This window comes from Cellulophaga baltica, assembly GCF_900102165.1.
Taxonomy (GTDB): domain Bacteria; phylum Bacteroidota; class Bacteroidia; order Flavobacteriales; family Flavobacteriaceae; genus Cellulophaga; species Cellulophaga baltica.
This window is the reverse complement of the sequence record NZ_FNBD01000002.1, coordinates 173,015-230,685: the sequence shown is the minus strand read 5'-3', so window position 1 is coordinate 230,685 and position 57,671 is coordinate 173,015. Positions and strand designations below refer to the sequence as shown.

Sequence of the window (57,671 nt, the reverse complement as noted above, 5' to 3'; positions counted from 1 at the left end):
AGTCAGTTTTTGTTTGCAGCAAACGAAAAACTTAAAACTCTTGTAGAGGTAGATGAACCAGCAACGGTTACGAAGCCAGAGTCAGAGATAGATTCTCTTTTATCGGATGTAGCTCAAGATTCTATTGATTTTGCTAGTGAGGTAAATCCTTTAATTAGCTTATTGATTCCTGCTGATCCAGGAGGGCAAGCTTTCGTAAGAGCTTCAACTCAAGATACCGCACAGATTTCTGCTTATTTAAAAATGCCAGAAATTAGAAGATTGGTTCCTAAAGAATTACAATTTGTAAAATTCTTATGGGAAAGACCAACCGAAGGTGCGGAAATAGTTGGTTTGTATGCAATACAATCTAACAGAGCAGGTGTGCCAAGAATTAGTGGAGATGTAGTTAGTGATGCTCGTGATGATTTTGATCCTCGCAACAGACCTGCGGTAACTATGAGTATGAATACCAAAGGGGCTAAAGAATGGCAGAAACTTACTAATGATGCAAATCTTAATGGTACCGGTATCGCAATTGTTTTAGATAACAAAGTATACACTGCTCCTGGAGTAACTCAAGTTGGAGGTATTTCTGGTGGTCGTTCGGAAATAACAGGTGCATTTACTATAAATGAAACTAAAGATATTGCAAACGTTTTAAGAGCAGGTAAGTTACCAGCGAAAGCAGAAATTATAGCATCAGAAATTGTTGGTCCATCTTTAGGGCAAGAAGCAATTGATAGTGGTTTTAATTCTTTCGCTATAGCCATGGTTTTTGTCTTAGTTTGGATGATCTTCTATTATGGTAGAGCTGGTGCTTTTGCTGATATTGCATTATTATTCAACATACTTTTAATCTTTGGTGTATTAACAAGTATCAAGGCGGTATTAACATTACCTGGTATTGCAGGTATTGTGTTAACTATTGGCATGTCTGTTGATGCAAACGTTCTTATTTTTGAACGTATTAAAGAAGAAATTGCTAAGGGTAAAGGGAAGTCATTGGCTATTGCAGATGGTTTTAGTAATGCACTATCTTCTATTTTAGATGCGAACATTACTACAGGTTTAACCGCAGTTATCCTATTTGTTTTTGGTTCTGGACCTATTAAAGGTTTTGCTACAACGTTAATCGTAGGTATTTTAACCTCATTATTCACGGCTATTTTTATAACTCGTTTATTAATTGAGTGGTACTTAGCTTCAAAAGATAGAAAATTAGAATTTTCTACAGGAGTAACTAAAAACTTATTCAAGAACGTACATATTAATTTCTTAGGGAAAAGAAAAATTGCGTACATCGCTTCTACGGTATTAGTAGTTGTTGGCTTATATTCTTTGTTTTTTGGTCCTGGACTACAGCAAGGTGTAGATTTCGTAGGAGGTCGTTCATACCAAGTTCGTTTTGAGCAGCCTGTGAATCCATCAGAAATGGCAACAGAATTAAATGGTGTCTTTGGTAGTGGTACAAATGTTAAAACTTATGGTGAGGATAATCAAGTAATGATTACAACACCTTACAAGGTAAATGTAGAAGGTATTGAAGTTGATACTGAAATTCAGAATAAATTATTTACAACCTTACAGAAGTATTTCCCTGATGGAACAACATTTGCAGATTTTTCTGTAGCAAATGATGATAAAGCTATTGGTATCATGTCTTCTAAAAAAGTAGGTCCTACCATTGCTGATGATATTAAAAACAATGCTTTTTGGGCTATTATTGGATCTTTAGCGGTTGTGTTCTTATATATTTTATTCCGTTTCCGTAAATGGCAATTCTCTTTAGGAGCAGTTACTGCGGTATTCCATGATGTATTAATTGTACTTGGTATCTTCTCTATTTTTGGTAAAATCATGCCTTTTAATATGGAAATAGATCAAGCCTTTATAGCAGCGATACTAACGGTAATTGGATATTCACTGAATGATACCGTGGTAGTTTTTGACCGTATTCGTGAGATTATTGCGGAAAGAGGTTGGAGTGCTGGAGAGAATACGAACTTAGCTTTAAATAGTACTTTGGGAAGAACTTTGAATACATCTTTAACCACTGTTATTGTACTTCTTGCAATCTTTGCTTTCGGTGGAGATTCCTTAAGAGGATTTATGTTTGCTATGATTATTGGGGTAGTAGTAGGTACCTACTCTTCATTATTTATCGCAACACCTGTTATGTTTGATACTTTAAAGAATAGTACTCAAGAAGGTATTGTTGAGACAGAAGAAGTAAAATAAATACTATTTGTATATATAGAAAAAGCCGCTAATTAGCGGCTTTTTTTAGTTTATAATAGTTCCTACAGAGCCATTGGGGTCTTTCGTGAGGATGTATTTTTGTTTCGGAGTAAGTCCGTATTCCTCTCGGTGAGAGACAAAAATAATAGCAGTAGTAGACTCTGCTGCAATTTTATTAGTCAATGCCACAAATAGTGCAGCACTCTCATCATCTAAATTCTCGGTGGGTTCATCTAAAATTAACACTAAAGGGTGTTTGATCATGGCTCTGGCAATCATTACCAAGCGTTTTTTACCAACAGGAAGCTCTGTGAAAATAGCTTCTGCTTTTTGATTCATTTTAAGCACTTCTAGCCATTCCTCCGCAATTAAGGCCTGACTTTCTGTTGGAAGTTTGTAAAGGCCTATAGAGTCGTTTAAACCTGATATAAGCATGTTTTTTACCGTATGAGTGCGTTTAAAATTATGCGTTAAGGTGGGTGCGTAATAGCCAATTCTTTTTTTAATATCCCAAATGGTTTCGCCGCTGCCTTTTTTCTTTCCGAATAAATAGAGTTCTTGGTTATATCCTTTGCTATTTTCTCCTGTAATTAAAGACAGTAAGGTAGTTTTTCCACTACCATTCTTTCCTATCAATTGCCAAAACGATCCTTTTTTAATTTCCCATGTAATGTTTTGTAATATAGGTTTCGCATCAAAATGTACATTTATATTTTTCAGACTTATTAATACGTCTCCTTCGTAATCTAACTTTTTAAATGGTTTAGGAAGTGCTCTTGTAAAAGGATTTTCTAAATTGAATTCTGTTTCTTTGGCTATACGCTGTAGATTTCCATTGTGTAGAAGTTCAAATCTATTCTTGATGAAAGCTAAGGCATCTGCTTTTCTGCTTAAGATTACTATAAATAATTTGGTAGCGGTATGTTTTAAAATAGTAGTTTTTAAGTCTGCAACAGATTCTTGATCTAAATTATCAAAGGGATTGTCTAAAACTAGAAAATCAGCATCAGCTGCTAAAAGGTAGTTTAATACAATTTTTCGCTGTTCTCCGCTAGACATTGATTTTAAACTCTGCGTTGTGTTTTTTGTGGCAATCTTCAGTTCGTGTACTTCTTCCTCAAAAATCAATTCTTCAATCTTGGACTTAGAAAGAACATCTCCTTTGAGGTTTTGTATAGCATCTAAGTCTAGAGGATTTTGAGGGTCAAGAAGCTTAGATATTAAGCTTTTTATTGGGCTATTGTTTTGAGTGAAGATAAGAGTATGAGACATGCTTCAATAAAATTTGAATTATAGGTTTATTCTAAAAATATAGACAGGATTGCCATGGTAGGTAGTTTCAAAATCTAGCGTCAACCCGTTTCTTTGGGCCACTTTTTGAGAGGGTATATTGTCTTTGTGGATGATGCTGATTAGAGAGCTACATAAATTGTTAGAAATGGAGTAGTCTACACATGCTTTTGCTGCTTCTGTGGCATAACCCATGTTCCAGTGTTTAGGAAGTAGGGAATAGGCTATTTCAATTTCTTTTTTTTCGTGTATTTCTTGAACAAGTAATCCTGCTAAGCCAAGAAACGTTTTCGTTTGCTTGTGAATCAGTGCAAGCTTTCCGCCAAGATTGTGCTCATACCTATACATTGTACGTTCAAAATCTGCCTTACACGCTTTTATGGGGTTCTCAGGTAAACCTTCCCAAAATTCCGAAGTTCGTTTATCTTCATGAAAAGGAAGCCATGCGTTAAAATCACTGGGTTGTAATTTTCTAAATAATAATCGGTCAGACGTGCTATTATTCAGTAGGTAATCCATTTAAATGCTGTTTATAGTTCTTTATAAACAATGCTATCTTTAACTTCTAGAAGATATTTTTCTGCTAATCCTGCATTTATTTCTAGCACATATTTTATAGGTACCTGTGATGATAATCCTTCTTCATTAAAGGGAATAGCATTTTCTTGAAAACTAGCAATTTTCAAATGCTCATCGATATAAATAATATCTAATGGAATTGCTGTATTTTTCATGTAGAAAGAATGCATGGCTACATCGGGAAATACAAATAACATCCCTCTAGTTGGTTTCATGGTATTGCGGTACATGAGTCCGGTTTCAGTTTCGTAATCTGTAGCGGCTATCTCAATATCAAAAGAGGCAATAATAGAATCTGTTTTCGCTTTATAAATCGTTAATTCTCCTTCTTTTTTAAACGCAATTGCGGCAGTTTCTATGGCTTGCTTTGGTTCTTCTTTACAAGAGCTTAGAAAGCCAAGAATTATGCAGCTAAGGAGTACTAGGGCATTTTTCATGGGTCTTATGATTTTGTTGGTCTAAACATGAAATAGAGTCCTATAAGAACAAATGGAATACTAAGCCATTGTCCGATAGATAACAGCTCCATAGATTCATCAAGCGAATTTTGACGTTCTTTTACAAATTCAACAAAGAAACGTATAGACCATAAAAGCACTAAAAATGTACCAAATAAGAATCCTGGCTTATCTTTTTTATCTGTTTTCCAGTAGAAATAGTATAATATAATGAAAACAAATATATAGCAAATTCCCTCGTATAATTGGGCTGGATGGCGGTAAGGTATCGCTTCTAAAATAGCTGCGAATTTAGGATTGTTTTCAATAAGACTGTAAGCTACACTAGGCGTTTTGGCATTGGTAAGTTGCATTGCTTTGTAAGCAGGAAGATCGTCAGAATTACGAACAAATTTGGTAGCAAATACAAACGATTTCTCTACGGTTTTACCAACAATTTCTGAGTTGAAAAAATTCCCCAAACGTACAAAAAATGCACCAATAGCTACAGGGATTACAATTCGATCTAATATCCAAATTACTTTAAAGCCTGGGTGTTTACGTACATATAAGTACATGGCTATAATAATTCCTATAGCGGCACCATGACTTGCAAGTCCTGTAAAACCAGTGAATTCATATCCTTTGATAAAGCCAAGTATGGCCTCATTAGGGTTTGCTTTAATGGGTAATAATATCTCTAAAAGATTGTTTTTGTAATAGGGCCAGTCATAAAAAAATACATGCCCTAAACGGGCGCCTAGCATTGTTGCAAGAACGGTATATATGAAAAGAGAGTCTAATTGCTCAACAGTTTTTTTCTCTTTTAAAAAAATCTTTTTCATAAGGTACCAGCCCAAAGCGAAGGCGGCAATCCATAAAAGATTATAATATTTAATTTGAATAAACCCAATTTTGAATAGCGTGTCGTTTGGGTTCCAAGTAATACCTAAAAAGTACATTTACAAATATTTTGAAGGGCTAAGATAAGAAAATTGACGCTAGACAGCGTGCAGCATGGTAAAGAAATTAGAAATTTATACGATTGAAATAAAACTCCTATTTAAGGCACGGGGTCATAACCTTTTCCTCCCCAAGGGTGGCAACTAAAAATTCTTTTTATTCCAAGCCAACCTCCTTTAAAAAGGCCGTGTTTTCTTAAAGCTTCTAGGGTGTATTGTGAGCACGTAGGGCTGTAGCGGCAACTAGCTGGGGTAAGTGGTGATATGACCAATTGATAGAAGCGGACTAAAAAAACAAAAGGTGCAATGAGTATTTTTTTCATGAAGATGAAATTACCCTCAAAAATACGCTTTTCTACAGGAATTATAAAACCTGCGCGTTCCTAGGTTCAGGGTTATAGTAATTTTTATTATGAACTAATAGAAGAGGAATTTGATGCTAACTGTTCAAGTCCTTTCTGTAATGCAACAATGAGATTTGAATATCAAGGGGTAATTTAATGGTGTTTCTAAAGAGAAATTAGAGTGGCAACCTTCTATAATGGCACTAATTGTAGGATTGCGTTTCCAGTGTTTAAGCTTCTTGTTAAGTGAGGGAAATTGTAAGGTGCTAGTATTCCTAATGCGGTATTATAGTTCTCTTTTTTTAAAACGAGCTAGGTCTATATCCTGTTCAATTTTGTACTAACGAACGTGTGAAATTTAGCCGTACATTTTCTTTAGAATAGGAGTGAAATACGTAAAGATGTTTATAGGAGGTTTGGTTTTGATAACAGATTCTATTTGAATCATGTATTCAAAACCAAACATTATATTTTTTTAGGACCATTAGCGCCAAAACTGCGACGCAATTTAAGTTAAGAGATGCTAAAAGTAGTACCTTCTTTACCGTCTTTTAATTGAATGCCTAGTGCTGCTAATTGGTCTCTTATAATATCAGAAGTAGCAAAATCCTTATTGTCTCTTGCTTCTTTTCTGAGTTGTATCAATAAGGCCACCACTCCAGATAATTTATCAGAATCGGAATTGGCATCATTTTTATCCTCTAGACCTAAAATGTCAAATATAAAGGCGTTGAAGGTTTCTTTTAAAAGTGTTTTGTCGGCTTCAGAGATAGCTTCTTTCTTTTCTTTGATAGCATTAATATGCTTTACAGCTTCAAATAAATGAGCAATTAGGGTTGGCGTATTAAAGTCATCATTCATGGCATCGTAACATTTCTGTTGCCATGCGGTAAAATCAAAATCAGAACTAGCACCTGTTTCTAATTTGTCAATAGCGCTTAGAGCTTCCATTAGTTTCTGAAATCCTTTTTCAGAAGCTAGAAGTGCGTCATTGCTTAAATCTAAGATACTCGTGTAATGCGCTTGCATCATAAAAAAACGTACTACCGTAGGGGTAAAAGCTTTTGAAAGAATGCTATTATTGCCAGAGAAAATTTCGTCTGGTAAAATGTTATTACCAGTAGATTTTGCCATTTTTTTACCATTCATGGTAAGCATATTAGCGTGCAACCAATAATTTACAGGCGATGCGCCATTGCTAGCTTCAGCTTGCGCAATTTCACATTCATGATGCGGGAATTTTAAATCCATTCCGCCTCCATGAATATCAAAAGTTTCGCCTAAATATTTAGTGCTCATCGCAGTACATTCTAGGTGCCAGCCAGGAAAACCATCTCCCCAAGGAGAAGGCCATCTCATAATATGTTGCGGTTCTGCCTTTTTCCAAAGTGCAAAATCTTGCGGACTATGCTTGTCGTCTTGCGCAGCTAATTCACGAGTATTCGCAATCATGTCTTCTAACTTACGGCCACTCAATTTGCCATAGTTATGGGTTTCATTAAATTTTGGAACATCAAAATAAACAGAACCATTAACCTCGTAAGCAAAACCTTTGTTCAGAATCTCTTTTATAATTTCTATCTGCTCAATAATATGACCAGTAGCTGTAGGCTCTATACTCGGAGGTAAAAAATTAAATTTTTGTAAAATAGTATGGAAGTCAACCGTATATCGTTGTACTACTTCCATAGGTTCAATACGTTCTAAGCGTGCTTTTTTTGCAATTTTATCCTCGCCATCATCTGCATCGTTTTCTAAATGCCCCGCATCTGTGATATTACGAACATAACGTACTTTATAACCCAGGTGCTTAAAGTATCTAAAAATCATATCAAAAGACATGAATGTTCTACAGTTTCCTAAGTGTACATTGCTGTATACTGTGGGGCCGCAAACATACATTCCTATGGCACCTTCATGTATAGGTGTAAATAGCTCTTTTTGTCCAGATAATGAATTGTAAACTTTTAAATGCTGAGTTTTATATAATTGCATGCTTTGATTGAAAAATAATTAAAACCTTGTTTCTAACTTGATAAAATTTAAAAACTCTCTACGCGTAGCTTCTTCTTTGAATTTTCCACCATATTCTGCAGTAACTGTGCTGCTTTCAATATCGCGAATACCTCTAGAATTTACACAAAGGTGTTTTGCGTCAATAACGCAAGCTACATCCTCCGTGTTCAAGACTTTTTGTAATTCTCTTACAATCTGAATATTTAAACGTTCTTGTACTTGTGGTCTTTTTGCAAAATAATCTACAATTCGATTCATTTTAGAAAGTCCAACAACAGTACCATTTGAGATATAAGCAACATGAGCTCTACCAACAATTGGTAAGAAATGATGCTCACAAGTACTATAAAGTGTTATGTTTTTTTCAACCAACATCTCACCATATTTGTATTTGTTGTCAAATGTTGAGGATTTCGGTTTTCTGTTAGGGTGTAAGCCTGCAAATATTTCGTTAACAAACATTTTTGCCACTCGGTTAGGGGTGCCCTTTAAACTATCATCAGTAAGGTCTAAGCCTAAAGTTTCCATGATTTCAGAAACATTTGCTTTAATCTTTACTATTTTCTCTTCATCACTCAATTCAAAAGCATTGGCAAGTAATGGAGTATCTTCAGAAGTAGAAACATGATTGTCTCCAATTTCATCAAATTGATCTTCTAATGTGCTGTCAATTTTCATTTATTATCATCTCTTAAATGCTGCAAAGATATACATTATCTACTATTTAATAGCAAGTTTAGCTTGTTACACAACATTAATTAGCACAGGCTTTGTCGCGTGTTTAGTTTTATACTTACTAATGAAGTATCTCTAATGAGATTTATTATATTATTTTTTTTATTTTCTAATTTTACCATTGCGCAAATCTCTCCAGATTGTTCAACGGCTATTCCTATTTGTAATAATACACCGGTGAATAGCGGGACAAATAGTTTTGGGGTAGATGATTTTGCAGGAGTCAGTGAGTCTGGTTGTTTAGAGCGTACCGCTTCAGGATCTATAGAATCAAATTCGGCATGGTATCGCTTTAGAACTTCGGCAACAGGGCAGTTAGGATTTAATATCAGTACAGCTACGGATGAAGACTGGGATTTTGCATTATACAAAACAGATGACTGTTCCAATTTAGGAGATCCGTTGCGTTGTAATTTTTTAGATAATGGCGATCAAAATAGTTTTCTAGGAGTAGGAGAGGACCCTACGGGAGCTACAGATAATATACAATATGAAGATTGGCTTTCTGTAATGCCAGGCGAAGAATATTACCTGTTAATTAATAATTTTTCAAATGTAAATTCAGGTTTTTCAATCCAATTTTCGGGTGATATTTTTGTAACAAATCCCTATGATGCTTTAGATTGTACAATTATAAGTAATCTTTTAGGTCCGCCTATAGCGGCTTGTGAATCAGATTTTGTACAATTAGATGCGACTAGCACTGGTGCCTTAAGTTATGAATGGTATCGAGATGACGGTAGTGGTTATACGCAAATTGTAGGAGCCACAACTGCTATTTTAAACGTGTTGGATTCGTCTAATTATCGGGTGGTAGTTACGAGAGCTGCAGACAATATTATTAGTGATGTTCAAGTGTCTTTTTCTGCAAGGCCTGTAGCGAATACTGTGGGGGATAAATTTTTCTGTTTTGATGAAGCGGTTTTTGATTTAAGTACCTTTGATGTAGAAGTTTTAGGGTCTCAGAATCCAGATGATTTTTTAATCACCTACCATGCAACATTTTCTGATGCTGTTACGGGGTTTAATGCTCTAGAAAATAATCATGTAAAATCAGCAGGTACAGAAACAGTTTATATTAGAATTTCGTCACTAGCAAATCCTAATTGTTATGATGCTTCTCAAGATTTTCAATTGATAGTATCTGAGGAAATAGTGCAAGATTTTCCAGCAACGGTCTACTTGTGTGAGGCTATTTCTTCTGCTAGTATTGGTGATGATACTCCAAATTCAAATTTCACGTATTTGTGGAGTACAGGTGAAAGTACTGCAACTATAAACGTGGCAGCGGCAGGAATTTATGAACTTACGGTAAGTACCACGGTTGGTACGCTAACCTGTACAGAGGTTTTTGATGTGACTTTGGTTATTTCAAAATCACCCAACATTACAACAGTAGTTGTTGATGATTTACAGGCAAATAATACAGTTTTGGTTCATACAGAATTGGATGGCAACTATGAGTATCAGATAGATGAGGAGCCTTTTCAGATGAGCTCACAATTTACCAATGTTTTACCAGGTATGCATACGGTTACTGTGAATGATTTAGAAGGTTGTGGCACGGATTCTGAAACCATTATAGTGGTTGGGTTTAAGCGATTTTTCAGCCCTAATGGCGATGGGATTAATGATGAGTGGTCTGTAGAAGGCTTAGAGACATTAGACAGTCCGGTACTGCTAATTTTTGATCGCTATGGGAAATTACTTCAACAATTAGATCTTGCACAAACAGCGTGGGATGGTTTATATAAAGGAATCCAAATGCCTGCTTCAGATTATTGGTTTCAACTAAGTTATTTAGAAACGGATGGTAGTAGGGTAGTTGCAAAATATATAAACAATCACTTTTCTTTAAAGCGATAGCGCTAAATAACACAGGTATTTCATCGATTAAATGCAAATAATAGCGGCTAAATATACTAAACTGACCGTATATTAAGTTAATACCCCATATCACACACACCATCACACACAAATGAGACTATTTTTAAGCGTGCTTTGTTTTATGTTGTTTTTGACAACTTTTGCTCAAAATTCACCAGATTGTAGAACGGCAATTCCCGTATGTGCAGATATACCTTACTTGGGTCTTGCAGACGGATTAGGGGATATAGAAGATTTTGATCCCGAAGTAATTTTACAAACGGGATGTTTAGAAAAGGGTAGCGTAAGTTCTGCTAATATTGAAAATAACACTTCTTGGTTTGTTTTTAGAGCAGGTACGGGTGGTCAAGTTGGTTTTGATATTGAAGCCCTTTCCGATACTGCTGAGTGGGATTTTGCGGTATATGGTCCTGATGTCGATTGTGAGGCTATATCCAACGGCACAGCGCAACCAATACGCTGTAATTATGAAGTGAATACAACACGTTTTACAGGCTTAGGTGTAAATCCAGAAAATGGTGATGAAGGGAGACCTAATCAAACCCAGAGTTTAAATACCTACGATGAGTACCTAAATGTTACGGCAGGGGAGATCTATTATATTCTAATCAATAACTTTAATACAAATTTTGATGATGATGCGGAGCCTTTTGAGCTTACGTTCACAGGGGGCTCTGTAAGTGAAAACCAAGATACGGCATTAGATTGTACCTTAAGGGATGAATTTTTAGGATTGGACATTGCTGCCTGTGAAGGCGATGCGGATATTACATTAAGTGCCTTACGCTCTCCTGCAGGTCCAGATATAGCATCTATAGTTTGGTCTGTAGATTATGATGATGATGGCGTAATTGATGACGCTAATTTATTGAGTGGTCCTCCGGCAACTGCGGCAGAATTAGTGATTCCTGCTCAAGTTGCAAATTCAGGGCGTTACTTTGTGACAATAACAACGGCTTCAGGGACACCTCCAACTATTGTTGATGATGGCGGAATTTTAATTACCGTTTTCGGGCCTCCAGTTTTGCAAGAGGTAATTGTTTTAAATTCTAACCTAACGAATGCTCCTGATCAAAATAATATTGAAATAGTTGTAGAGGATCTAAGAGGTAATGGTTCTTATGAATATGCCATTAATGACGGGCCGTTTAGAGACGTTCCTATATTTTATGATGTTCCTCCGGGGATAAATACGGTTATCATTAATGATAAGAATGGTTGTGGTATAACAGAACCTATAGAGTTTTTAGTGATAGGGTATCCAAAGTTTTTTACACCCAATGGAGATTTAATAAATGATACTTGGAATATTAAAGGAATTGATGATCCTAGCATCATAGATCCTGTGGTGTTTATCTTTGATCGTTATGGTAAATTGTTAAAACAATTAGATGTGAATAGCGCTTGGGATGGTACTTATGTTGGTAGAACAATGCCAGCCTCTGATTACTGGTTTAGATTTGAATACGCAGGTACGGAAAATGGAGTAGTAGTTGCAAAGCTGTTGCAGAATCACTTTACTTTAAAAAGATAAAAGACCCGCTTTAGGGCGAGTCTTTTAGTGTGCTTTACATGATATTTTTCTTAGAAGTTCACCGTATAGGATAGCGTAACATTGGTGTTTGTTCTATCGATATTTAAATTGGCGGTAGGATCAGTACTTAAAATAGTACGACTTCTATCTTGTGAGAATGAGTTTACTGCTAAATCTAATCTGCTAGGACCAAAATTGTATCCAAGACCACCCGAAATTCCGTTTAAATCTCCTATCAAGTTATTTTCGTAAGGACTTTGCTCGTAACGGTATCCTGCTCTCAAGCTTACTTGTTTGATTCTGTATTCACCACCTAATCTAATAGAGGAAACAGCTTTTAATTGTTCTGAAATAAATTCATTTTCAGTTAAAAAATTTGGATCAGAATCAGGTCTTAATTCTGCCTTAGACATATCTTGGTAACCGTAATCTAAACTTAATAAACCATCTTTTCCAAAAACCAAGGCTAAACTACCTGTTACTTTTCCTGGAGTTTTAATGGTGTATTTATCGTAGGTATTTATTACATTAAAATTGATAAAGCCTATATCTTGATCGGCTATATCGGAATTAATACGTTGAGAAAACTCATCTGAAATACGGTACCATGTAGGAGATTGGTAACTACCACCAACCCTTACGTTGTTGTTTACTTTTGCAATTGCACCTAAGCTAAATGAAAAAGCATTTCCGCGGCTGCGTAATAGGTTGTCAAATGTGGTGAATTGCACATCGGAATCTGCATTATAGCCGTTTTCTGTAAGTTCAGTAAGTTGATCTAAAAATATACTGTGTACGTTAATTGACGCTCCAATATATAAATTATCTTGATACTGAGAGGCCATGTTAAATGTGTATTTATCGTTGTATCCTGTGCTTATTCGACGATAATTTTGAGTAACCGAATTATATTCACTTGTAGAGATATAGTCTGTATTATTGTCGTTGTCTGGATCTACAGCATCTATGGCGCCACCAAAAATTCCTAAAAAGGCTTGTTGGTCTCTAAAGCCTAAACTAGAACCAATGTCTAGATAAGCAGATTCTATAAATTCTCCATCTTGTAATTTTAAAGGGCCAAGAGGTAGGCCTTGTGCGAAACTCAAGAAGTAGTTATCAATACCTTGTGTGGTATTGTAATTTACATTGATGTAATTGTCAAAGCTCTGTACTTTGTCAAAATTTAAGCCAATGCTAAATTTTTTCCAATTTGCATCAGGGTTACTATTATTAAATACAAATACGCCTCCAATTTGATTAATGTCAAAATTATTCTCTGTAGAATTGAAAGAGTTATTTCCGGTATAGAACGTATTGTTTTTTACGTGGAAATTAGTTCCAGAAAGGGTAAACTGACTGTTGTTAAAAATGGCCGATCCCGCAGGGTTGATATTTAAGGATGATAAATCTCCTCCTAGAGCTCCAAAAGCACCACTCATTGCTTGAAATCTTGCGGTACCTTGTAAGTTATCTGTACTGTATCTTAAAACGTCATCAATATTTTGTGCATTCATAGCTGCGCATGCCGCTAACATGACCAAAGTAATATACTTTTTCATATCAATCTTAATTAAAATTTAAATCTTAGCTTAATTTCCTCTACCACTACTTCTGCTGCTGCTAGATGATGATCTAGAAGAGCTACCGCTGCTTCTTGAAGAAGAAGAGCTACTACTTCTAGAAGAACTGCCTGAAGATCTATAGCTTCCGCCACTACTAGATCTACTGCTAGAGCTTCTAGTGGTTGTAGGAGAGCTGCTTCTAGAGCTAGAACTTCTTGTTGTTGGGCTACTGCTTCTTGAGTTGCTACTAGAAGACCTGCTTGTTGAAGGAGTATAGGTCCTTGAAGAAGATCTGCTGTAGGTGCTTCTGCTAGTGCTAGGGGTGCTTGAGCTTCCTCTGTAAGTAGAATTTGATCTAGAGCTTCTACTTGTGCTTGGAGATACTCTTGTGCTTCTTGAAGTTCTGTAACTAGAGTTTCTGTTTGTGCTTGACCCAGTTCTGTACGAAGAACTTCTGGAAGTTGCTGCGTTGCTTCTACTTCTGCTAGTAGAATAATTTGATCTAGAGCTAGATAAGGCAGATCTACTTCTTAAAGCTGAGTTACTATATAAGCTAGATCTGTAGTTACCTCTTCTGCCATACGATCGTGCATAGCTTCTGTTGCCGTAATTATTGTAGCGGTTGTGGTAGTTATTGTAGTATGGAGCGTAAAAACCTCCGCCATAAAAACCTCCGCCATAAAAACCTGCACCATAGAAACCTCCACCGTAAAATCCATTATAACCGTAGCCGCCGCCCCAGCCCCAATTATTCCAACGATTGTAGCCCCATGGTCTGTTCCAATAGCCATAATTATTATAATAACCGTTCCAGCCCCAGTTATTCCAACCGCAGCCACCGCCCCAGCCCCAATTGTTATTATTGTAATAGTTTATAGATACACTTGTTGGATTTTCTCCCCATCCGCCATAACCGTCATAGTTGTTATAATCATCATTATAATAACTATCTTCGTAAGCCATGTCAGTACTGTCCTGTGCTTGGCTATAATACCCATCTATATCTGTGAAAATCTCATCATCTAAGATTTCCTGATATTCATCGGCCTTTTGTCCAAAGTAATTGGCATAAGGATTATTTGTCTGCTGAACGGGTGCAGAAGGTCTTTCAGTATATTGTACGGTTTCGTTAGCATAAATACCATCATTATCATAATATGAAGATTGTTGGTACGAGCCACAAGACACTAAAAATAATGCTAAAATAGGCACTAAGATAGCTGCTCTGACTTTTAGGAGGGGTGCTGGATGTATCATCTATTAGAAATTTAATTGTTGAACACTGTAAAAATAGTTAGTTTTACCGAACTATTTTTTAAATAAAGGTACAAGATTTGTGCCAAACTAAGTGCTATGAGTAAAAACTTAACGAAAAGAAGCGAGGATTATTCTAAATGGTATAATGAACTTGTTGTAAAAGCCGATTTAGCTGAAAATTCGGGAGTTAGAGGTTGTATGGTGATTAAACCTTATGGATATGCCATATGGGAAAAAATGCAAGCAGCTTTAGATACCATGTTTAAAGAAACAGGTCATGAGAATGCCTATTTTCCTTTATTTATACCTAAATCATATTTAAGTAAAGAGGCCAGTCATGTAGAGGGCTTTGCAAAAGAATGTGCTGTAGTTACGCATTACCGACTTAAAATGGCGGAAGATGGAAGCGGAATTATTGTAGATCCTGATGCTAAGTTAGAGGAAGAGCTTATTGTAAGACCAACTTCTGAAACTATTATATGGGATACCTACAGAAAATGGATTCAGTCTTACAGAGATTTACCGATATTAATCAATCAATGGGCTAATGTAGTGCGTTGGGAAATGCGTACACGTTTATTTTTACGTACGGCAGAATTTTTATGGCAAGAAGGGCATACCGCCCATGCCACAAAAAATGAAGCTGTAGCAGAAGCGGAGCAAATGATGAATATCTATGCGGAATTTGCGGAGAATCATATGGCTGTTCCTGTAATAAAAGGTTTAAAGACAGAAACAGAGCGTTTTGCAGGTGCTATAGAAACGTATTGTATTGAAGCCTTAATGCAAGATGGGAAAGCCTTGCAAGCAGGTACGTCTCACTTCTTAGGTCAGAATTTTGCAAAGGCATTTGATGTGAAGTTTACTTCTAAAGAAGGAAAACAAGAATTAGTTTGGGCTACTTCATGGGGAGTTTCTACTAGATTAATGGGGGCGTTAGTGATGACGCATAGTGATGATAAAGGTTTGGTACTTCCTCCAAAATTAGCACCAATACAGGTTGTTATTGTTCCTATTTATAAGGGTGATGACCAGTTAGATGCTATTTCTGAGCGAATTGCGCCACTTGTAAAAGAATTACGTGCAAAAGGTGTATCTGTTAAATACGACAATAGAGACACGTATAAGCCAGGATTTAAGTTTGCGGAGTATGAACTTAAGGGTGTGCCTATTCGTTTGGCTATTGGACAGCGAGACATGGATAATGGAACTTTTGAAGTTGCCCGAAGAGATACTTTAGAAAAAGAAACGGTTCAGGCAGATGAAATTGTAGCTAAAATTGAATTCTTACTAGAAGATATTCAGAAGAATATTTTCAAAAAAGCATTAGATTATAGAGAGAATCACATCACAGAAGTAGAAAATTACGATGAATTTAAAGAAATTTTAGAAAATAAAGGAGGTTTTATTTCTGCGCATTGGGATGGTACTCCTGAAACGGAAGAGCGAATTAAAAATGAGACAAAGGCAACAATACGTTGTATTCCGATAGATGTAAAGCCGGAAAATGGAGTTTGTATTCTTACTGGAAAACCTTCAAAAAACCGAGTGCTTTTTGCAAAAGCGTATTAATTTTTCAAAAAAATATAATTAGCTATTGCAATAGTAAAAAATAGTTGTATTTTTGCATCCGCAATTACGCAATGTGTTGGTCCGTTCGTCTAGGGGTTAGGACGCCAGGTTTTCATCCTGGTAACAGGGGTTCGATTCCCCTACGGACTACAAAATGCTTTTAAATAGATTGCTCTATTTTTTGGCGTTAAGTTCAAATATATTATGGTCCGTTCGTCTAGGGGTTAGGACGCCAGGTTTTCATCCTGGTAACAGGGGTTCGATTCCCCTACGGACTACTTAAAAAAATTAAGGATTGAAAATCCTAAATAAATAAATTAGAAAAGAAATGGCAAATCACAAGTCAGCGTTAAAGAGAATTAGAAGAAACGAAGCAGCGCGTATACGTAATAAATATCAGCACAAAACAATGCGTAATGTATTGAAAAAGATTCGTTCTGAAGAAGATAAGAAAGCTGCTGAAACTTTATTTCCTACTGTTGTAAGTATGATTGATAGATTAGCTAAGCGTAACATTATACACGCTAACAAAGCTTCTAATCTTAAAAGTAAATTATCTAAGCAAATTGCAGCTCTATAAGTTTTTGTAGAAATTTGCTATACATTATATAAGGCGCTTCATCACTTGATGAGGCGCTTTTGTTTTTCAATAGTTTACCCAAAGAATACTTGGTGTAAATATCTTCCAGGTGCTAGAGTAAAGCCTCCCGCAATAATCAGCGCACCAAAATACAAGGCTATCATTTTTCTTTTGTGTCCTTTAATATCACCTTTTTTAACCGCAACTATAGCTGTCGGAACACTGTAAAGTGTTAAGAGGCTAAATAAATGTATCCAGCCAAAATGGTTTAAAAATTGACCGCCTACATGAGCAGGAATAAATAGGCTTACTAGGGCGGTGAAAAACATTAAAGACATGTAAATTTTTCCGATTAATTTATGTTGTTTTGAGCCTTTTTGAGCAAGCAAAAGATAGGCCCCAACAAAGAGGCATGGTGTTACTGTTATTAAATGTGTAAACATTAAAATTTTGTAGCTATTCATTCTATTATTTTTGACTAAAAATATGCGATTTTAAGGCGTATCTGTAATTTTTGCAACCCGAGTGTCAATTAGTGGGATTGAATTGATTAGCGTTACTTCAATTTAGGTTTCATGACGATAAAGCCTATAATAAAACAACTGTACATTGTAAATGATGCTGCTTTGTGAAAAGGAGCAATTTGATAATATAAGGCAACGTTTTCCCTTGTAATATAGCTATATATAATATTAATTGGAAAGTAGACTAATTCGTAGATGATTAGCCCCAGGCTTATCCAGAAAAGCAGTCTTTTGAAAAGCAAAGGATTTCTTCTGTTTTCTAAAATGAAATTTATGGATATAAAAATAAGTAAGAGCGAAGCGTAGGTGTAAGAAAATAATTGTCTTTCCGTTATGATGCTTTTGAAATAGGCATTTATAAACGCTATGATTAAATAGGCTATTCCTCCGTAAGCTATAATATTTTTTATTTTTTTACTGGAGGTGTAATGCCAAAAGATGTAATAAAAGTAGCTAAAAAATATAAGTGAATAGGCGTAATATATAATGTAGTTGTAGTCGGAATATAACCCGGTGATAAACGGATTTAAATTTGGGTCTATTTTAATAATCAAACCTAGTAGTTCTGTTAACAAAATATAGGTTAACATAATGGGGAGGTACCGCAATTTACTTTCAAAATACTTTTTGTAGTTGACAATAGAAGCTCCTATTGTAAGTACATAAAGTATTAAATAGTGGTCCGAGAATATTTCTTTAAACAAATTACGGGGGGTTAATATGTTTAATATAGTGAATTTTTTAAAATACTCATATTCTTAGTTTTGCTTTCATTTGAATGAAGCCGTAAATAAAACTTCCGTACATTAAAAAGACTAAAACCAAATGAAATTTTGGCAATATATAATTCATTGTTTTTGTTTCCATTGTGGAAAAAGAGTATAAAATATTAATGGGGATAAATCCTATATGGAATATAAGCAGTCCAATACTAATCCAAAAAAGTGCATTTTTTTTAAAAAATTTCGTTTGAATATTTTCTTTTAAAAAAATAAATGCGGCTAATATTAAAATTAAGCTTCCAATATTATAGGAGTAAATTTGAGGATCTGTTATTATATTTGTGGACATAGCATTAATTAAAAAGGCTAAAGCATATATTATAGTACCAATGAGAATTATTTTTTTATTTTGTTGTAAATAACAAAAATGCCAAAGTAAATAAAAAAAATAGCCAAAAAACATTAAGTCGTACGCTATAAAGATTACAAAGTTATATCTAGAATATAAATCATTATAAAAGGGGTTTTTACTTGAATCAAGGTTTATTATTAGACCTAATAATTCAGTAAGAAATATATACATTAATAGAACTGGTAAATATCTTAATTTGGAATCAAAATATTTCGGGTATCTAAAAATGGTAATTATCAATGTTGCAAAGTAAATTTGCAGAGGAGGATAAAGTAATATTTCTTTTAACAAAATGTTTAATATATTTTAATCAATTAAAATCAGAGTCGTAGGGAGGTGGCCCCATTGTTGTTTTATTCATAATCAAACTTTGGTCTGAAAACATTATTGGCGTTGATGTTGTTGCCGGTATGAAAGAGGCGTAAGATTTGCTGTTTTCTTTATTGGTATCTCCCATTTTGCTGTCTAAGATTCCTGGATAGTCACGTATCAAAGCAGCTTCTTTCTTGCCATCGCCTAAATCTTTAATATAAAAACCCATATTCATAGCGTCAACTTTCATTGTTGGAAGGATGAAAAATGAATTTTGGCGCGGGTGTTTTACTTTTTTATGATCAGGAAAATCTTTTTTGTCTGGGTAGGTAGAAAAATAAAAACGTAAGGTTTCTACTTTTACTCCAGCCTCTTTAGCTTCTTGCTCTACATAGGCAATATAGTTTTTTACCGTTTCTATATCATAATCGCCATAACGAGAAGCAATAAATTTAGAACCATCTTCTAAAGGATCTTCTATTTTTTCTATTAATTGAGCTCTTTTTTTAGTGTAATTGTCGTAATCTTGTTTTGCTTCTGTAATGCTTATAATTTGCTCAGGAGCTTTTACTTCTTTTGTTTTTTCTTCCTGTAACTCTTTGTGTGCAGGTTCCGTGTCAGGGGTGGTTTGTTTCTTTTCGGAATTACAGCTTACAAGTAATGAGAAGGCAACGAATAGCAATCCCAAGTTTTTTTTACGTTTCATCGGTTATGATTTTTAGTGTTGTGAAATTAGTTGCATGTGAGCCGTAGAGGGGATTGTGCTTTTTATGCGTTGTAAATATATTTGAAAAAATTGATAAATAGAACTCTAATGGCTTTAATTCGTAATAGTGTGCTAATGAAGAACCAGTTTTAAGGCCATTAAAAAAGCCCAATGAAATTTTCATTGGGCTTTTTTGTATTTGAAATTAGAGTTAATTTTATTGACTCATCGTCATTAAAAACTCTTCATTGTTTTTTGTTTGTTTAATGCGTTGCTCAATAAACTCCATGGCTTCTATTGGGTTCATGTCGGCTAAATACTTGCGCATAATCCACATACGTTGTATCGTAGCTTCATCTAATAATAAATCATCTCTACGTGTACTAGAAGAAGTAAGATCTATAGCAGGGAATATTCTACGATTAGCAATCTTACGATCTAATTGTAGTTCCATGTTACCGGTACCTTTGAATTCTTCAAAAATAACCTCGTCCATTTTAGAACCTGTTTCCGTTAAAGCAGTTGCAATAATAGATAGCGATCCGCCACCTTCTATATTACGAGCAGCTCCAAAGAAACGTTTTGGTTTATGTAAAGCATTGGCATCTACACCACCACTTAATACTTTTCCAGAAGGCGGTTGTACCGTATTGTAGGCACGCGCTAAACGCGTTATAGAATCTAATAAGATCACAACATCATGACCACATTCTACTAGTCTTTTTGCTTTTTCTAAGACGATATTGGCAACTCTAACGTGTTCTGTAGGTTCTTTGTCAAAAGTAGAAGCAACAACTTCTCCGCGAACGTTACGTTGCATGTCTGTAACTTCTTCAGGACGTTCATCAATTAATAATATAATTTGATATACTTCTGGATGGTTTGCTGCAATACCATTTGCGATATCTTTAAGCAACATTGTTTTACCAGATTTAGGTTGCGATACGATCATACCTCTTTGTCCTTTTCCAATTGGAGAGAATAAATCAATAATACGTGTAGATATGGTACCTTGTCTTTCTGATAAATTAAATTTTTCTTGAGGGAATAAGGGTGTTAAATGCTCAAAAGCGACACGATCACGTACAACTTGTGGGTCGATACCATTTATCTTATTCACTTTTATTAAAGGAAAATACTTTTCACCTTCTTTTGGAGGGCGGACATTTCCTAAAACGGTATCTCCGGTTTTTAATCCAAATAAACGTATTTGTGATTGTGATACATAAATATCATCTGGTGATGATAAGTAGTTGTAATCTGAAGAACGTAAGAAGCCGTAGCCGTCTTGCATAATGTCGAGAACACCTTCACTAGCAATAATACTATCAAATTCGTATTCTGGTTCCTTATACCTGTTCTTTAAATCCTTGTCAAAATTATTATTCTTCTCCTGTTTTGGTCTAGGATTAGGTTTGTTTTGATTTGGATTACTATTGTTATTGTTCTGGTTGTTGTGAACAGGCGTCTTTTTTTGAAACTCTTTTTTCTGACTAGCAACAGGAGCCTTCGTATTTTTTGGATGCGGAACTCTTGCTTCTTTTGGAGTACTCTCTTTACTAGAAGTAGCTTCTGTTTTAGCAGGTGCATCTTTTGCCGCAACAGGCCTTGGATTAGGCTTGTTAGGTCTTGCTGGTTTTTTCGGAGCGCTGTCTGTTGGTTTTTCAACAACAGGTTCTTCCTTTTTATCAGTTTTAGCCGTGATTCTAGGTTTTTTAGGTCTAGGAGCCTTTGCTGGCTTAGGTTTTTCTGCTACTTCGGGAGTAGTACTACTTATTGCAGCTTGTACAACTTTAGGGTTGGCAGCTTGCACGTCTAAAATTTGATAAACTAAGTCTAGTTTTTTTAAGGTTTTGTACTTTGGTACATTTAAACCATTGGCTATTTCCTGAAGCTCAGGAAGCTTTTTTGATTTTAAATCTGAAATTTCAAACATTAATAATTGAATAAATTATACGTCTCTATGAAAATGAAGTGTATTGTAATCTTGAAAATTAACGGAACGATGTCCTAAATATTGGTGAGTGTTATGGTACTGTGAGACAATATTACAAATTATTTTCAATATTTCATTGATATTTCTTAAAAAGACGCTTATTTTGCAGTCTTAAATTATAATTTAGAGAATGATTCAAAGAATCCAAACATTATATTTACTTATAGTAATACTTTTAACGGCAGCTTTACCGTTCTGGGTAAACCTATGGTCAGATGTTAAAGGAAAAGAAATTTTTGCTAAAGATGATATTCTTATCTCTGGCGCTTTCTTCGTTTCTGCAATATTGGCCTTAATAGCTATAGTGTTATACAAAAAAAGACAAAACCAATTTGTGGTAAACAGATTGAATATGATATTGAACCTTTTTTTACTAGGATTTTTCGTTTATCGATCGCTAAACTTATCTGGAGAGATTTCGGTTTCTGAGAAGGGTATTGGGATGCTGATTCCTATTTTTTCTATCGTTTTTTTAGTCTTGGCCAACAAGGCAATTAGGAAGGATGAGGATCTTGTAAAATCTGTTGATCGCTTACGTTAAACCTAACATCTTAGTAGTATTAGTGCGTGAACCCGGGGTAGTGCCCGGGTTTTTTATGCTTTAAAATTATGGGTGTCGATGTTTGCTTCTAGCAGTTTCTGTCCCTAGTGCTATAGGTAAATGTGCTGATTTGGTTCGTACATATTTCACGCTTTCTATGGTAAACTACTTAGAGTTTGTAACTAGGAGTAATACTAAACATATGTGTTCATTTACTGTAATAGTCGTTAGAAAGTATTTTAGTAGCTATTAGCCTCTTTTTCCTAATTCAATAATTTCTAAATCTTTAATCTCTTTACCATCTATTACAAATTGTAACATGGTCCGTACTTGATGAAAACCATGGGTGCCACATGCGCCAGGATTCATATGTAAAAGATTTAGTTTCTTATCCCACATTACTTTTAAAATATGAGAATGGCCACTAATAAATAGTTTTGGAGGATTATTTTTAATTTCTTCTCGTATTCTAGGGTTGTATTTGTTTGGGTAACCGCCAATATGCGTCATCCAAACGTCTACCTCTTCACACATAAACCTATTGTCTAGTGGAAACTCCATTTGCGCTAAATGATCATCAATATTCCCATAGACCACTCTAGTTGGTTTTATTTTTTTTAGTTTGTCAGTAACCTCTAAGGTGCCAATATCACCAGCATGCCAAATCTCATCTGCTTTTTTTGCATACTTAAGTATCGTGTCGTCTATGTGGCTATGTGTGTCTGAAAGTAAAAGTATTCGGGTCATTCGTTAAGTTTCTTAATAAATTAAAAAGCATGCAAGTGCGCTTCTGTAGTTGTGATACCTGTAAAGGGGTGAAGAAGTAATATCGTATTTCTTTAGTACCTTTGTGATTCACAAAAATAGCATATTTCATTGAGGTATTTTATTCGTTTTTCCTACTTTGGCAAACAGTATCATGGGTGGCAAAAGCAACCTAATGCCATTACAGTACAAGGGGTATTAGAAGATGCTTTGTCAAAACTATTATCACAAGAAATTATTTTAATGGGAGCGGGTAGAACAGATGCGGGAGTGCATGCAAAAGAATTGTATGCGCATTTTGATTTTGGAGAAATACCTCAGAAAGACAACTTTGTATTTCGATTGAATAGTTTTTTGCCTAAAGATATAGCTGTACAAGATGTTTTTTTAGTGCCAGAAGAAGCGCATGCCAGATTTAATGCAGTCTCTAGGACGTATGAATATTGGATTGTTCAAGATAAAAATCCATTTTTAATACATCATGCACACTTTATTAAGTATCCTTTAGACGTAAAAAAAATGAATGAAGCCGCCTTACTTTTATTAGAGCATACAGATTTTGAGTGTTTTTCTAAAAGCAATACAGAGGTAAATACCTTTAATTGTGATATTACCCATGCAGCATGGCGACTTGATGGTGGAGTTCTAATTTTTACTATTACCGCAGATCGGTTTTTGAGAAATATGGTGCGTGCTGTTGTGGGCACCTTGCTTGATGTTGGATTAGGAAAGATAAATATCTCCAATGTTAAAGCTATATTAAAAAGTAAAGATAGGAGTAATGCAGGGGCTTCAGCGCCCGCAAAAGGCTTATATTTGACCTCAGTTTTATACCCAGAAAACATTGTAAAAATCCATGGATAATAAATCAGGAAAAGCATTTGATTTTGTCTTATTTAAAAGATTAGTAAACTATACAAAGCCCTATCGTGTTACTTTCTACGGGGTGGCAATAGCGGCTATATTACTTTCAGGTTTTGCCGTAATGACAGCAATCATTGTTGGTAATATCGTGGATGAGGCTATTACAGAAAAGAACAGTCAGAAATTATTGTATATGACCATGGCCATGTTAGCGGTGCTTATTGGGCAAGTGGTAAGTCAGTTAGGTTTTAACTACTATGCCAATTGGTTAGGAGAATCTGTTATTAAAGATGTAAGAATAGATTTGTTTAAGCGTATGCTAGGCTTTAAGATGAAATATTTTGATAACTCTTCTATTGGTGTTTTGGTTACTAGAGCTGTTGCAGATATGCAGCGAATAGGAGAAATCTTTAGTCAAGGTTTTTTTGTGATCGTAGCAGATTTGCTTAAAATGATTGTGGTAGCAGGGGTTATGTTGTATCAGAGCTGGAAACTGGCTTTAATAGTTTTTGCTTTAATGCCTATTATCGCTTATGCTACACGAATGTTTCAAAAAGCAATGAAGATTGCATTTACGGAAGTTAGGGCAGAGGTTTCTAATTTAAATTCTTTTGTTCAAGAACGTATAACAGGAATGAAAATAGTACAGCTGTTTAATCGTGAAGAAATTGAAAAAGAGAAGTTTAGAGAGATTAATGAAAAGCATCAAAATGCATGGTTAAAAACAGTGTGGTATAATTCTATTTTCTTTCCTATTGCAGAGATTGTATCTTCCATAGCAATTGGTTTAATTGTTTGGTACGGCGGATTGTTGAATATCGCTAATGTGGGGCCTAGTGAGTACGGGGCTATTTTTGCTTTTATTCTGCTATCAGATATGTTGTTTAGGCCTCTGCGTCAAATTGCAGATAAGTTTAATACTTTGCAAATGGGTATGGTAGCGGCTAATAGAGTTTTTAAAATTTTAGATACGGAAAGTCAAATTGAAGATTCGGGCACTATTGAGCAAACAGATATCAAAGGGGCAATTGATTTTAAAGATGTTCGGTTTGGGTATTTGGAAGATGAAGAAGTATTGCATGGCATATCTTTTAGCGTAAAAGCAGGAGAAACCGTAGCCATTGTAGGTGCTACAGGTGCTGGAAAATCTACAATTATCAATCTATTAAATAGGTTTTACGAGATCAACTCAGGAGAAATAGCTATTGATGGTGTTTCTATTAAAGATTTTAAACTAGCATCACTTCGCTCTAAAATAGCGGTAGTATTACAAGATGTTTTTCTCTTTGCAGATACTATTGCCAATAATATTTCGCTTAAAAATACAGCCATAACAACTGCGCAGATAGAGGCTGCTGCTAGAGAGATTGGGGTGCATGAATTTATAGCAAGTTTACCAGAAGGATACAATTACAATGTAAAAGAGCGTGGAACGATGCTATCTAGCGGGCAAAGACAGCTCATAGCATTTTTAAGGGCATATGTAAGCAATCCTAGTATTCTTGTCTTAGATGAAGCAACGTCTTCTGTAGACACCTATTCTGAGCAATTGATACAAAAAGCCACAGACAAAATTACGGAAGGGAGAACTTCAATCATTATAGCGCACAGATTAGCAACGATTAAAAAAGCAGACAAAATTATTGTTATGGATGCTGGTAAAATTGTTGAAATAGGTTCGCACAAAGAACTTCTTAAAAAAGGAGGATATTACAACAATCTTTACGAGGCACAATTTTCAATAGAAGAAGCGGTTTAGTACAGCATTGCCTGTGCATTTTTAAGGTTTTTGAAAGTATCTGTAAAGAGTGCTAAGTAAATAGCTGCACAAATAATTATCCCTATAAATAGTATTCCGAAAATTACTAGGAACAATAAAAGCTTTAAAAGTATTTGTTTAAATGATAATTGGAATGTCTTTTTATATACATAAGAAAAATACAAAACTAAGGTAATGGCATTGCTCATAGATACATAGTATATCCATTGGCTATTCCATATGCTCATTATATATAAAATGTTGACTAAAATAGACATTTGAGAATAAGCGTATATGTTTATTACAAAATGCTCACTAAGATTAAACTGCTTTTTGTTATAGAAAACTACTCTTGAAATCAAGGAAAGAAAAGGGAGCATTGCCATGTAGAAAATGCTTTGATATTCAATTGAAATGTCCTGAAACTTTTTTCCAAATTCCATTCCAAGTTTCTGAGATTCGTCAGCGTTATCAGTAGCCATTTGTGTAAATTGAAAATCCATGGCTGTAGGAAAGAATTTTTGAACAAGAAAAAAGAAAATACCTCCAAGAAAAACGGCTATGGTGAAATAAGAGATGGGATTCATATATCTTTTTCTGACTCCATTGATATAACCTACAATGACGACATCAGGGGCTATGAATAGCTTGCCAAAAGTGCGAATAAAGGTGTTGTCAATATTTAAATAGCGTTGAGCAAAATCACCAAATAAATTTTTTATAGTCAATCTATTTCTAATCACTTTCGCGCCACAATCAGCGCAAAAATTATGATTTTCTTCTAAAGTAAGGGTGCAGTTTTTGCATTCCATAGTGGTTGGTTGATTGGTTTGTGTTTTTTTTAAGCCCTACATCAGATCTTCTTTGATCATGCTAGAGAGCTCAGTCAGGTCGTTGTAAAGAACAAATTCCCCATTTTTAATATAAGTGATCATGCCGGTTTCTTCACTAACAACAATAGCAAGGGAGTCTGTTTTTTCAGTAATACCAACAGCAGCTCGGTGTCTTAGTCCAAAGCGTAATGGAATATTACGTTCGTTAGAAACAGGTAGTATTACTCGTGTGGCAACAATATAATTACCTTCAATTACGGCAGCACCATCATGCAATGGGCTGTTTTTGTAAAAGATGCTTTCAATAATAGGTTGGGTAATTTCAATCTGCATTTTATCCCCACTAGATTTTACGAAATCTAAAGAATTACTTCTTTTGATGATGATAATAGCGCCAGTTTTAGAGGAACTCATTTTATCGCAAGCACTTATTAAAGAATCTACATCGGTACCTATACTGGTAACTTCTTGTTTTAAAAATTTAAAGTGCTTGATGAAATTACGTTTATTGGCAAAATTGGTAGAACCAATCATCAGTAAAAACTTTCTTATTTCTTGCTGAAAAACAATAATCAATGCAATTAAACCCACTTGCATAAATCCGCCAATTACACTAGAAATCATTTTCATTTCTAAGAGCTCTGTAAGTTTCCAGAAACCCCAGACTAAAACAATACCAATAAAAATATTGATCGCCACAGTGCCGCGAACCAATTTGTATATGTAGTATAACAGCGTAGCGACAAGCAATATGTCTATTAAATCTGTTATTTTAAAATCTAGAAAGCTTAAAAAATCCAAGTGTAAGGGTTTTTGTAAAATTAGGAAAAATTGATGAACAAAATCTAGGTATTTATATACTTTAATTGCTGTACTATAGCAATGCATTCCGAGGCTTCTTTTACGTCATGAACCCGTAAGATGTTGGCCCCCTTTAATAAGGCAATTGTGTTTAAACTAGTAGTTCCGTTTAGTGCATTTTTAGCATCTGTTTTTAGAATTTTGTAAATCATAGATTTTCTACTAATACCTACGAGTAGCGGTTTTTTTGTGTTTTTTAGCAATTCTAATTTTTGCATCAACTCATAATTTTGCGCTATAGTTTTAGAAAAGCCAAAGCCAGGATCTATGATTAGATCGTTAATTTTTTTATCATGTGCGGTAGCTATTTTTTCTGAAAAATAGCTCAGTATATCTGTGAGTAGATTGGTGTAATTGGTATTTTGTTGCATATCTTGAGGAGTACCCTTCATATGCATCATTATATAAGGTACTTGGTGTTTTGCCACCACCGACATCATGTTAAGATCTAAATTTCCGGCAGAAATATCATTAATTAAGGCAGCTCCTTCTTGGATACAGGCTTCAGCTACCTTACTTCTAAACGTATCTATAGAGATTTTGCATTCGGGAAATTCTTTAAGTACCAAGGTCACAATAGGAATAATTCTTTTCAATTCTTCTTCTTCATTCACCTGTAATGCGCCTGGTCTAGAACTATATGCACCAATATCGATAAAAGTAGCTCCATCAACCAGCATTTTTTGTACTTGATTGATAATTTCAGTTTCATTTTTGTACTTTCCTCCATCATAAAAAGAATCAGGGGTACAGTTAAGGACTCCCATTATTTTTGGATCTGTAATATCTATAAGATCTCCCTTACAATTTATGGTCATTTTTATTGAGAATTAGTCAAGAATTGCCATAGCACAGCAAGTTTAAACCACTATACTTGAACAATTAAAAATTTTGAACGAAATTTACACAAATTAGAAAGAATACATGCAGAAAACCTCAGAACAATACGATGCTGTAATAGAAATATGTCGCGCTTTATTTTCTAAAAAGATGAAAGATTATGGTAGTGCATGGCGAATTTTACGATTGCCATCGTTAACAGATCAGATTTTTATTAAGGCACAACGCATCCGTAGTCTTCAAGAGAACGAAGTGCGAAAGGTAGAAGAAGGAGAACAATCTGAGTTTATAGGAATAATCAATTATTCTATAATGGCATTAATCCAAATTGAAAAGGGAATTGCAGACCAACCAGACTTAAGTGTTGAAGAAGCGGTATCTTTATTTGATGCTCATGTGAATATAACAAAAACCTTGATGGAAAATAAAAATCATGATTATGGAGAAGCTTGGCGAGAAATGCGTGTTAGCTCCTTAACAGATTTAATTTTGCAGAAATTATTACGCGTGAAACAAATTGAAGACAATAAAGGAAAAACTTTAGTGAGTGAAGGTATTGAAGCTAATTACCAAGATATGGTGAATTATGCTGTATTTGCCATGATACACTTAACATCAAATTCTAAATAGTAGCATGAAGTACTTAGTTGGTTTCAGTAGAGTAGTTGTAGGAATATTATTTATAATTAGTGGTTTTATTAAGTTGAATGATCCTGTGGGGTTTTCATTTAAGCTAGAAGAATATTTTAGCTTTGGAGTTCTTAACATGCCCCTCTTTGAACCGCATGCCTTAAAGATTGCCATTTTTGTGGTAATCGTAGAGGTCTTACTAGGTGTTTTATTGCTTATAGGATTTAGGCAAAGATTTACCATATTCAGTTTGTTAGCAATGATTATTGGTTTTACTTTTCTAACCTTTTATTCTGCATATTTTAATAAAGTAACAGATTGTGGTTGTTTTGGAGATGCCTTAAAATTAACTCCTTGGGAATCCTTTACGAAAGATGTTATTCTGCTAATCTTAATCGTGATAATACTTATAGGGAAACGTTATGTGCTGCCTATTTTTAGTCCTAGTTTCAATAGAATCATTACAGGGGTATCACTAGCAGCATGTGTAATTTTCGTCTATTATGTACTTAATCATTTACCAGCGATAGATTTTAGACCCTATAAAATTGGTGCAAACATAGAAGAAGGCATGTCTGTTCCAGAGGACGCTCCAAAAGCTATATTTGATTATGCTTGGAAGTTCAAAGTAAATGGAGAAGAAAAAGTAATTGTCACTCAAGGAGATTATCCAACGGTAGAAGGGGAGTTTATAGATGTAGAAACTACAGAAGTACAGGCCGGGTATGAGCCTCCAATTCATGATTTCACCATAGAAAAAGATGGTGTAGATCATGCCTCAGATATATTACAGGAGCCTAAACTGGTTGTCGTTATTGCTTATGATCTGAATAAGAGTTCCTACAGTGCTTTTGAAGAGGTAAAGGAGCTTACTGATAAGGCAGTAAAAGCGGGTTATAAAGTTATTGGAATGTCTGCATCTAATGAAGATTATACCACCAAATTGCTTAAAGAATATAAGTTAAATTTTGATTTTTACTTTACAGATCAAACTACCTTAAAAACTATTGTACGTTCAAATCCGGGAGTACTTGTTTTAAATAAAGGAACCATCACACAGAAAGTACATTATAACGATTTAGATGCAATAGAATTAGAGTAATACTTAGCGTGCGATAAAAAGAATATAATTAGTCATTAAATAATTGAAAATAGAACAAAATGAGAAGTAAGATAGTTGCAGGGAATTGGAAAATGAACAAGAACGGTGCGGAAACAGAAGCATTATTAGCAGAGCTTTCTGCAAAATTACCAGATACTACAGCAGAGGTAATGGTTGCTCCAACTTTTGTAAACCTTGTTGGTGCAGTGCGTAGTTTAGAATCTTCAACTATTGAAGTTATAGCGCAAAATATGCATTATGCAGAAAACGGCGCATTTACAGGAGAAATTTCTGCAGATATGTTGTTGAATGTAGGTGTAGATACAGTTCTTATTGGACATTCAGAACGAAGAGCCTATTTTGGTGAAACTGATGCTATTTTAGCAAAGAAAGTAGTTGCTGCTTTAGCAAAAAACATGCGTATCATTTTTTGTTTTGGTGAAGAGTTAGAAGACCGTAAATCTGATAATCATTTTAATGTTGTGGCAAGTCAGCTTAAAAATGCATTATTTTCTTTAGAAGCGAGTACTTGGAAAAATATTGTTTTAGCATACGAGCCAGTGTGGGCTATTGGAACGGGAGAAACTGCTTCTCCAGAACAAGCTCAAGAAATGCATGCATTTATTCGTAAAACAATTACGGAATCGTTTGATGCAACAATAGCAAATAACGTGTCTATTTTATATGGCGGTAGTGTTAAGCCAAATAATGCTGTAGAGATTTTTTCTAAACCAGATGTAGATGGTGGCCTTATTGGTGGAGCGGCTTTAGTAGCAGATGATTTTGTTGCGATTATCAAAGCAATCTAATTAATAAGCAGCATAAACAGATCGTAAAACACAAGGGCATTCTTTTAGGATGCCTTTTTATATTATTAAAATATGGAAAAAGAAAATAATTATATAGAATACACTTTCAAGGTAGTACCGATAGATCCGGCTTCAGATATCCTCATTGCAGAATTAGGCGAAGTGCTTTTTGAAAGCTTCTTGGAAACAGAGGACGGTGTTTTGGCTTACATTAGAAAAGAAGATTGGTCAGCGGGTATTCTCAATGATTTGTCAATTTTGGAAAATGATAATTTTAAAATTACTTATGATTTTAAAGAAATTGAACAAGAAAATTGGAATGCCACTTGGGAACAAAACTTTAATCCAATTCAAGTAGATGAACGCTGTGTAGTACGTGCGCCATTTCATGAAAAACCTGTAGTAGAATATGATATTGTAATTGAACCAAAAATGAGTTTTGGTACAGGGCACCATGAAACTACTCACATGATGTTGCAACATATATTAAACACAGATTTTAAAGGAAAACGTGTGTTAGATATGGGGAGCGGTACAGGGGTTCTAGCTATACTAGCAGCAAAAAGAGAGGCGCGTACTGTTGATGCTATAGATATAGATAATTGGTGCTATTTAAATGCCTTAGAAAATGTGGAGCGTAACGACTGTAATCATATAAATGTATATGAAGGTGATGTAAATCTTCTAAAAGAGAAGCAGTATGATCTTATTATAGCAAATATTAATAGAAATATTTTATTGGGGGATATTCCAGAATACTCAAAATGTTTAGAAGTGGGTGGCACCTTATTTCTAAGCGGATTCTATTCCGAAGACCTTTCGACAATAACGAGTAAATGTGAAGAACATAACTTAAAATTTGTCTCTAATTTGAATAGAAATAATTGGATTGCTGCCGTTTATCGAAAATGTTAAAATTTTAGTAAAATTATCGTTGATTTGTCATATATTGTCGGTGTAATGTATTTATTTTAAGATATGGTTGTATATTTTTTAAACTTATTTAACACATTTAATTATGAAAAAACGCGATTTAACTATTATTGCTATGCTACTTTTAGTGGTGGCTAGCTCATGTGAAAAAGAAAAAGAAAACGATCTTCAAATGCCAGAGGCAAGTGTAGAGAATGTTGATCAAGAAAAGCTATTAGTTACCGATGAGGTAGTGAGTGTTTTTAAGAACAACTACTATAATGTTGACGAAGTTAGTGTTGTAGACTTTATGCTTCCTGACGGTTCTATGGAAGAGCGTTTTCAATTAGAAAATGATATATTATTTTCTGCAGAGCAATTTAAAAGTTTAGCAGAAGTTGATATTAAAAGCGCTAAAAATTACCATACCAGTAATTTAGTTAGCCCAAGAACTTTAACAATTATCGGGTACACGGGAGGACAAAACGCCCTATCTAGTATAGAACGTACTGCATTGCAATATGCTGTTAATAACTACAATGCTTTAAATTTAAGTATTCGTTTTACATTAACATTTGGTACATCTTATCAAGATAAAGATATGGTGGTATATTTAAATCCTAATGAATCAGGTGCTGGAGGTTCAGCAGGTTTTCCTAGTAATGGAAATCCTAATAAATTTGTTCAGATTTACGGTTTAAGTAATTATGACGTAAATGTTATTGAGCATGTAATAACACACGAGATTGGTCATTCTGTTGGTTTCAGACATACAGATTGGTTTAGTCGTCAAAGTTGTGGACAAAATACAAATGAAGGAACTGCAGGAGTAGGTGCAATACCAGTACCAGGAACTCCAGAGGCTTATGATCCTACATCTATTATGTTGGCATGTTTTAGCTCAAACGAAGATGGTGAGTTTAATAACAATGACATTACAGCATTAAACTATCTTTATTAATTAACTAGTTCTTAAGTAAATACATTACAATTTAAAGGTATTCTAATTATTAGAATACCTTTTCTTATACCTTTCTGTGAATGATTATTGGCTATTTTTTAAATAATTTTTAGAGCCGACTTATTAGAATTTGTATCTTAGTGCAAAAATAGATCTATGAGTACGAAGGAAAAGATCTTAGAAGATTTGCTTTTAGAAGAAGAAACAAAGAGACAAAACGAAATTGTCTTATTTAATGATGATGTAAATACCTTTGATCATGTTATAGAAACTTTAATAGGGGTTTGTGATCATACGCCTGAGCAGGCAGAACAATGTTCGATTATAGTGCATCATAACGGAAAATGTACGGTAAAAACTGGTGATTATGAGGATCTTAAGCCTCGGTGCACTAAATTATTACAAGCGGGTCTTAGTGCAGAAATTGTATAAGGACTCTTTTTGATTAGAACATTATCCTTAATTTCCAGGACGGCTAGGACTTAAATTATTGCTTTTGAGATATATACAATGCATCACTATATTCTTTTTTACCATAATTAGTCTTGCGCAAGAATTACCTCCCATACATAATTTTTCTCCTACAGCTTACAATGCGGGTAATCAAAATTGGAGCATTTCACAATCAGATGAAAAGTATATCTATGTAGGTAATAACTATGGGTTATTAGCATATAATGGAGCGTCTTGGAAAACGTATGCTTCACCCAATGGCTCTCATATACGTGCAGTTAACGTTGTTGGTGATCGTATTTTTACGGGATGTTACATGGAGTTTGGTTTTTGGTTTAAAGATGATTTTGGAGATTTAACCTATCAATCTTTGAATCCGAAATTATCGACACCCATGATTGAGGATGAGGAGTTTTGGAATATCATAACCTTAGATGCTTATGTTCTCTTCCAGTCCTTGCAGCGCATCTATATTTATAATTTGAAAACGGAAAGTTTTAGCGTGGTCGCTTCCGAGAGTACCAGGGCCAGAATTTTTAAAAACAAATCTGGGGTCTATTTTCAAAAATCAGGAAAGGGACTTTATAAAATTGAAGGAGGGAAAACACTTTTAGCATCTGATCATGGTATTTTGAAATCTAATTTTATAATTGGCATGTTCGATACTTCTTTTGGTACCTTGGTACTTACGGAGAAAGAAGGTTTTTTTCTTTTAGAAGAGGGCGGTGGGGTAGAGAAGTGGAATACGTCTATTAGTAAAGAGTTACAAGAACTCAATATATATAGTAGCGCTCAATTAAAAAACGGTAGCTTTATTTTAGGGACCATTTCAGATGGAGTATACCATGTTAGTAAGTCTGGAGAACTATTAGAAAAAATCAATCAGAAAAAAGGATTGAATGACAATACGATACTTTCTATTTTTGAAGACCTAGACGGCAATGTTTGGTTGGGTTTAAATAACGGTATTAGTGTATTGAATTTTAGCGCTCCTTTCAAAGAATATATCGATACCGTCGGGAAATTAGGAGTGGTTTATACGGCTGCAATTTATGAAGATCACCTATACTTGGGAACTAATCAAGGATTGTTTTATAAACAGAAATCCGGGAATGATGATTTTAAGATTGTGCCGAATACAAACGGTCAAGTTTGGTTTTTAAAAGAAATAGATGGTATTCTTTTCTGTGGTCATAATACAGGAACTTTTACTGTAGCGGGTAACCAGGCGACACAAATAGCAACCTTTCCTGGAGCTTGGGATATAAAAAAAATTCCAGGCAATGATTCACTTTTGTTACAGGGTAATTACAACGGACTCAGTATTCTTAAAAAAGAAGGTTCTCAATGGATATTTAGAAATAAAATTGAAGGATTTGATATTTCTAGTCGGTTTTTTGAATTTACCCAAAGTGAAGATATTCTTGTTAATCATGAGTTCAAAGGAGTCTTTAGGCTAACCCTAGATCCTTCTTTTTCTAAAGTTGTTAATGTGGTTGATGCTCCAGTATTAGGTACAGGTGCAAGCTTAGTTGCTTATGAAAAAACTATTTTACATGCTTCAAATAATGGGGTGTTACGTTTTAATGAGAAAAACAAAAACCTAGAAAAAGATTCGCTACTCACCAATCTTTTATTTGAAGCTGAAGAACGTTTAATTGGTATTATAGTTCCAGATGTCAGTGATGACTTATTATGGGCTTTTACGGATAAAAATATTATAGCCTTAGCGGCTAATAAATTTAATGGGCAACCAGAGGTAAAGAAAATAGCAATTCCAAGCTCGTTTAGGAGAAGTTTGGGGGTATTAGGTTTTGAGAACATTAAAAAAATAGGAATAAATACCTATCTAATTGGGATTTCTAATGGATACATCACACTAAATCTTGATAAATTAAGGATTAAGAAGTTTGATATAGGTTTAACAGATGTAGCTAATAAGAATAGCGATTCCATTACGTTACAAAAGGTTTCTTTAAAGAGTATTGATCATACTTTTAAGTATACCTTTAATAATGTATACTTTGAGTATAGTGTTCCAAGTTTCGAAAAATACACAGAGGTAAATTATCAATTTCAATTAATAGGCTTATCAGAAGTATGGAGTTCTTGGTCTGAAACTTCTAAAGTTGCTTTTGAAAATCTGCCTTTTGGAGAGTATACCTTTAAAGTAAGGGCAAAAGTTGGTAATGAATTAAGTGAAAATATAGCGAGTTATACCTTTGAGATTTTAAGGCCTTGGTATGTCTCCAATTTAGCAATTTTGATATACGTACTAGTTTTTATTGCTTTAGGGTATTTTGTACATAGGTTGTATCGTAGGTATTATAGAAAGCAACAAGAACAGCTTTTAAAAGAGAATGAGAAGAAGCTCAAGCGAAAGAAAATTAAAGCAGAAAAGAAGCTTATTCAGATTAAAAATGAAAAATTAAATCAAGAAATAGATAATAAAAGTAGAGAGCTTGCCATATCTACAATGAGTATTATCAAAAAGAATGAATTTCTAAATGCTATTAAAACACAATTGCAAGAGAGTAAAACGCCACAACAAGTAAATTCCGTAATTAAAACTATTGATAGGAATATAAATAATGAGGATGATTGGAAATTTTTTGAAGATGCATTTAATAATGCGGACAAAGAATTCTTGAAAAAGATTAAAACAACACATCCAGATTTAACCCCTAATGATTTAAGGTTGTGCGCTTATCTTCGATTGAATTTATCTTCCAAAGAAATTGCTCCATTGTTAAATATCTCCGTAAGAAGTGTGGAGGTAAAACGCTACCGATTACGTAAAAAAATGGAGCTACCACACGAAATGGGCTTAACAGATTACATCATTAAGCTTTAAGGAACACTACACGTATTTTTTACACTACAACATTACCCATACAAGAGGGGTTTTTAAGACTTCATTAGTATAACACTATCTTAAGATAGGTAAGGGCTCAAGGCTTATTCTCATTGCTTATATCTCTATTTATGGGATTTTAATTACGATATGTATATTTTTTGTTGTGGTCTGTTATTATAATGATAAAATATGTCTTTATAAATTCGGAATTCTAAAACTCAACATATGAAAAACATATTTTTGTTGCTCGCAGCAATTTTTTTAACCACAACCTCTTGGGCTCAAGATTTTACAGTAAATGGTACTGTAAAGGATGGGAGTATAAATGATGTTTTGCCTGGAGTAAATGTGGTTGTGAAAAATCAAACACGAGGAACTACAACAGATTTTGATGGTAATTTTACTATCGATAAATTAAAAGTAGGAGATGTACTTGTGGTTTCATACATAGGGTATACTACCAAAGAAATCGCAATTAAAGATTCTAATTTTATTACTATTTCTTTAACCGAAGATGTCAGCGCTTTAAATGAGGTGGTAGTTATTGGGTATGGTACTCAAACTAAGAAAGAAATTACAGGAGCTGTAACAGTAATTGGAGCAGAAACTATTGAGCAATTAAAGCCAACTCGTATAGAGCAAGCGCTACAAGGGCAAGTTGCAGGGGTAAATATTACCTCTCAATCTGGTTCTCCGGGTAGTGCATCTAATATTAGGATTAGGGGTGTATCTACAAATGGAAATAACAACCCATTAATTTTGGTAGATGGTAATGTTATTGAGGATTTAAGTGTTGTAAACCCTGGAGATATTGAAAGTATCAATGTATTGAAAGATGCTACGGCAGGTATTTACGGAGTAAGGGCTGCAAATGGCGTTATTTTGATAACAACAAAAACAGGAAAGAAATCAACCCCGCTACAATTTTCTTATGATACTTATGGAGGTTTTCAAGAAACAACCAGATGGTTACCTTTATTAAATGCTACGGAATATGGAGTTATTAAAAATGAGGCGGCTGCGGCAAACGGAGAGGCCATTCCATATCCAAATTTAGCACTATTAGGAACAGGTACAGATTGGCAAGATGAGGTCTTTCAAAAAGCGCCTATTTTCAATCATAACTTAACCATTAGTGGAGGTACAGAGAAATCTAGGTATTCTTTTGGCTCTTCCGTTCTTACGCAAGATGGTATTGTCGGAGGATCTAAAGCTAATTTTACGAGGTATAATACAAGATTGAATTTTAATACGGAACTGTTAGACGGTTTAAATTTTAAAGCCAACTTAATCTATACGGGAACATTAAGAAAGACCCTTGCCGAGGGTGGCTTGGGTTCTGTTTTGTTTAATGCACTTAATATTTCACCAATACTTAGTGTTGCAGATACAGATGGAAGTTTCACAAGAGCTCTTGGGCATCCAATTGAGGTGATAAACCCATTAGCGCAGTTGCAAAACACTTTTAACAGAACAAAAATTGATAAAATTAGTGGGGTATTCGGTTTAGATTATTCTTTTTTAAACAATTTCAAAGTAACATCTAACTATCAGTGGAACTATTCAGAAGTAGATTATTCTGCCTATTTCCCAATTTCAGATTTTGGAAATGTTGGCAATAATACGGTATTTGATAGAACAAATGCTGCCTACGGAGTATCTAATCAGTTTTATAGAGATTATACTTTTGATGCTTTTATAGATTATGATAAGGTTTTCAATGAGGTTCATGATTTGAAAATTACACTAGGTACTTCAATTTTCAAAACTACTGCAGACGAGTATGGAGGAACTTATGAAGGTGTCACTAATACGACATTATCTGATCCTAGCCTGGAAACGGCCACGGTATTCAATGACTCTTTTGTAGCGCGTTCAAATAGATTATATGATTCTAGGTTGCTCTCTTATTTTGCTAGAATGCAGTATAACTATAAAGGAAAATATTTGCTTTCTGCAGTAGTTAGACGGGATGGTTCAACAGCATTTGGTCCAGATAATAAATTTGGATATTTTCCTTCCGGTTCATTAGGTTGGGTAGTATCTGATGAGGATTTTTTCAAGGAGAACAGTGTGATTAATTTTGTGAAACTGAGAGCATCTTATGGGGTCTTAGGTAATGATAGAATACCTGGATTTGGCTTTGTTTCTTTATTATCAGGTGAGGGCACTTATGTGTTTGATAATGAGTTAGTATTTGGACAAGCGGTAGGTAGAGTTTCTAATCCGGAAATACAATGGGAAGAACAAACTACCTTAGATATTGGATTAGATGCAAAACTCTTTAATAATACAATTAATATTACTGCAGACTACTTTAATAAGCAAACAGATAATTTGTTGCTAGTTGTAGAATCTTCTGGAATTTTAGGAACCTCTGCGCCTGGTGCAGGAAACCCTGTTGCTAATGCAGGTTCTGTACGTAACAGTGGTTTTGAGTTTGCTATCGGTTATGAAACACCGTACTCGGAAAATTTTAGATTCGGAATCAATTATAATTTCACGTATTTAGAAAATGAAGTATTAAGTGTTGAAAATGGTATAGGCTATGAACAAGGTGGAAGCTTTGGAATTGGTCAATCTGGCGTTTCTCGTATGGAAGCAGGTCTGCCTATAGGGTATTTTTATGGACTTAAGACCGATGGAATTTTTCAAAATCAAGCAGAAATAGATGCACATCCAAGTCAAATAGGTCTTGGTTCTGAAGCAGCTCCCGGAGATATTCGCTTCGTAGATGTAAATGGTGATGGCAGCATAGATTTTGATGACAGTACCAATCTTGGAAATCCGATTCCTGATTTTACAATGGGATTAAACGTTTCATTTGATTACAAAAATTTTGATTTTCAGACGTACATCTTTGCATCCATTGGAAATGATATTGTTAGAAATTATGACAGAAATAATCCAATAACAAATCAATCTGTGTATGCTTTAAATAGATGGATAGGAGAAGGAAGCACCAATGAATATCCAAGAGTAACAAACGGAGCAACTTCTAATATTTTGTTTTCAGATTTTTATGTAGAAGATGGCTCGTTTGTTAGAGCACAAAATATGCAATTAGGATATTCTTTAAATAGTGAGGGTATCAAGGATATTGGAATCAGCAAATTACGTTTGTATGTATCTGCCAGTAATGTTTTTACTTTTTCTAAATATAAAGGATTTGATCCATCAGCATCTTCTGGAGATCCAATAGGTTCAGGATTTGATTCAGGATTTTACCCAGTACCACGTACCTACTTATTAGGTTTAAACCTTAAATTTTAATGTAATGATGATAAAAAACACTTTTTTAAAACACGTTATTGCGTTTGCTAGTATTACGATATTTTCTATATCCTGTAGTGATGACTTTGTAAATGTTGAATCAGAAGATGAAAACTCAGAAGATTTTTTCAATTCAGAAGAAGATTATCAATCCGCATTAACGGGGGCTTATGATTTACTTCAATCTACATATCTTAATGTATTGTTAGGAGAAATTGCTTCGGATAATACTTTGGCAGGTGGTGAAAGTGCTACAGATGTAATTGGAATACAACAGATAGATGATATGTTGCACACTTCTTTAAATGTACAGTTAGAAAGTATCTGGGGATGGATGTTTGCTGGCGTTAATCGTGCCAACTATGTTTTGGAGTTTAAAGATAAAACTGATTTTACAGGAAAAGAAGCACTTTTAGCAGAAGCTACTTTTTTAAGGGCTTATTACTATTTTGAGCTAGTGAAATGGTTCGGAGATGTTCCTTTAGCTGTAGATCAACGATTATTATTTGGCGATCAGTATTTGGTGGGAAGAACACCTGTTGCTGAGATATATGCACAAATTGAAATTGATTTACAATATGCAGTAGACAATTTACCGTATACCCAAGCACAAAAAGGTAGAATTACTAAAGGAGCAGCTCAGGCACTCTTGGGAAAAGCATATCTATATCAGGATAAATTTGCTCAAGCAGCAAGCGTTTTAGAAGATTTAATAAATAATGGTCCTTATGATCTTTTAGAAGATTATAGTACCATGTTTGAATTAGATAATGAAAATAATATAGAATCGGTTTTTGAAGTACAGTATACGGATAAAGAAGGAGCTGGCTTTGAGTGCTTACAGTGTAGTGAAGGTAATGTTGCTGTAGGGTTTAATGGAATAAGAAATTATGCTGGTCCTAGTTTTGAATCAGGGTTTAGTTTTAATATCCCAACTCAAGAAGTCTACGATGCATTTGAAGCGGGTGATACGCGTAGAGATATTGCCATATTAAATATAGATGCATGGGCAGAAGAAACCGGTGCAACTTTTGGAACGGGTAATGAGCATACGGGATTTTTTAACAGAAAATACCTTCCAAGGTTAGATGCTGCCGAAGATTCTAATACAGGTGATGCCAACCTAACAAACCCAAATAATTATAGAGCAATACGTTTTGCGGATGTCTTATTAATGGCAGCCGAAGCATTGAATAGAGGAAGCATAAGCGATTCACGTGCGCTTACTTATCTTAATAGGGTACGAGAAAGAGCAAATTTAGATGACGTGACCACAACAGGTTCTAGTTTAACGACAGCTATCTACCAAGAGAGAAGAGTAGAATTAGTAGGGGAGGGGCATCGCTTTTTTGATTTAGTAAGAACAGGAAGAGCGGCTGAAGAAATTGATGGATTTCAATCAGGAAAGCATGAATTATTTCCTATTCCATCTATAGAAATAGAATTGTCAGGAAACCGTTGGGAGCAAAATCCAGGATATTAATTAAAAAAAATTGTAAAAATGAAGATTATAAAAAATTTAGTTATTTGCTTTTTAAGCATAATCGCAATTACTGCTTGTACGGATGATGAAGTTTCCTATGCATTTAAAGATGTATCTGCTCCTTCTAATGTTGCAGCGGTATTTGATATATCTAATGACGATACGGGTACGGTAACACTTACGCCTACAGCAGAAGGTGTAACAAGTTTTCAAGTATATTTTGGAGACTTAGAAGATGAAACGCCTACAGATGTTGCTCCAGGTGAAGCGGCTTCGCATGTATATGAAGAAGGAGATTATATCATAAGAATTGTCGCTTTGAGTGCCTCAGGTCTTACGAGTGAACTTAATAAAAGCATCTCAGTTTCTTTTACACCACCGTCAAATTTATCAGCAGATATAATTGTTGTTAATAATTATGACGTTACCGTAACACCTAATGCAGATGATGCTACAGTTTTTGATGTTTATTTTGGAGAAGCTTTGGAAGAAGAGGCAACTACGATTATGGCAGGCGAAGCGGCTACATATACTTATGCAGCTGCAGGAGAGTACACTATTAGAGTTGTCGCAAAAGGCGCTAGTGCCACCACTATTGAATATGAAGATACTGTGAGTATAAGTGACCCTGTTTCTGCTACTTTAGAAGATTTTATAGGTACTTGGGTACTTGCTTCTGAAGCAGGTTCTTTTGGAGTAGGCCCTGCTATTGGTGATGTTAGCTGGTTTTCATTAGATGCACAAGGGATTGAAGATAGAGCATGTTTTATTGATGACGAGTATGTTTTTGGATCAGGAGGTACCTTTAGTACGATTTTAGGTTCAGAAACCTGGATTGAAGCTTGGCAGGGAGGTACAGATTCTTGTGGAGCTCCTGTAGCACCACATGATGGTTCTAGTGCAGCATCTTATAGTTATGATGATGCCTCTAGTACAATTACCATAACAGGAACTGGAGCATTTATAGCTTTGGCTAAAGGAACTAATGACGGAGAATTAAGCACACCTGCTGATGCTCCAAATTCTATTACGTACAATGTTTCTCTAGCGGAAGATAAAAACACGATGAATGTGTATTTAGAAACAAGTGAGGGTGTCTTCTGGCAGTTTAAATTAGTGAAAAAAGTGGAAGCTCCAATTGTGGGTACATGGAGAATAGCATCTGAGGCAGGTTCTTTCGGAGTGGGCCCAGCTATTGGCGATGTGAGTTGGTTTTCTTTGGATGATCAAGGTATTATAGATCGTGCTTGCTTAATAGATGATGAATATATCTTTGGATCTGATAATAGTTATTCTGTAAATCTAGGGACGGAAACTTGGATTGAAGGCTGGCAAGGTGGTTCTGATTCTTGCGGAACTCCAGTAGCGCCTCATGATGGTACTACATCTGCTACTTATGCTTATGATGAGTCTGCAGGTACTATTACTATAAATGGCATAGGAGCATATATTGCACTTGCGAAAGGAACAAATACAGGCGAATTAGCGGCTCCAGGAGATGCGCCAAGTTCAATTGTCTACAATGCTACATTTATTGATAATAATACGATGAGTGTGGTGATTGAGACAGGAACAGGTTCTGGTGTTTTTTGGCAATTCAAGCTTGTAAAAGATTAATAAGAAAAAGCTATTATTATGAAAAATATAAAAATAATTCTATTAGGTGTTTTTGGCTTACTCTTGTTAGGTTGTCAAGAAGATGAACCCGATTTAGATGTTATAGTAGCGCCATCTAACTTGCAAGTTTCTGTTGAGTTAGTGGGTGCAGATGCAGACAATCCAAATGGGGATGGTAGTGGTACTGTAAATTTAACAGCTACAGCAGATGATGCTATCTCTTATCAGTTTGTATATAACGGGAATAGAGAGGCGATACCTTCAGGATCTAAAACCTATAATTTTAGTACCACAGGTTTAAATAATTATTCAGTTGCAGTCATTGCAGTAGGTGCCGCAGGGTTGTCTACAAGCTATATATTAGATCTAGAGGTTTTTGCCTCGTATTCAGCTCCAGAAGATTTGTTGCAAATGTTGGTGGCAGATGGGACTAGAACATGGCGAATTAAAGCAGAATCAGGCGGGCATTTTGGACTTGGGCCTGTAGGAGGAAATATTCCTGCAGAATGGTACAGTGCAACAGCAAATGAAAAATCTGCTACCGGTATGTATGATGATCGTTATATTTTTAATAGCGATGGTAGTTTTACCCATATTACAAATAGCGTAAATGATGATCCATCTGTGGATACTAGCGGAACTATTTTTGGGAGAGTTAATTTAGTTGATGAACTTGGTGCTCATAATGAAGAGGCCAACGGATCGGATATTGAAAACTATTCTTATGCTGATTATTCAAACCAATGGACTCTTTCTGCTCCTGATGGTGTAGAAACCCTTAGTTTAGGAGGTACTGCTTTTTTAGGATATTACACAGGAGGAGACCATAACTATAGAATTTTTAGTAGAACCGCAAATGAAATGATTCTTACCACTGCTGATGGTAATAATGAATTTAACTGGTGGTTTATTTTAACTGCTGATGATGAAGGTATAGTGCAGGAACCTTCCTCTGTAGATGTTACGTATACCAATTTAATTTGGTCTGATGATTTTGATGTAGATGGAACACCTAATGCTGCCAATTGGACCTATGATATCGGCGCTGGAGGCTGGGGTAATAATGAATCTCAGTACTATACTAATAGTACTGATAATGCTGTTGTTTCTGACGGTACTCTAAAAATTACAGCGAAAGCAGAAACCTTCAGTGGAAGCAATTATACTTCTGCGCGTTTAAAATCTCAAGGACTTTTTGATTTTACATACGGAAGGGTAGATATAAGAGCTAAGTTGCCGCAGGCTGGTGGTACATGGCCAGCCTTGTGGATGTTAGGATCCAACTTTGAAACCGTAGGATGGCCTAATAGCGGAGAAATAGATATCATGGAGCATGTTGGAAATAATGTAAACGTGGTACAATCTGCCATTCATACGCCTTCTAGTTTTGGAAATACGATAAATAAAGGGGAAACCACAGCAACTAATGTCGCATCAGAATTTCACATTTATTCTGTAAACTGGTCTGAAAATGAAATATCTTTCTTACTAGACGATGTTATTTTTTACACGTATAATCCTGGGGTCAAAGATGATCAAACATGGCCTTTTGATGAAAGTCAGTTCTTAATTATGAATATTGCTATGGGAGGTACACTAGGAGGAACAATAGATGCAGCTTTTACTGAAGATACTATGGAAATTGATTATGTAAGAGTATATCAATAATTGAGTTTTTTTATGCTGGAGTAATTGAGAATTCATAGCTCAATTACTCCTTTTTTTAGTTAAATAAAATACCGTACTATTATAATAAATTAGAACACATGAATTTCAAAGTGATTATTTGTATCGGATTGTTTTGCAATCTAGGCCTGAGTCAAGGAAAAAAGTCAAGCATTGATCAGAAGGTAGATTCACTACTTTCTATAATGACACTCCAAGAAAAAATTGGTCAGATGAATCAATATAATGGGTTCTGGAATGTTACGGGTCCCGTACCTAAAGACGGTGATGCAGCCAATAAATACGAGCATCTTAAAACCGGCTTGGTAGGGTCTATGTTAAACGTTACTGGGGTTAAGGAAGTTCGTAAAGTACAAAAAATAGCAGTAGAAGAAACACGGTTGGGGATACCATTAATTATAGGTTTTGATGTTATACATGGCTATAAAACTATTAGCCCTATTCCTTTAGCAGAAGCTGCAAGTTGGGATCTTGAAGCTATAAAAAAGTCATCGGAAGTTGCCGCAGCAGAGGCAGCAGCCAGTGGTATTAATTGGACTTTTGCTCCTATGGTAGATATTTCTCGTGATGCACGATGGGGCAGAGTGATGGAAGGAGCAGGTGAAGATCCCTATTTAGGTAGTAAGATTGCTTACGCGCGTGTAAAGGGATTTCAAGGTGATAATCTAGCTTCACCCTTGACCATTGCAGCTACAGCAAAACACTTCGCAGGCTATGGTTTTTCAGAATCAGGTAGAGATTATAATACTGTAGATGTTGGGACATCAACCTTATACAATATTATTTTCCCACCTTTTCAAGCAGCAATCAAAGCAGATGTGAAAACCTTTATGAATTCTTTTAATGAGTTAAATGGTATTCCTGCCACGGGAAATGCATTTTTGCAACGCGATGTATTAAAAAAGGAATGGGATTACAAGGGTTTCATGGTTTCGGATTGGGGCTCTATTAACGAAATGGTTGCTCACGGCTATGCAAAAGACGGAAAGCAAGCAGCAAATTTGGCACTGAATGCTGGTTCTGATATGGATATGGAATCTTATGTGTATGTAAAATATATAGAAGAATTAGTAGCAGAAGGTAAGGTAGATATAGCTAAGATTGATGATGCGGTAAAAAGAATATTGCGTGTTAAGTTTGAATTAGGTCTTTTTGATGATCCTTATTTATATTGCAATACCTCACGAGAAAAAGAGGTAATAGGAAGTAAAGAAAATACAGCGGCAGTATTAGATATTGCTAAGAAGTCTATTGTTCTTTTAAAGAATGAAGGTCAGCTTCTTCCTCTAAAGAAGAAAGGTTTAAAAATGGCTTTAATTGGTCCGTTAGCAGCCGATAAAAATAGTCCTTTAGGTAGCTGGAGAATCGCAGGCGATGATAATACGGCGGTTTCTGTGTTAGAAGGATTAAAAAAGTATACAGGGAATACTTTAGAACATCAAAAAGGTATAAACTTAACAACAGGAGAAAACAAGTTTATTTTAGAAACGAAGATTAATACCACAGATAGAACAGGAATAAAGGAGGCTGTAGCGGCTGCTAAAAATAAAGATGTTGTAATTATGGTATTGGGAGAATACGGCTTTCAAACAGGAGAAGCACGTAGCAGAACATCTTTAGATCTTCCAGGCTTACAAGAGGAGTTATTGAAAGAAGTATACGCGGTAAATAAAAATATTGTTTTAGTATTAATGAACGGTAGACCGTTGACAATTAACTGGGCACAAGAACATATCCCAACAATAGTAGAAGCTTGGCATTTAGGCACTCAAAGTGGTAATGCTATTGCTGAGGTACTGTATGGAGCGTACAACCCAAGTGGTAAATTACCGATGACATTCCCTAAAAATGTAGGTCAAATTCCTATTTATTACAATTACAAAAATACAGGGCGTCCAACAAGTCCTGGAGGAGATGTTGTTTTTTGGTCGCATTATAGTGATGTGAGTAATGCACCTTTATATCCGTTTGGTCATGGTCTGAGTTATACTACATTTGAATATAGCAACTTGAGCTTAAGTGCACCGACTATGAAAGAAGAAGAGTCAATTACCGTCTCTTTTACCTTGAAAAATACAGGAAAATACGAGGGTAAAGAAGTGGCGCAGTTGTATATACGAGATCTTTTTGCTAGCGTAACTAGACCTGTAAAAGAGTTAAAAGATTTTAAAATGGTTTCTCTAAAACCCAATGAATCTAAAACGGTGACTTTTAAAATTGATAAAGAGAAACTTCAATTTTATACGGCGAATAACCGATGGGAAACAGAGGCAGGAGATTTTAATGTATATATAGGAGGTAGTTCTGAGACACAATTAACATCAGATTTTTCGGTAGTAGAATAATATATTTATGAATAATTATATCCGTATTATTATTTTATGCATGTCTCTTTTTGTGCAAAGTTGCGCGAATAAAAGGGCATTAGTATGGGAAGAAAATTTTGATGGGACTGCTTTAGATGCGAAAGCTTGGAATTATGAATTAGGAGATGGCTGTCCGGAATTATGTGGTTGGGGTAATAATGAAAAGCAAATCTATACACAAACCAACCATACGATTAAAGATGGTTTTTTGCATATTACTATTAAAAAGGAAGATGAAAAATATACTTCTACCCGGATAACAACAAAAGGGAAAAAAGAATTTAAATATGGAAGAATAGAAACAAGGGCAAAGCTGCCTTTGGCTAAAGGTTTGTGGCCAGCATTCTGGATGTTAGGCTCAAATATTTCTGAAGTAGGTTGGCCCTTGTGTGGAGAGATAGATATACTTGAATACATTGGTAGAAAACCAAATACCATATTTACAACACTTCATTTTGACGAAAAGTTTGGAGATAATGGATATTCCAAAACCACAGAAATCGAAGGAATAGAAGTCGGTTTTCATACGTATGCCGTAGAATGGTCTCCTGATAAAATTGCGTTTTTTGTAGATGATGCTAAGATGTTTGAATACAAGCCTGATCACAAAACACCACAAAATTGGCCATTTAATCAACCTTTCTATGTGATTTTAAATACAGCGGTAGGGGGTAATTTAGGAGGAAATGATATTGATGATGATTTATTTCCTCAAGAATTTGTGATTGACTATATCAGGGTCTATAAAAACTAATTAGAACTTAAAGGTACCACCCTTTTCTCTAGGTTACTTTGGAGTGCTGCTTCAATGACCCGGATTACTTCCATACCTTCTTCTGCACTTACAGGAACAGTTTTGTCTGTTCTTATAGCGTCATAAATAGCATCATAATACAACATATAATCACCTTTTAAAGAGGTGATTTTTTCTTTTATTACTATTCCGTTTTTTTCGGTATGCAGAATTCCTTTATCGGCATCGGGTTCTATTCCCCAATGTGTAGCATTTGGTGTTTTTCCTGCTTGTAAATCTTGCTCTTGCACATCTGCTTTTGTTTTTATAAAAGAACCTTTTGTGCCATGCAAGATGTTTTCAGGCAAAGGTTCACGAACAAAATAGCTAGATTTGAGAATGACTCTGTGTGCTGGATAAAAGAGCTTCAAATCAAAATAATCACCTACTTGCGAGTTTGGTCTAAACGCAGCAATATCAGCAAATACGGCATCAGGAGTGCCAAATAATTGTAGCGCTTGGTCTATCAGATGCGATCCTAAATCATATAAGCTTCCAACGGCTCCGGTAGGTACCTCCTTATGCACTTTTTTACTTAATTCGGGCTTATATCTATCGTAATGAAATTCTGCTTCTACGATAGTGCCAAGTACACCACTATCTAGTACTTTTTTTAGACTTAGAAAATCACTGTCATAACGTCTGTTATGATAAACAGCAATCGTTACCTTTTTTTGTTTTGCTAACGCTATTAATTCTTCTGCTTCCGCAACAGTGGCGGTGAATGGTTTTTCAACAATTAGGTTTTTACCAGCAAGAATAGTTTTTTTAGCAAATTCGTAATGGGTAATGTTAGGAGTGTTTACCACTACTAATTCTATAGCATCATCCGAGAGTAAATCTTCAAGAGATCTAAACGTTTTTACTAGTGGGTATTTCTCTTGCGCTAAGTTTTTTGTTCGCTCTAAGACACCATACAAGCTAAACTTTGGATTTGCGGCTATAAATGGGGCGTGAAAAACAAGGCCACTCATCCCAAAAGAACATAAGGCAGTAGTAATTGGTTGCATTTCAAAAAAATTATGAATTACCTAAAATATTTTTTTCCTAAAAAAGTGTACTAGTTATTGGGGTAGTTTGTTTTTTATCAATCCATAGACAAAAGTGCCTAGCATGGCCGATAATATAACAATAACCATAGCAAACACTCCAGTTCCTAAAAGCATATACATGGGGCCAGGACATGCGCCTCCCAGTGCCCATCCTAATCCAAAAATAACACCACCAATACTATTAGCTTTATAATTTTTGGCTTTCTGCGGAACGACAATTGCTTCACCGTCAATACTTTTTATATGGTATTTTTTGATGATTTGTAAAGCGATGATACCAATTAATACCGCAGAACCAATAATTCCGTACATATGAAACGACTGAAATTTAAACATTTCAAAGATTCTATACCAAGAAACAGCTTCAGATTTCACTAAAACTATTCCGAAGAATATACCGACAAATAAGAATTTTAAAAATTTCATATTAAAAAATTAAGGGGAATAGTATATAAATCATAAATAAGCCACCAACAAAAAAGCCAATCACGGCAACTAAGGAAGGGAGCTGTAAGTTACTTAAGCCTGTAATAGCATGACCAGATGTGCAACCACCGGCGTAGCGTGTACCAAAGCCTACTAAAAAGCCTGAAATGATAAGGATGGATAAGCTTTTGAATGTAAATATATTTTCTAGGCTAAATAATTCTGGAGGTAATAGAGTTGCTCCAATATTTGAAAACCCTAAAGCCTGTAAATCTGTTATGGTAGCTTCACTAAGAGCCATAGTACTGTCATTTGATAAGAGATTTGCAGCAATAAAACCTCCTATCATGGTTCCTAAAACTACCGTCAAGTTCCATTTTTGCGTTTTCCAATCAAATTTGAAAAAGTCGGCATATTTTCCGGCACCACCAATGGTACATAAGGTTCTAAGGTTAGAAGACATTCCAAAAGTTTTACCAAATAGAATTAAAATAAGCATGGTGACAGCTATAAGTGGCCCAGCAACATACCAGGGCCAAGGATTTAATAAAAATTTCATTTTCATATTGTTTTCAACCTACAAAAGTACCTAAAATGAGCGCTAAATAAAGAACATTCAGGTTTAATTAACGAATAGGAATAACGCTTTTCGAAAAGGGCTATAGATTACTTTTTCAAATGCAGACTATATCGAGAAATTACCTTGCGGAGTGGGTAGATTTTCTCAAAATTAATTCTGAAGGTAATACAATGGTCTGGGGTGCTGTAGTTTCGTTAGATTCAATACGTTGAATTAAGGTGGCTGCTGCAATTTTTCCTAATTCTGTTTCATGCTGATCTACAACACTCAAAGGCGGATTGCTGTTATTGGAAAGAATCCCATCTGTAAAACCAATTACGGCTAAGTTTTCAGGAACTTTATAGCCTTTAGAAATGGCGAGGTTCATAGCATAAATAGCAGACAATTCATCGGCAGCTACAATACCATCAATAATGTTTGTTTCTAAATATTGATTAAGGGTTGTCGTAAATTCAGGATAGTCCGTAAAGTTAAGAACCTCAGGAGCTATTGCTCCTTCAAAAGATTCAATAATAGCCTGTCTATAGCCTTTTTCTCTTTCATTACCTACATTGGTACCTGAAATAGGCGAAACAAAAAGAATCTTTTTATGATTGGATTCAATTAGTAATTGTGTGGCATTGTAAGCAGATTCAAAATCATTGATAGTTACCTTGTCACAATGAACTTTATCAGAAGTTCTATCAAACATAACTACGGGAAGGCCTTGTTGAATAGCATCATTTATTTCCTCATAAAAATTGTTAGACTGCGTTTCTTTGGATAAAGAAATCAGAAAGCCATCTACACACCCAGAATTAAATAACTCGATGCTTTTGGTTTCTTTTTCATAAGATTCATCAGAAATGCAGGTAATAATGCTATACCCTTTTTTAGATACTTCTTTTTCAATCCCCAGTAATACTTTAGCAAAGTAATGGGCTAAAATATTAGGGATGATAACGCCAATAGTTTTTGTCTTTTGAGACTTAAGGCTCCTTGCCGTAGCATTAGGACGGTAGTTATACTGCTTGGCAAGGGCTTTTATTTTTTTCTTTGTTTTGGTGCTTATTTCTCGATTATCTGATAGTGCTTTAGAAATAGTAGAAACAGAAAATTCAGATATGAGTGCTAATTCTTTCAAGGTTATTTTTTTACTCATATCATATTTACGAATTAGTTAAAGCTTACTATAGTGTACATTACCTAATTCTCTTAAGCTTTGAGCCGCTTGCTCAGCGGTAATGTCTCTTTGAGCATCAGCAAACATTTCATACCCAACCATAAATTTTTTCACGGTGGCAGACCTTAATAATGGCGGGTAAAATGACATATGAAAATGCCATTCATCGTTATTTTTTTGATCTGTTGGTGCTTGATGTATTCCTGCAGAATAGGGAAAACTTGTGCTAAAAAGATTATCGTATTTAATGGTGAGTTCTTTAACAGTTTTAGCAAAATCTGTTTTTTCTACCTCCGTCATTAAAGTGATATTTTGAAGATGTCTTTTTGGAACTATCATAGTTTCATAAGGCCAAATTGCCCAAAATGGAACCAAGGCTACAAAGTGCTCATTTTCAATTACAATACGCTCTTTAAGTTTTAATTCTTGCTCAATATAAGATAAAAGTAAACTTTTTTTGTTTTTGTTCCAATAATCCCCTAGATTTTTTGTTTTTTTCGCAATTTCTTGAGGAATTGACTCTTGCGCCCATATCTGCCCATGCGGATGTGGATTGCTGCAGCCCATAGTATCTCCTTTATTTTCAAATATTTGTACGTGATTAACATAAGGTAATTCGCCGAGTTCTTTGTACTCTTTTTGCCAAAGACTAATTACAGCTTCAATGTCCTGTTCTTCCATTAAAGGTAAAGTCAAAGAGTGGTTTGGAGAAAAGCAAACCACTTTACATAATCCTCTTTCAGATTTAGCTTGTAATAAATTTTCATCTACGCTTCCAGAAGGAGTATCTGATAGTAATGCAGAAAAATCATTAACGAAAGAATATGCCGTAGTATAATCAGGATTTTGACCGCCACCCATCCTAGTATTGGTAGGGCAGAGGTAGCAACTTTTATCATAAGTTGCTGTCAAAGGAATAAAAGGCTTTTCAACTTTCCCTTGCCACGGTCGTTTTGTTCTGTGCGGAGAAACTAATACCCATTCTCCGGTTAATATATTGTATCTTCTATGTGGGTTTTCGTTAAAAACTGTATCCATAATTATAATGTTTTAAGCATAGTTCCATGATCTGGCATGGCAATGTATGCGTCTAATTCAATATTAAATTTTGTTTTGTAAGCGCTAGCCACTTCAGTGATATATTTTTCAATGGCATCTTTATGAATTAAATTGATGGTACAACCACCAAAACCACCTCCCATCATTCTCGAGCCAAGTATAAACTCTTTAGTACGAGAATATTCAACCATAAAATCCAATTCAGGACAGCTCACCTCGTATTTATGCTGAAGGCCGTCGTGAGACCCGTACATCAATACTCCAAAAGAAGTTAAATCTCCTTGAGTAAGGGCTTCGGAGGCTTTCAAAACCCGGTCATTTTCTTCTATAATATAGTTACATCGATTAAAAACAGTGGTACTAATTGTGTCTTTTACGGCAGTCAACATCTCTTGATCTGCATCTCTTAAAGAAGCCATGTACGGGTATAAGGTCTTCATCGCTTCTACACCCGTAAGACATTCCTGTAGCCTTGTATTGTATTCACTATCTGCCAAACTATGGGAGATGTTTGTATTTAATAGAAGTAGTTTATAATCTCCCAAATTTAGAGGGATGTATTCTGATGCTAAACTTCTGCAATCTAATTTAATGACGTATCCAGACTTACTCATTACAGAAGCATATTGATCCATAATGCCACATTTGGTGCCTACGTAATTATGTTCTGCAGCACGCGATAAATTTACAATTTGAGTTTTTGATAGTCCCAAATTAAACAATTCATTAAGGCCAAAAGCTAAGCCGCATTCTAAAGCAGCAGAAGAACTTAAGCCAGAACCAATAGGCAACGAACTGTTTAAAACGCAATCAAAACCGCTAAGTTTATCGGTGAGTAATTGTATTTCATGTAAAACACCTAAAATGTAATTTTCCCAACTTTGTTTGCTAGGTTCAATTTTGTCTAATGAAAAAGTAACTGATTTTTCATTATCTAAACTATACACATTGCAATTAGAGCTGTTATTTTTTCGTAATTTCAGCGTGATTTTTTTATCAATTGCTGTGGGCAATACAAAGCCAAGGTTGTAATCTGTGTGTTCGCCTATTAAGTTGATACGGCCTGGCGATTCAACAACTAAGTCCGGAGTAAAATTGATAAAAAAGCTCATAAGTCATAATTAGAAGCACAAATATAATAAATGTAATTATTACATTTATTATATTTGATTAAAAAGAATTCATTTGGAAGAGAGTAGATACGCTGTAGCGTCTAAATTATATGTAGCGGTAGATTGTATAATTTTTGGTTTTGATGATGGAGAACTAAAATTATTAGTCTTTAATAGGCAATTGGAGCCCTTAAAAGGTATGTGGTCATTGATAGGCAGTTTTGTTTTAGCGAACGAGTCTGCAGAAGCTGCGGGCAAGAGAGTGCTTCAAGAATTTACAGGCTTGGATGATATTTTTATGGAAGAACTAAAAACCTATTCTGAAGTAGAAAGAGATCCCGGTGCTCGTTGTATTTCTATAGGGCAATATGCTTTAATACGATTAACGGAAAAGAATACTAATTTAGCCGCACAATATGGGGCCAAATGGTTTGAGGTTTCAAAACTACCAGATCTAGTTTTGGACCATAATATAATGGTGAAAGATGCTTTGCATCGCTTAAGAAATGTTGCTCAATTTTATCCTATCGGATTAGAATTGTTACCAAAAAAGTTTACTATTCCGCAATTACAACGCTTGTATGAAGAGTTATTTCAGAAGAAAATGGATACCAGAAACTTTAGAAAAAAACTTCTTTCGCTCAATATTCTTATACAATTAAAGGAAAAAGATAAATCGGGCTCTAAAAAAGGAGCTTTTTTATATGAGTTTGATTATACCAAATATAGAAAGCTAAAAAATAAAGGTTTTAGCTTTTCACTATTCAAAATTTAATTTTTCTTACTCCCTGTTTTATGGCCCCAAAAAGCATAATAGAGAATAAATAAATAACAAGGAACCAATATCCAGTAACCAAAGGTTGCTGCTTGAGCAGTAGCAGAAGCTTCGGTAATAGCAGAGGCTATATAGGTTTCTTTTTTATTATCTACTAATGATCCGTATAGTAAAGGTAAGATTGCGCCTCCAGATATAGCCATGATTAATAATGCAGAACCTCGTTCTGTGAATTTTCCTAATCCGGTTAATGCTAAAGGCCAGATGGCAGGCCAAACTAAAGCATTTGCAATTCCTAAAGCAGCTACAAAAAGAACGGAAATAAAACCAGAGGTACTTACAATGCATAATGAGAATACAATACCTAAAATAGCACTTATACGAAGTGCAAAAGCCTGACTGATAATTTTAGGGATGAGGGCAACACCAAGCCCATAAGTGGCTACCATAGCCATAAGCGTAAAGAGCGTAAAGAATTTAGCGCGTTCTACAGGAATATCTAAGGCTATACCATAAGCTATAATAGTGTCTCCTGCGATAACCTCTACACCAACATATAAGAATAAAGCAAATACACCTAACCACAAATGTGGAAATTGAAAAATACTCGTTTTTGTTTTGTGACCTACTTTAGGAACTTCTATAGGCTGTGCGGTTACATTCGGTAAAGGAGCTTTTAAAATCAGTAGCCCTAATATAAAAAGTACGATGGCCATAATAACGTACGGCATGACCACACTATCTGCCATAGTGTTAAGTAAAGTTATTTTTTCTTCGGCACCCACGGTGGCTAATTGCTCTTTAATGCCTTCTATTCCAGATAATAGGATAGCTCCAAAAATAACAGAGCCCAATCCTCCAGCTACTTTATTGGCAATTCCCATAATTGCAATTCGCTTAGCGGCACTATCTATAGGACCTAATATTGTTATGTAGGGGTTAGAGGCCGTTTGTAAAAGTGTCATCCCTGCGCCTTGTATAAAAATTCCAGCTAAGAAAATCCAATAGGTTCTGGCTGCTGCTGCAGGAATAAAAACCAAAGCGCCCACGGCCATAACGATCAATCCAAGAGACATCCCTTTTTTATACCCAATCTTTTTTAAGATATAAGAAGCGGGTAATGCCATGACCACAAATGAAATATAAGATGCTGAAGCCACTAAATAAGATTGTGTATCTGTCAGTTCATTAATGGTTTTCATAAATGGAATTAAAGCTCCATTGATCCAGGTAACAAACCCAAAAATGAAAAATAGCCCTGCAATAATGGCAATAGGAACTAGCGTGTTATTTTTTGAGGTATTTGATTCAGTTTGGTTTGTGGTCATATCAGAAGTAAGTTTTTCTCTTTTTTGGCTGGTGTTAAAGCTACAAAAAACAATGTAATACAAAACATATTGTGCTTTTTTAAATGTTAGGAAAGCGCAAATCATTTAGCGTCGCAATTCTTTGTAGGCTAAGGACTACAACGGTTTTTAAACATTTGTTATAGTATAATAATCATCTATTACCTAAGAATCATTTTAATATTTTGAATTTGCAGATTCAACTAACAACTTAAAATTATGAGTGAAATAATGATGTTAAAAGAAGGGCGAAGTCTTAGCAGGTACTTAAGTGTACTGCTTCTCTTTTTCGCTTTTATGAGTATGAATGGCCAATCAAAAACGGTCACAGGAATAGTGGCAGATGGGCAAGGACCATTACCAGGCGTTAACGTAATTGTGAAAGGTACAAGCAACGGCACGCAAACAGATTTTGATGGTAATTTTTCCATTACCTCCTTAACAGCAGGAGACATTCTAGTTTTTACGTATATAGGATATAAGAAAACGGAAGTGTCTGTTGGGAGTGAAGCTACTTTAACGGTTACTTTAGAAGAAGATACACAAGCTCTAGATGAGGTTGTAGTCGTTGGTTATGGTACACAGAAAAAATCAGATTTAACAGGTTCTGTTGGTCAGGTTGATGGAGATGATATTGATAAGTATACATTTTCCGATGCTTCTCAAGCGTTACAAGGTAGAGTAGCGGGTGTAAATGTAGAAGCTAACGGTGGTGCTCCTGGAGCTAATGCCATTGTAACTATTAGAGGGGCAAGCACCTTATCAGATGTAGGCCCACTGTATGTGATTGATGGCATGTTTACAGACAATATGAATTCTCTAAACCCTGCAGATATTGCAACTATTTCTGTATTAAAAGATGCTTCTGCTGCTGCAATTTATGGTTCAAGAGCAGCCAATGGGGTTATTCTTATTACCACTAAAAAAGGGGCTATAGGTAAAGTAGGAGTAGATTTAGATTATAGTTATGGGTTTCAGCAGTCCGTTAATAAATTAGACTGGGCTAATGCAAGACAATATGCCGATATTGTAAATAGAGCAAGAGATAATGATGGTAATCCTAGATTCCCAGCAAACGATACGCAATTCAATCCTAATATCGATAGTGATATTCAAGAGGCAAATTTAAGAACGGCACCTATTTTAAATGCGAATGCAAGAATTTATGGAGGTAGTGAAAATGTAAGATTTAGTCTTTCTTTAAATCACCTAGAACAAGAAGGTATTATTAAGGAGTCAGATTATACAAGAACAACGGTAAGGTCTAATGCAACTCTTAATTTCGGAAAGTTTAAATTAGAGAACACGATTGGGTTAACAAGGTCTATTGACAATCCTAATACCTATTTTAATAAAGAGAGAGATCTTATTCCTACGATAAATATTTATGATGCTAACGGAGATTTTAGTGCTTCTGATATTCCGGATGTAGCTGGGGCTCCTACCTTATCTTCTTATTACGGAATAGGAAATATAAGTAACTCTTTAGCGCTTGCAAGCTTAGAAGACAGAACAGTTACCAGTAATTCTATTTTAGGAAGTATAGCTGCTTCTTATGAAATTTTTGATGGTTTAACGTATAAATTGAATTTAGGTTTAGATGCATCATTCACCAATAATTATAGATTTACACCAACCTACTTCTTAAATGCAGGTACGGTGGGAAATCAGCAATTTGCAGAATTAAGAGAAACAAATAATAATTTTATTTCTTCTTTAATAGAGCATACCTTAGCGTATAATAAACTTATAGGTAAGAGCAATGTAAACGCTGTTGTAGGGTATACAGACCAAGTTTCTAATACACGATCTTTAGGGGTTGTAGCCAGAGGCTTTCCTTCAAATGATATTCGTGTAGCTTCTGCAGCAGAAGATAGAGCAGAAATGCCATCATTAGATTTAACAAAAGCAATTCGTTCTTATTTTGGTAGAGTTAGTTATACCTATGATAGTAGGTATTTGTTAACCGCTACCGTACGTCGTGATGGGTCCTCATTATTTAAAGATGGTTTACGTTGGGGTACTTTTCCTTCTGTAGCCGTTGGATGGAATATTAGTAATGAAAAGTTTATGGAAGATGTAACGGCTATTTCTAACCTAAAAATAAGAGCTAGTTACGGTGAGGTGGGTTCAGATAACGTTTCTATTTATGCTATTAGTCCAGAATTGAACTTAAACAGTGAATATCCTTTAGGTACGGATCAAGAAAGGCAAACAGGATATTCCATTACCAAAGGTGTAAATGATGATATTACTTGGGAAACCAGTAAAACTACAGATATAGGTTTAGAATTTGCTACGTTCAATAATAAGTTGCGTTTTACGATGGATTATTTTAATAAGAAGTCTGAAGATGTATTGGTAGAACTTGCTTTACCATTATATACTGGGTTTGGTAATAGAGTGCCATTCAATACCGCAAGTATTACGAACAAAGGTTTTGAATTTTTAGCAAACTATTCTGATAATGTTGGGGAGTTAAACTTTAATATAAGCGGAAACTTTACAATTTTAAATAATGAAGTAACCACTTTGGGTGATGCAACACCAATTATAGAAGGACAGTTTACTTCAAATGGCCTAAAGGGTACAAAGACTGATGTTGGGCAACCTGTTTCTTCTTTCTTTGGCTATGTAACAGATGGTATCTATCAAACAGATGCGGAAGCTGCAGCAGCTAATGATTCTTTTAGCCCACAAGCAGGAGATATTCGTTTTAAAGATTTAAATGAAGATGGTCAGATAGATACGGAAGACCAACAATTTCTAGGATATCCTTCTCCAGATTTAAATTACGGAATTAATATTTCAGCAGATTACAAAGGGTTTGATATTAACTTATTCTTTAATGGCGTTGCAGGCAATAAAATATTGAACTCCAATTTATATCGTGGTTATTTTGATACGGAAGGGAATTATTTAGCAGCTGCATTGAATGCTTGGACTCCTCAAAATACAGCAACTAATATTCCTAGAAATACCTTATTAGATCCTGGATTTAACAGACGTATGTCAGATTTTTACTTAGAAAAGGGAGACTATATTAGATTACGTAATGTACAACTAGGTTTCAAACTTCCTGAAGATGTCATTAACTCTGTAGGCTT

Annotated in this window: 46 protein-coding genes and 2 tRNA genes (2 of these 48 running past the window's edge); 25 read left to right on the top strand and 23 right to left on the bottom strand. The window is 35.0% G+C overall.

Features of this window, described 5'->3' with window-relative positions:
- Positions 1 to 2,220, top strand: the 3' portion of a protein-coding gene (gene secDF / locus BLQ19_RS04065) for a protein translocase subunit SecDF (protein WP_074537480.1). The gene continues 774 nt to the left of window position 1, outside the view; 2,220 of the gene's 2,994 nt are visible here — the last part of the coding sequence; its start codon lies beyond the left edge, outside the window; it ends in the stop codon at positions 2,218 to 2,220.
- Positions 2,221 to 2,265: 45 nt separating this feature from the next.
- On the opposite strand, the gene BLQ19_RS04060 is transcribed toward secDF, so the two are convergent.
- The 7 genes from BLQ19_RS04060 to folE form a co-directional block, all read right to left on the bottom strand.
- Complete coding sequence (locus tag BLQ19_RS04060; protein WP_074537479.1) at positions 2,266 to 3,492, bottom strand: ATP-binding cassette domain-containing protein; 1,227 nt, start codon at positions 3,490 to 3,492, stop codon at positions 2,266 to 2,268.
- A gap of 18 nt (positions 3,493 to 3,510) precedes the next feature.
- Positions 3,511 to 4,029 (bottom strand): GNAT family N-acetyltransferase, encoded by a 519-nt coding sequence (locus tag BLQ19_RS04055; protein WP_074537478.1) that lies wholly within the window; start codon positions 4,027 to 4,029, stop codon positions 3,511 to 3,513.
- An 11-nt stretch (positions 4,030 to 4,040) separates the two neighbouring features.
- Positions 4,041 to 4,526, bottom strand: coding sequence for a DUF192 domain-containing protein (locus BLQ19_RS04050; protein WP_074537477.1), 486 nt, complete (start codon positions 4,524 to 4,526; stop codon positions 4,041 to 4,043).
- Positions 4,527 to 4,531: 5 nt separating this feature from the next.
- Positions 4,532 to 5,488 (bottom strand): prolipoprotein diacylglyceryl transferase, encoded by a 957-nt coding sequence (gene lgt, locus BLQ19_RS04045; protein WP_074537476.1) that lies wholly within the window; start codon positions 5,486 to 5,488, stop codon positions 4,532 to 4,534.
- Positions 5,489 to 5,589: 101 nt separating this feature from the next.
- Entirely contained in the window at positions 5,590 to 5,811 is a 222-nt protein-coding gene (gene yidD, locus BLQ19_RS04040; RefSeq protein WP_024479484.1) for a membrane protein insertion efficiency factor YidD, read from the bottom strand.
- A 534-nt stretch (positions 5,812 to 6,345) separates the two neighbouring features.
- Complete coding sequence (cysS, locus tag BLQ19_RS04035; RefSeq protein ID WP_074537475.1) at positions 6,346 to 7,827, bottom strand: cysteine--tRNA ligase; 1,482 nt, start codon at positions 7,825 to 7,827, stop codon at positions 6,346 to 6,348.
- An 18-nt stretch (positions 7,828 to 7,845) separates the two neighbouring features.
- Positions 7,846 to 8,526 (bottom strand): GTP cyclohydrolase I FolE, encoded by a 681-nt coding sequence (gene folE, locus BLQ19_RS04030; protein WP_025614112.1) that lies wholly within the window; start codon positions 8,524 to 8,526, stop codon positions 7,846 to 7,848.
- 135 nt (positions 8,527 to 8,661) lie between these two features.
- Here folE and BLQ19_RS04025 point away from each other — a divergent pair, with 135 nt between their 5' ends.
- A complete protein-coding gene (locus BLQ19_RS04025; RefSeq protein WP_074537474.1) occupies positions 8,662 to 10,449 on the top strand; it encodes a T9SS type B sorting domain-containing protein in 1,788 nt (595 codons plus the stop codon).
- A gap of 112 nt (positions 10,450 to 10,561) precedes the next feature.
- A complete protein-coding gene (locus BLQ19_RS04020) occupies positions 10,562 to 12,004 on the top strand; it encodes a T9SS type B sorting domain-containing protein (RefSeq protein ID WP_074537473.1) in 1,443 nt (480 codons plus the stop codon).
- Between the two features lie 50 nt (positions 12,005 to 12,054).
- Here the strand turns inward: BLQ19_RS04020 and BLQ19_RS04015 are convergent, their stop codons facing one another.
- Together BLQ19_RS04015 and BLQ19_RS04010 are read right to left on the bottom strand one after the other, a co-directional pair.
- Positions 12,055 to 13,563: an OmpP1/FadL family transporter gene (locus BLQ19_RS04015; protein ID WP_074537472.1), complete on the bottom strand. Its 1,509-nt coding sequence runs from the start codon at positions 13,561 to 13,563 to the stop codon at positions 12,055 to 12,057.
- A gap of 30 nt (positions 13,564 to 13,593) precedes the next feature.
- On the bottom strand, positions 13,594 to 14,823 hold the full coding sequence (locus BLQ19_RS04010; protein WP_083332181.1) for a hypothetical protein: 1,230 nt from the start codon (positions 14,821 to 14,823) through the stop codon (positions 13,594 to 13,596).
- Positions 14,824 to 14,919: 96 nt separating this feature from the next.
- Here BLQ19_RS04010 and proS point away from each other — a divergent pair, with 96 nt between their 5' ends.
- The 4 genes from proS (at position 14,920) to rpsT (ending at position 16,975) form a co-directional block, all read left to right on the top strand.
- A complete protein-coding gene (gene proS, locus BLQ19_RS04005) occupies positions 14,920 to 16,395 on the top strand; it encodes a proline--tRNA ligase (protein WP_025614117.1) in 1,476 nt (491 codons plus the stop codon).
- Between the two features lie 78 nt (positions 16,396 to 16,473).
- Positions 16,474 to 16,545, top strand: a tRNA-Glu gene (locus BLQ19_RS04000).
- Positions 16,546 to 16,601: 56 nt separating this feature from the next.
- A tRNA-Glu gene (locus BLQ19_RS03995) sits at positions 16,602 to 16,673 on the top strand.
- Between the two features lie 50 nt (positions 16,674 to 16,723).
- Positions 16,724 to 16,975, top strand: a complete 252-nt coding sequence (rpsT, locus tag BLQ19_RS03990) for a 30S ribosomal protein S20 (RefSeq protein WP_024479492.1) — start codon at positions 16,724 to 16,726, stop codon at positions 16,973 to 16,975.
- Between the two features lie 74 nt (positions 16,976 to 17,049).
- On the opposite strand, the gene BLQ19_RS03985 is transcribed toward rpsT, so the two are convergent.
- From BLQ19_RS03985 to rho, 3 genes are all read right to left on the bottom strand, one after another.
- A complete protein-coding gene (locus BLQ19_RS03985; protein WP_139150193.1) occupies positions 17,050 to 17,418 on the bottom strand; it encodes a DUF2306 domain-containing protein in 369 nt (122 codons plus the stop codon).
- A gap of 1,525 nt (positions 17,419 to 18,943) precedes the next feature.
- Entirely contained in the window at positions 18,944 to 19,651 is a 708-nt protein-coding gene (locus BLQ19_RS03970; protein ID WP_074537471.1) for a hypothetical protein, read from the bottom strand.
- A 217-nt stretch (positions 19,652 to 19,868) separates the two neighbouring features.
- The gene (rho, locus tag BLQ19_RS03960; protein WP_034667481.1) at positions 19,869 to 21,587 is read right to left on the bottom strand and encodes a transcription termination factor Rho; all 1,719 of its coding nucleotides are present in this window, start codon (positions 21,585 to 21,587) and stop codon (positions 19,869 to 19,871) included.
- A 190-nt stretch (positions 21,588 to 21,777) separates the two neighbouring features.
- Between rho and BLQ19_RS03955 the strand changes: the two genes are divergently transcribed.
- A complete protein-coding gene (locus tag BLQ19_RS03955; RefSeq protein ID WP_024479498.1) occupies positions 21,778 to 22,188 on the top strand; it encodes a DUF4293 domain-containing protein in 411 nt (136 codons plus the stop codon).
- A 249-nt stretch (positions 22,189 to 22,437) separates the two neighbouring features.
- Here the strand turns inward: BLQ19_RS03955 and BLQ19_RS03950 are convergent, their stop codons facing one another.
- Positions 22,438 to 22,935 (bottom strand): metallophosphoesterase family protein, encoded by a 498-nt coding sequence (locus tag BLQ19_RS03950; protein WP_025614123.1) that lies wholly within the window; start codon positions 22,933 to 22,935, stop codon positions 22,438 to 22,440.
- Between the two features lie 129 nt (positions 22,936 to 23,064).
- On the opposite strand from BLQ19_RS03950, the gene truA reads away from it, so the two are divergent.
- The gene (gene truA / locus BLQ19_RS03945; protein ID WP_025614124.1) at positions 23,065 to 23,817 is read left to right on the top strand and encodes a tRNA pseudouridine(38-40) synthase TruA; all 753 of its coding nucleotides are present in this window, start codon (positions 23,065 to 23,067) and stop codon (positions 23,815 to 23,817) included.
- Positions 23,810 to 25,576, top strand: a complete 1,767-nt coding sequence (locus tag BLQ19_RS03940; protein WP_024479501.1) for an ABC transporter ATP-binding protein — start codon at positions 23,810 to 23,812, stop codon at positions 25,574 to 25,576. Before truA ends, BLQ19_RS03940 begins: the two co-directional genes overlap by 8 nt.
- Here BLQ19_RS03940 and BLQ19_RS03935 read toward each other — a convergent pair.
- The 3 genes from BLQ19_RS03935 to folP are packed head-to-tail and all read right to left on the bottom strand — an operon-like array spanning position 25,573 to position 28,088.
- Complete coding sequence (locus tag BLQ19_RS03935; RefSeq protein WP_074537469.1) at positions 25,573 to 26,388, bottom strand: DUF3667 domain-containing protein; 816 nt, start codon at positions 26,386 to 26,388, stop codon at positions 25,573 to 25,575. The two genes, BLQ19_RS03940 and BLQ19_RS03935, sit on opposite strands and share 4 nt — an antisense overlap.
- A gap of 36 nt (positions 26,389 to 26,424) precedes the next feature.
- On the bottom strand, positions 26,425 to 27,210 hold the full coding sequence (locus BLQ19_RS03930) for a diadenylate cyclase (protein ID WP_024479503.1): 786 nt from the start codon (positions 27,208 to 27,210) through the stop codon (positions 26,425 to 26,427).
- Between the two features lie 44 nt (positions 27,211 to 27,254).
- Positions 27,255 to 28,088: a dihydropteroate synthase gene (gene folP, locus BLQ19_RS03925; protein WP_024479504.1), complete on the bottom strand. Its 834-nt coding sequence runs from the start codon at positions 28,086 to 28,088 to the stop codon at positions 27,255 to 27,257.
- Positions 28,089 to 28,194: 106 nt separating this feature from the next.
- Between folP and BLQ19_RS03920 the strand changes: the two genes are divergently transcribed.
- The 13 genes from BLQ19_RS03920 (at position 28,195) to BLQ19_RS03860 (ending at position 47,013) form a co-directional block, all read left to right on the top strand.
- A complete protein-coding gene (locus BLQ19_RS03920; RefSeq protein ID WP_074537468.1) occupies positions 28,195 to 28,740 on the top strand; it encodes a DUF1599 domain-containing protein in 546 nt (181 codons plus the stop codon).
- Between the two features lie 4 nt (positions 28,741 to 28,744).
- Positions 28,745 to 29,842, top strand: coding sequence for a BT_3928 family protein (locus BLQ19_RS03915; protein ID WP_074537467.1), 1,098 nt, complete (start codon positions 28,745 to 28,747; stop codon positions 29,840 to 29,842).
- 59 nt (positions 29,843 to 29,901) lie between these two features.
- Positions 29,902 to 30,651, top strand: coding sequence for a triose-phosphate isomerase (gene tpiA, locus BLQ19_RS03910; RefSeq protein WP_074537466.1), 750 nt, complete (start codon positions 29,902 to 29,904; stop codon positions 30,649 to 30,651).
- Positions 30,652 to 30,723: 72 nt separating this feature from the next.
- Positions 30,724 to 31,566, top strand: coding sequence for a 50S ribosomal protein L11 methyltransferase (gene prmA, locus BLQ19_RS03905; protein ID WP_074537465.1), 843 nt, complete (start codon positions 30,724 to 30,726; stop codon positions 31,564 to 31,566).
- A 103-nt stretch (positions 31,567 to 31,669) separates the two neighbouring features.
- Positions 31,670 to 32,524, top strand: a complete 855-nt coding sequence (locus BLQ19_RS03900) for a M57 family metalloprotease (RefSeq protein WP_025614129.1) — start codon at positions 31,670 to 31,672, stop codon at positions 32,522 to 32,524.
- Positions 32,525 to 32,680: 156 nt separating this feature from the next.
- Positions 32,681 to 32,956 (top strand): ATP-dependent Clp protease adaptor ClpS, encoded by a 276-nt coding sequence (locus BLQ19_RS03895; RefSeq protein WP_024479510.1) that lies wholly within the window; start codon positions 32,681 to 32,683, stop codon positions 32,954 to 32,956.
- A 64-nt stretch (positions 32,957 to 33,020) separates the two neighbouring features.
- Entirely contained in the window at positions 33,021 to 35,831 is a 2,811-nt protein-coding gene (locus BLQ19_RS03890) for a helix-turn-helix and ligand-binding sensor domain-containing protein (protein ID WP_074537464.1), read from the top strand.
- A 228-nt stretch (positions 35,832 to 36,059) separates the two neighbouring features.
- A complete protein-coding gene (locus tag BLQ19_RS03885; RefSeq protein ID WP_074537463.1) occupies positions 36,060 to 39,107 on the top strand; it encodes a SusC/RagA family TonB-linked outer membrane protein in 3,048 nt (1,015 codons plus the stop codon).
- Positions 39,108 to 39,111: 4 nt separating this feature from the next.
- Positions 39,112 to 40,590 (top strand): RagB/SusD family nutrient uptake outer membrane protein, encoded by a 1,479-nt coding sequence (locus BLQ19_RS03880; protein ID WP_074537462.1) that lies wholly within the window; start codon positions 39,112 to 39,114, stop codon positions 40,588 to 40,590.
- Between the two features lie 18 nt (positions 40,591 to 40,608).
- Positions 40,609 to 42,207 (top strand): hypothetical protein, encoded by a 1,599-nt coding sequence (locus tag BLQ19_RS03875; RefSeq protein WP_074537461.1) that lies wholly within the window; start codon positions 40,609 to 40,611, stop codon positions 42,205 to 42,207.
- Between the two features lie 18 nt (positions 42,208 to 42,225).
- Entirely contained in the window at positions 42,226 to 43,875 is a 1,650-nt protein-coding gene (locus tag BLQ19_RS03870) for a glycoside hydrolase family 16 protein (protein WP_074537460.1), read from the top strand.
- A gap of 98 nt (positions 43,876 to 43,973) precedes the next feature.
- Positions 43,974 to 46,238 (top strand): beta-glucosidase BglX, encoded by a 2,265-nt coding sequence (bglX, locus tag BLQ19_RS03865; protein ID WP_074537459.1) that lies wholly within the window; start codon positions 43,974 to 43,976, stop codon positions 46,236 to 46,238.
- A gap of 7 nt (positions 46,239 to 46,245) precedes the next feature.
- Positions 46,246 to 47,013: a glycoside hydrolase family 16 protein gene (locus BLQ19_RS03860; RefSeq protein WP_074537458.1), complete on the top strand. Its 768-nt coding sequence runs from the start codon at positions 46,246 to 46,248 to the stop codon at positions 47,011 to 47,013.
- Here BLQ19_RS03860 and BLQ19_RS03855 read toward each other — a convergent pair.
- From BLQ19_RS03855 to galK, 6 genes are all read right to left on the bottom strand, one after another.
- Positions 47,010 to 48,062, bottom strand: coding sequence for a Gfo/Idh/MocA family oxidoreductase (locus BLQ19_RS03855; RefSeq protein WP_074537457.1), 1,053 nt, complete (start codon positions 48,060 to 48,062; stop codon positions 47,010 to 47,012). The two genes, BLQ19_RS03860 and BLQ19_RS03855, sit on opposite strands and share 4 nt — an antisense overlap.
- 54 nt (positions 48,063 to 48,116) lie before the next feature.
- Positions 48,117 to 48,530 carry a DUF6691 family protein gene (locus BLQ19_RS03850; RefSeq protein ID WP_025614138.1) on the bottom strand — a complete coding sequence of 138 codons (414 nt, stop codon included), beginning with the start codon at positions 48,528 to 48,530 and terminating at the stop codon, positions 48,117 to 48,119.
- A 1-nt stretch (position 48,531) separates the two neighbouring features.
- Positions 48,532 to 49,089: a YeeE/YedE family protein gene (locus tag BLQ19_RS03845; protein ID WP_074537687.1), complete on the bottom strand. Its 558-nt coding sequence runs from the start codon at positions 49,087 to 49,089 to the stop codon at positions 48,532 to 48,534.
- Between the two features lie 139 nt (positions 49,090 to 49,228).
- Positions 49,229 to 50,251 (bottom strand): LacI family DNA-binding transcriptional regulator, encoded by a 1,023-nt coding sequence (locus tag BLQ19_RS03840; protein ID WP_025614141.1) that lies wholly within the window; start codon positions 50,249 to 50,251, stop codon positions 49,229 to 49,231.
- 18 nt (positions 50,252 to 50,269) lie between these two features.
- Positions 50,270 to 51,310 carry a UDP-glucose--hexose-1-phosphate uridylyltransferase gene (locus tag BLQ19_RS03835; RefSeq protein WP_025614142.1) on the bottom strand — a complete coding sequence of 347 codons (1,041 nt, stop codon included), beginning with the start codon at positions 51,308 to 51,310 and terminating at the stop codon, positions 50,270 to 50,272.
- Between the two features lie 2 nt (positions 51,311 to 51,312).
- A complete protein-coding gene (galK, locus tag BLQ19_RS03830) occupies positions 51,313 to 52,443 on the bottom strand; it encodes a galactokinase (RefSeq protein ID WP_074537456.1) in 1,131 nt (376 codons plus the stop codon).
- 73 nt (positions 52,444 to 52,516) lie between these two features.
- Between galK and BLQ19_RS03825 the strand changes: the two genes are divergently transcribed.
- Entirely contained in the window at positions 52,517 to 53,218 is a 702-nt protein-coding gene (locus BLQ19_RS03825; protein WP_029664859.1) for an NUDIX hydrolase, read from the top strand.
- On the opposite strand, the gene BLQ19_RS03820 is transcribed toward BLQ19_RS03825, so the two are convergent.
- The gene (locus BLQ19_RS03820; protein ID WP_025614143.1) at positions 53,215 to 54,546 is read right to left on the bottom strand and encodes a sugar MFS transporter; all 1,332 of its coding nucleotides are present in this window, start codon (positions 54,544 to 54,546) and stop codon (positions 53,215 to 53,217) included. The two genes, BLQ19_RS03825 and BLQ19_RS03820, sit on opposite strands and share 4 nt — an antisense overlap.
- A gap of 237 nt (positions 54,547 to 54,783) precedes the next feature.
- Between BLQ19_RS03820 and BLQ19_RS03815 the strand changes: the two genes are divergently transcribed.
- Positions 54,784 to 57,671, top strand: the 5' portion of a protein-coding gene (locus BLQ19_RS03815) for a SusC/RagA family TonB-linked outer membrane protein (RefSeq protein ID WP_254788222.1). 184 nt of this gene lie beyond the right edge of the window; 2,888 of the gene's 3,072 nt are visible here — the first part of the coding sequence; it begins with the start codon at positions 54,784 to 54,786; its stop codon lies beyond the right edge, outside the window.

Excerpts from the sequence above, each read along its gene's own strand:
- BLQ19_RS04060 (WP_074537479.1), bottom strand. The coding sequence starts at position 3,492 with ATGTCTCATACTCTTATCTTCACTCAAAACAATAGCCCAATAAAAAGC.
- BLQ19_RS04055 (WP_074537478.1), bottom strand. The coding sequence starts at position 4,029 with ATGGATTACCTACTGAATAATAGCACGTCTGACCGATTATTATTTAGA.
- BLQ19_RS04050 (WP_074537477.1), bottom strand. The coding sequence starts at position 4,526 with ATGAAAAATGCCCTAGTACTCCTTAGCTGCATAATTCTTGGCTTTCTA.
- lgt (WP_074537476.1), bottom strand. The coding sequence starts at position 5,488 with ATGTACTTTTTAGGTATTACTTGGAACCCAAACGACACGCTATTCAAA.
- yidD (WP_024479484.1), bottom strand. The coding sequence starts at position 5,811 with ATGAAAAAAATACTCATTGCACCTTTTGTTTTTTTAGTCCGCTTCTAT.
- cysS (WP_074537475.1), bottom strand. The coding sequence starts at position 7,827 with ATGCAATTATATAAAACTCAGCATTTAAAAGTTTACAATTCATTATCT.
- folE (WP_025614112.1), bottom strand. The coding sequence starts at position 8,526 with ATGAAAATTGACAGCACATTAGAAGATCAATTTGATGAAATTGGAGAC.
- BLQ19_RS04025 (WP_074537474.1), top strand. The coding sequence starts at position 8,662 with ATGAGATTTATTATATTATTTTTTTTATTTTCTAATTTTACCATTGCG.
- BLQ19_RS04020 (WP_074537473.1), top strand. The coding sequence starts at position 10,562 with ATGAGACTATTTTTAAGCGTGCTTTGTTTTATGTTGTTTTTGACAACT.
- BLQ19_RS04015 (WP_074537472.1), bottom strand. The coding sequence starts at position 13,563 with ATGAAAAAGTATATTACTTTGGTCATGTTAGCGGCATGCGCAGCTATG.
- BLQ19_RS04010 (WP_083332181.1), bottom strand. The coding sequence starts at position 14,823 with ATGATACATCCAGCACCCCTCCTAAAAGTCAGAGCAGCTATCTTAGTG.
- proS (WP_025614117.1), top strand. The coding sequence starts at position 14,920 with ATGAGTAAAAACTTAACGAAAAGAAGCGAGGATTATTCTAAATGGTAT.
- rpsT (WP_024479492.1), top strand. The coding sequence starts at position 16,724 with ATGGCAAATCACAAGTCAGCGTTAAAGAGAATTAGAAGAAACGAAGCA.
- BLQ19_RS03985 (WP_139150193.1), bottom strand. The coding sequence starts at position 17,418 with ATGTTTACACATTTAATAACAGTAACACCATGCCTCTTTGTTGGGGCC.
- BLQ19_RS03970 (WP_074537471.1), bottom strand. The coding sequence starts at position 19,651 with ATGAAACGTAAAAAAAACTTGGGATTGCTATTCGTTGCCTTCTCATTA.
- rho (WP_034667481.1), bottom strand. The coding sequence starts at position 21,587 with ATGTTTGAAATTTCAGATTTAAAATCAAAAAAGCTTCCTGAGCTTCAG.
- BLQ19_RS03955 (WP_024479498.1), top strand. The coding sequence starts at position 21,778 with ATGATTCAAAGAATCCAAACATTATATTTACTTATAGTAATACTTTTA.
- BLQ19_RS03950 (WP_025614123.1), bottom strand. The coding sequence starts at position 22,935 with ATGACCCGAATACTTTTACTTTCAGACACACATAGCCACATAGACGAC.
- BLQ19_RS03940 (WP_024479501.1), top strand. The coding sequence starts at position 23,810 with ATGGATAATAAATCAGGAAAAGCATTTGATTTTGTCTTATTTAAAAGA.
- BLQ19_RS03935 (WP_074537469.1), bottom strand. The coding sequence starts at position 26,388 with ATGGAATGCAAAAACTGCACCCTTACTTTAGAAGAAAATCATAATTTT.
- folP (WP_024479504.1), bottom strand. The coding sequence starts at position 28,088 with ATGACCATAAATTGTAAGGGAGATCTTATAGATATTACAGATCCAAAA.
- BLQ19_RS03920 (WP_074537468.1), top strand. The coding sequence starts at position 28,195 with ATGCAGAAAACCTCAGAACAATACGATGCTGTAATAGAAATATGTCGC.
- BLQ19_RS03915 (WP_074537467.1), top strand. The coding sequence starts at position 28,745 with ATGAAGTACTTAGTTGGTTTCAGTAGAGTAGTTGTAGGAATATTATTT.
- tpiA (WP_074537466.1), top strand. The coding sequence starts at position 29,902 with ATGAGAAGTAAGATAGTTGCAGGGAATTGGAAAATGAACAAGAACGGT.
- prmA (WP_074537465.1), top strand. The coding sequence starts at position 30,724 with ATGGAAAAAGAAAATAATTATATAGAATACACTTTCAAGGTAGTACCG.
- BLQ19_RS03900 (WP_025614129.1), top strand. The coding sequence starts at position 31,670 with ATGAAAAAACGCGATTTAACTATTATTGCTATGCTACTTTTAGTGGTG.
- BLQ19_RS03895 (WP_024479510.1), top strand. The coding sequence starts at position 32,681 with ATGAGTACGAAGGAAAAGATCTTAGAAGATTTGCTTTTAGAAGAAGAA.
- BLQ19_RS03885 (WP_074537463.1), top strand. The coding sequence starts at position 36,060 with ATGAAAAACATATTTTTGTTGCTCGCAGCAATTTTTTTAACCACAACC.
- BLQ19_RS03880 (WP_074537462.1), top strand. The coding sequence starts at position 39,112 with ATGATGATAAAAAACACTTTTTTAAAACACGTTATTGCGTTTGCTAGT.
- BLQ19_RS03875 (WP_074537461.1), top strand. The coding sequence starts at position 40,609 with ATGAAGATTATAAAAAATTTAGTTATTTGCTTTTTAAGCATAATCGCA.
- BLQ19_RS03870 (WP_074537460.1), top strand. The coding sequence starts at position 42,226 with ATGAAAAATATAAAAATAATTCTATTAGGTGTTTTTGGCTTACTCTTG.
- bglX (WP_074537459.1), top strand. The coding sequence starts at position 43,974 with ATGAATTTCAAAGTGATTATTTGTATCGGATTGTTTTGCAATCTAGGC.
- BLQ19_RS03860 (WP_074537458.1), top strand. The coding sequence starts at position 46,246 with ATGAATAATTATATCCGTATTATTATTTTATGCATGTCTCTTTTTGTG.
- BLQ19_RS03855 (WP_074537457.1), bottom strand. The coding sequence starts at position 48,062 with ATGCAACCAATTACTACTGCCTTATGTTCTTTTGGGATGAGTGGCCTT.
- BLQ19_RS03850 (WP_025614138.1), bottom strand. The coding sequence starts at position 48,530 with ATGAAATTTTTAAAATTCTTATTTGTCGGTATATTCTTCGGAATAGTT.
- BLQ19_RS03845 (WP_074537687.1), bottom strand. The coding sequence starts at position 49,089 with ATGAAATTTTTATTAAATCCTTGGCCCTGGTATGTTGCTGGGCCACTT.
- BLQ19_RS03840 (WP_025614141.1), bottom strand. The coding sequence starts at position 50,251 with ATGAGTAAAAAAATAACCTTGAAAGAATTAGCACTCATATCTGAATTT.
- BLQ19_RS03835 (WP_025614142.1), bottom strand. The coding sequence starts at position 51,310 with ATGGATACAGTTTTTAACGAAAACCCACATAGAAGATACAATATATTA.
- galK (WP_074537456.1), bottom strand. The coding sequence starts at position 52,443 with ATGAGCTTTTTTATCAATTTTACTCCGGACTTAGTTGTTGAATCGCCA.
- BLQ19_RS03820 (WP_025614143.1), bottom strand. The coding sequence starts at position 54,546 with ATGACCACAAACCAAACTGAATCAAATACCTCAAAAAATAACACGCTA.